General features: G+C 60.2%; 51 protein-coding genes and 1 pseudogene (1 of these 52 running past the window's edge). 20 read left to right on the top strand and 32 right to left on the bottom strand.

What is annotated here, in order from left to right:
* On the bottom strand, positions 1 to 581 hold the beginning of the coding sequence (locus NIT7645_RS01810; protein WP_242656148.1) for a TetR/AcrR family transcriptional regulator. 820 nt of this gene lie to the left of the window's left edge; only the first 581 of its 1,401 coding nucleotides appear in the window; its start codon is at positions 579 to 581; its stop codon lies off the left edge, out of view.
* Between the two features lie 89 nt (positions 582 to 670).
* Between NIT7645_RS01810 and NIT7645_RS01805 the strand changes: the two genes are divergently transcribed.
* From NIT7645_RS01805 to NIT7645_RS01785, 5 genes are all read left to right on the top strand, one after another.
* Positions 671 to 1,432 carry a glucose 1-dehydrogenase gene (locus NIT7645_RS01805; protein ID WP_050685911.1) on the top strand — a complete coding sequence of 254 codons (762 nt, stop codon included), beginning with the start codon at positions 671 to 673 and terminating at the stop codon, positions 1,430 to 1,432.
* 113 nt (positions 1,433 to 1,545) lie between these two features.
* On the top strand, positions 1,546 to 3,483 hold the full coding sequence (locus NIT7645_RS01800; RefSeq protein WP_050685910.1) for an AMP-binding protein: 1,938 nt from the start codon (positions 1,546 to 1,548) through the stop codon (positions 3,481 to 3,483).
* Positions 3,480 to 4,334 (top strand): SDR family oxidoreductase, encoded by an 855-nt coding sequence (locus NIT7645_RS01795; protein ID WP_050685908.1) that lies wholly within the window; start codon positions 3,480 to 3,482, stop codon positions 4,332 to 4,334. Before NIT7645_RS01800 ends, NIT7645_RS01795 begins: the two co-directional genes overlap by 4 nt.
* The gene (locus NIT7645_RS01790) at positions 4,318 to 5,043 is read left to right on the top strand and encodes a helix-turn-helix domain-containing protein (protein ID WP_050685906.1); all 726 of its coding nucleotides are present in this window, start codon (positions 4,318 to 4,320) and stop codon (positions 5,041 to 5,043) included. Before NIT7645_RS01795 ends, NIT7645_RS01790 begins: the two co-directional genes overlap by 17 nt.
* Before the next feature lie 21 nt (positions 5,044 to 5,064).
* Positions 5,065 to 5,520 carry a PaaI family thioesterase gene (locus tag NIT7645_RS01785; RefSeq protein WP_050685904.1) on the top strand — a complete coding sequence of 152 codons (456 nt, stop codon included), beginning with the start codon at positions 5,065 to 5,067 and terminating at the stop codon, positions 5,518 to 5,520.
* A gap of 20 nt (positions 5,521 to 5,540) precedes the next feature.
* On the opposite strand, the gene NIT7645_RS01780 is transcribed toward NIT7645_RS01785, so the two are convergent.
* The 3 genes from NIT7645_RS01780 to NIT7645_RS01770 form a co-directional block, all read right to left on the bottom strand.
* Positions 5,541 to 7,022, bottom strand: coding sequence for a class I adenylate-forming enzyme family protein (locus NIT7645_RS01780; protein WP_050685902.1), 1,482 nt, complete (start codon positions 7,020 to 7,022; stop codon positions 5,541 to 5,543).
* Positions 6,967 to 8,328 (bottom strand): IS5 family transposase, encoded by a 1,362-nt coding sequence (locus NIT7645_RS01775; protein ID WP_027238795.1) that lies wholly within the window; start codon positions 8,326 to 8,328, stop codon positions 6,967 to 6,969. The genes NIT7645_RS01780 and NIT7645_RS01775 overlap by 56 nt, the downstream gene beginning before the upstream one ends.
* Positions 8,329 to 8,590: 262 nt before the next feature.
* Positions 8,591 to 10,591, bottom strand: coding sequence for an FAD-dependent oxidoreductase (locus tag NIT7645_RS01770; protein ID WP_050685900.1), 2,001 nt, complete (start codon positions 10,589 to 10,591; stop codon positions 8,591 to 8,593).
* A 126-nt stretch (positions 10,592 to 10,717) separates the two neighbouring features.
* On the opposite strand from NIT7645_RS01770, the gene NIT7645_RS01765 reads away from it, so the two are divergent.
* The 12 genes from NIT7645_RS01765 to NIT7645_RS19085 all read left to right on the top strand — a co-directional run bounded on the left by NIT7645_RS01765 (position 10,718) and on the right by NIT7645_RS19085 (position 24,718).
* The gene (locus NIT7645_RS01765) at positions 10,718 to 11,899 is read left to right on the top strand and encodes an acyl-CoA dehydrogenase family protein (protein ID WP_050685898.1); all 1,182 of its coding nucleotides are present in this window, start codon (positions 10,718 to 10,720) and stop codon (positions 11,897 to 11,899) included.
* Positions 11,896 to 12,675 carry an enoyl-CoA hydratase/isomerase family protein gene (locus NIT7645_RS01760; protein WP_050685888.1) on the top strand — a complete coding sequence of 260 codons (780 nt, stop codon included), beginning with the start codon at positions 11,896 to 11,898 and terminating at the stop codon, positions 12,673 to 12,675. Before NIT7645_RS01765 ends, NIT7645_RS01760 begins: the two co-directional genes overlap by 4 nt.
* A 9-nt stretch (positions 12,676 to 12,684) precedes the next feature.
* Positions 12,685 to 13,845, top strand: a complete 1,161-nt coding sequence (locus NIT7645_RS01755; protein WP_050685886.1) for an acyl-CoA dehydrogenase family protein — start codon at positions 12,685 to 12,687, stop codon at positions 13,843 to 13,845.
* Positions 13,846 to 13,871: 26 nt separating this feature from the next.
* A complete protein-coding gene (locus NIT7645_RS01750; protein WP_050685945.1) occupies positions 13,872 to 15,263 on the top strand; it encodes a phenylacetate--CoA ligase family protein in 1,392 nt (463 codons plus the stop codon).
* Complete coding sequence (locus NIT7645_RS01745; RefSeq protein ID WP_050685883.1) at positions 15,260 to 16,867, top strand: acyl-CoA carboxylase subunit beta; 1,608 nt, start codon at positions 15,260 to 15,262, stop codon at positions 16,865 to 16,867. Before NIT7645_RS01750 ends, NIT7645_RS01745 begins: the two co-directional genes overlap by 4 nt.
* 10 nt (positions 16,868 to 16,877) lie before the next feature.
* Complete coding sequence (locus tag NIT7645_RS01740; RefSeq protein WP_050685881.1) at positions 16,878 to 18,884, top strand: ATP-binding protein; 2,007 nt, start codon at positions 16,878 to 16,880, stop codon at positions 18,882 to 18,884.
* 4 nt (positions 18,885 to 18,888) lie between these two features.
* Positions 18,889 to 19,848: a hydroxymethylglutaryl-CoA lyase gene (locus NIT7645_RS01735; RefSeq protein ID WP_050685879.1), complete on the top strand. Its 960-nt coding sequence runs from the start codon at positions 18,889 to 18,891 to the stop codon at positions 19,846 to 19,848.
* A gap of 12 nt (positions 19,849 to 19,860) precedes the next feature.
* Entirely contained in the window at positions 19,861 to 20,775 is a 915-nt protein-coding gene (locus tag NIT7645_RS01730; RefSeq protein ID WP_050685877.1) for an SDR family NAD(P)-dependent oxidoreductase, read from the top strand.
* On the top strand, positions 20,775 to 21,569 hold the full coding sequence (locus NIT7645_RS01725; protein ID WP_050685943.1) for a citryl-CoA lyase: 795 nt from the start codon (positions 20,775 to 20,777) through the stop codon (positions 21,567 to 21,569). Before NIT7645_RS01730 ends, NIT7645_RS01725 begins: the two co-directional genes overlap by 1 nt.
* 3 nt (positions 21,570 to 21,572) lie before the next feature.
* Positions 21,573 to 22,724, top strand: coding sequence for an acyl-CoA dehydrogenase family protein (locus tag NIT7645_RS01720; protein WP_050685875.1), 1,152 nt, complete (start codon positions 21,573 to 21,575; stop codon positions 22,722 to 22,724).
* 11 nt (positions 22,725 to 22,735) lie between these two features.
* Positions 22,736 to 23,575 (top strand): HTD2 family dehydratase, encoded by an 840-nt coding sequence (locus NIT7645_RS01715; protein ID WP_050685873.1) that lies wholly within the window; start codon positions 22,736 to 22,738, stop codon positions 23,573 to 23,575.
* A gap of 184 nt (positions 23,576 to 23,759) precedes the next feature.
* Positions 23,760 to 24,718, top strand: a protein-coding gene (locus tag NIT7645_RS19085; protein ID WP_103911555.1) for an IS630 family transposase whose coding sequence is annotated in 2 segments (ribosomal slippage) — positions 23,760 to 24,113 and positions 24,116 to 24,718 — 957 coding nt in all. Because the reading frame shifts where the segments join, the coding sequence is not laid out codon by codon here.
* 216 nt (positions 24,719 to 24,934) lie between these two features.
* Here the strand turns inward: NIT7645_RS19085 and NIT7645_RS01700 are convergent.
* The 10 genes from NIT7645_RS01700 to NIT7645_RS01655 all read right to left on the bottom strand — a co-directional run bounded on the left by NIT7645_RS01700 (position 24,935) and on the right by NIT7645_RS01655 (position 34,045).
* Complete coding sequence (locus NIT7645_RS01700; RefSeq protein ID WP_234994807.1) at positions 24,935 to 26,131, bottom strand: phenylacetate--CoA ligase family protein; 1,197 nt, start codon at positions 26,129 to 26,131, stop codon at positions 24,935 to 24,937.
* A gap of 27 nt (positions 26,132 to 26,158) precedes the next feature.
* Positions 26,159 to 26,968 carry an enoyl-CoA hydratase/isomerase family protein gene (locus NIT7645_RS01695; RefSeq protein WP_050685854.1) on the bottom strand — a complete coding sequence of 270 codons (810 nt, stop codon included), beginning with the start codon at positions 26,966 to 26,968 and terminating at the stop codon, positions 26,159 to 26,161.
* 28 nt (positions 26,969 to 26,996) lie between these two features.
* Positions 26,997 to 28,148, bottom strand: coding sequence for an acyl-CoA dehydrogenase family protein (locus NIT7645_RS01690; RefSeq protein WP_050685852.1), 1,152 nt, complete (start codon positions 28,146 to 28,148; stop codon positions 26,997 to 26,999).
* Positions 28,145 to 29,269 (bottom strand): acyl-CoA dehydrogenase family protein, encoded by a 1,125-nt coding sequence (locus tag NIT7645_RS01685; protein WP_050685850.1) that lies wholly within the window; start codon positions 29,267 to 29,269, stop codon positions 28,145 to 28,147. Before NIT7645_RS01685 ends, NIT7645_RS01690 begins: the two co-directional genes overlap by 4 nt.
* Complete coding sequence (locus tag NIT7645_RS01680) at positions 29,256 to 29,705, bottom strand: MaoC family dehydratase (protein WP_050685848.1); 450 nt, start codon at positions 29,703 to 29,705, stop codon at positions 29,256 to 29,258. Before NIT7645_RS01680 ends, NIT7645_RS01685 begins: the two co-directional genes overlap by 14 nt.
* On the bottom strand, positions 29,702 to 30,421 hold the full coding sequence (locus tag NIT7645_RS01675; RefSeq protein ID WP_050685846.1) for a transglutaminase-like domain-containing protein: 720 nt from the start codon (positions 30,419 to 30,421) through the stop codon (positions 29,702 to 29,704). Before NIT7645_RS01675 ends, NIT7645_RS01680 begins: the two co-directional genes overlap by 4 nt.
* Before the next feature lie 63 nt (positions 30,422 to 30,484).
* Entirely contained in the window at positions 30,485 to 31,621 is a 1,137-nt protein-coding gene (locus NIT7645_RS01670; RefSeq protein ID WP_050685940.1) for a CaiB/BaiF CoA transferase family protein, read from the bottom strand.
* 10 nt (positions 31,622 to 31,631) lie between these two features.
* Entirely contained in the window at positions 31,632 to 32,489 is an 858-nt protein-coding gene (locus NIT7645_RS01665; protein ID WP_173644469.1) for a MaoC/PaaZ C-terminal domain-containing protein, read from the bottom strand.
* Between the two features lie 23 nt (positions 32,490 to 32,512).
* Positions 32,513 to 33,664: a thiolase family protein gene (locus NIT7645_RS01660; protein WP_050685844.1), complete on the bottom strand. Its 1,152-nt coding sequence runs from the start codon at positions 33,662 to 33,664 to the stop codon at positions 32,513 to 32,515.
* A gap of 3 nt (positions 33,665 to 33,667) precedes the next feature.
* A complete protein-coding gene (locus NIT7645_RS01655) occupies positions 33,668 to 34,045 on the bottom strand; it encodes a Zn-ribbon domain-containing OB-fold protein (protein ID WP_050685841.1) in 378 nt (125 codons plus the stop codon).
* Positions 34,046 to 34,149: 104 nt separating this feature from the next.
* Here NIT7645_RS01655 and NIT7645_RS01650 point away from each other — a divergent pair, with 104 nt between their 5' ends.
* Together NIT7645_RS01650 and NIT7645_RS01645 are read left to right on the top strand one after the other, a co-directional pair.
* On the top strand, positions 34,150 to 35,295 hold the full coding sequence (locus tag NIT7645_RS01650) for a CaiB/BaiF CoA transferase family protein (protein ID WP_050685839.1): 1,146 nt from the start codon (positions 34,150 to 34,152) through the stop codon (positions 35,293 to 35,295).
* A 33-nt stretch (positions 35,296 to 35,328) separates the two neighbouring features.
* Positions 35,329 to 36,495 carry a CaiB/BaiF CoA transferase family protein gene (locus tag NIT7645_RS01645; protein ID WP_050685936.1) on the top strand — a complete coding sequence of 389 codons (1,167 nt, stop codon included), beginning with the start codon at positions 35,329 to 35,331 and terminating at the stop codon, positions 36,493 to 36,495.
* A gap of 21 nt (positions 36,496 to 36,516) precedes the next feature.
* Here the strand turns inward: NIT7645_RS01645 and NIT7645_RS01640 are convergent, their stop codons facing one another.
* The 16 genes and pseudogenes from NIT7645_RS01640 to NIT7645_RS19620 form a co-directional block, all read right to left on the bottom strand.
* Entirely contained in the window at positions 36,517 to 37,674 is a 1,158-nt protein-coding gene (locus tag NIT7645_RS01640; RefSeq protein WP_082204798.1) for an acyl-CoA dehydrogenase family protein, read from the bottom strand.
* 222 nt (positions 37,675 to 37,896) lie between these two features.
* Entirely contained in the window at positions 37,897 to 38,823 is a 927-nt protein-coding gene (locus NIT7645_RS01635; RefSeq protein WP_050685836.1) for an electron transfer flavoprotein subunit alpha/FixB family protein, read from the bottom strand.
* Complete coding sequence (locus NIT7645_RS01630) at positions 38,823 to 39,581, bottom strand: electron transfer flavoprotein subunit beta/FixA family protein (RefSeq protein ID WP_027238724.1); 759 nt, start codon at positions 39,579 to 39,581, stop codon at positions 38,823 to 38,825. The genes NIT7645_RS01635 and NIT7645_RS01630 overlap by 1 nt, the downstream gene beginning before the upstream one ends.
* Positions 39,582 to 39,623: 42 nt before the next feature.
* Positions 39,624 to 40,406, bottom strand: a complete 783-nt coding sequence (locus NIT7645_RS01625) for an enoyl-CoA hydratase/isomerase family protein (protein ID WP_050685834.1) — start codon at positions 40,404 to 40,406, stop codon at positions 39,624 to 39,626.
* Positions 40,407 to 40,417: 11 nt separating this feature from the next.
* Entirely contained in the window at positions 40,418 to 41,194 is a 777-nt protein-coding gene (locus NIT7645_RS01620; RefSeq protein WP_027238722.1) for an enoyl-CoA hydratase/isomerase family protein, read from the bottom strand.
* A gap of 79 nt (positions 41,195 to 41,273) precedes the next feature.
* Positions 41,274 to 42,524, bottom strand: a complete 1,251-nt coding sequence (locus NIT7645_RS01615) for an ABC transporter substrate-binding protein (RefSeq protein WP_027238721.1) — start codon at positions 42,522 to 42,524, stop codon at positions 41,274 to 41,276.
* A gap of 97 nt (positions 42,525 to 42,621) precedes the next feature.
* Positions 42,622 to 43,860: an ABC transporter substrate-binding protein gene (locus NIT7645_RS01610; RefSeq protein WP_027238720.1), complete on the bottom strand. Its 1,239-nt coding sequence runs from the start codon at positions 43,858 to 43,860 to the stop codon at positions 42,622 to 42,624.
* A gap of 33 nt (positions 43,861 to 43,893) precedes the next feature.
* Positions 43,894 to 44,703 (bottom strand): ABC transporter ATP-binding protein, encoded by an 810-nt coding sequence (locus tag NIT7645_RS01605; protein ID WP_050685932.1) that lies wholly within the window; start codon positions 44,701 to 44,703, stop codon positions 43,894 to 43,896.
* Positions 44,704 to 44,713: 10 nt separating this feature from the next.
* The gene (locus tag NIT7645_RS01600) at positions 44,714 to 45,787 is read right to left on the bottom strand and encodes a branched-chain amino acid ABC transporter permease (protein ID WP_028095207.1); all 1,074 of its coding nucleotides are present in this window, start codon (positions 45,785 to 45,787) and stop codon (positions 44,714 to 44,716) included.
* Between the two features lie 3 nt (positions 45,788 to 45,790).
* Complete coding sequence (locus NIT7645_RS01595; RefSeq protein WP_050685832.1) at positions 45,791 to 46,678, bottom strand: branched-chain amino acid ABC transporter permease; 888 nt, start codon at positions 46,676 to 46,678, stop codon at positions 45,791 to 45,793.
* Complete coding sequence (locus tag NIT7645_RS01590; RefSeq protein WP_050685830.1) at positions 46,679 to 48,598, bottom strand: AMP-dependent synthetase/ligase; 1,920 nt, start codon at positions 48,596 to 48,598, stop codon at positions 46,679 to 46,681. It lies immediately after the preceding gene.
* Positions 48,591 to 49,397, bottom strand: a complete 807-nt coding sequence (locus NIT7645_RS01585) for an ABC transporter ATP-binding protein (RefSeq protein ID WP_050685828.1) — start codon at positions 49,395 to 49,397, stop codon at positions 48,591 to 48,593. The genes NIT7645_RS01590 and NIT7645_RS01585 overlap by 8 nt, the downstream gene beginning before the upstream one ends.
* A 37-nt stretch (positions 49,398 to 49,434) precedes the next feature.
* Positions 49,435 to 50,289 carry an SDR family oxidoreductase gene (locus NIT7645_RS01580; RefSeq protein WP_050685930.1) on the bottom strand — a complete coding sequence of 285 codons (855 nt, stop codon included), beginning with the start codon at positions 50,287 to 50,289 and terminating at the stop codon, positions 49,435 to 49,437.
* Positions 50,290 to 50,394: 105 nt separating this feature from the next.
* On the bottom strand, positions 50,395 to 51,549 hold the full coding sequence (locus NIT7645_RS01575) for an acyl-CoA dehydrogenase family protein (RefSeq protein WP_082204796.1): 1,155 nt from the start codon (positions 51,547 to 51,549) through the stop codon (positions 50,395 to 50,397).
* Between the two features lie 8 nt (positions 51,550 to 51,557).
* Complete coding sequence (locus NIT7645_RS01570; RefSeq protein WP_050685825.1) at positions 51,558 to 52,769, bottom strand: CaiB/BaiF CoA transferase family protein; 1,212 nt, start codon at positions 52,767 to 52,769, stop codon at positions 51,558 to 51,560.
* A gap of 123 nt (positions 52,770 to 52,892) precedes the next feature.
* Positions 52,893 to 53,315: pseudogene (locus NIT7645_RS19620) on the bottom strand (IS66 family transposase); the annotation flags it as partial.
* On the opposite strand from NIT7645_RS19620, the gene NIT7645_RS01560 reads away from it, so the two are divergent.
* Positions 53,272 to 53,505, top strand: coding sequence for a hypothetical protein (locus NIT7645_RS01560; RefSeq protein WP_050685821.1), 234 nt, complete (start codon positions 53,272 to 53,274; stop codon positions 53,503 to 53,505). The pseudogene NIT7645_RS19620 and the gene NIT7645_RS01560 sit on opposite strands and share 44 nt — an antisense overlap.
* 12 nt (positions 53,506 to 53,517) lie before the next feature.
* On the opposite strand, the gene NIT7645_RS01555 is transcribed toward NIT7645_RS01560, so the two are convergent.
* Together NIT7645_RS01555 and NIT7645_RS01550 are read right to left on the bottom strand one after the other, a co-directional pair.
* Positions 53,518 to 56,598, bottom strand: a complete 3,081-nt coding sequence (locus NIT7645_RS01555) for an efflux RND transporter permease subunit (RefSeq protein WP_050685819.1) — start codon at positions 56,596 to 56,598, stop codon at positions 53,518 to 53,520.
* A gap of 28 nt (positions 56,599 to 56,626) precedes the next feature.
* Positions 56,627 to 57,604, bottom strand: a complete 978-nt coding sequence (locus NIT7645_RS01550) for an efflux RND transporter periplasmic adaptor subunit (RefSeq protein WP_050685817.1) — start codon at positions 57,602 to 57,604, stop codon at positions 56,627 to 56,629.
* Positions 57,605 to 57,671: the final 67 nt, after the last annotated feature.

The raw sequence follows: 57,671 nt of genomic DNA, 5'->3' as shown, positions 1-57,671 counted from the left end.
ACGGTCCAGTTCATGGCACTTAGGATGAACTGGCGGATCACAGCAGTGGATATGTCGCTTCGAAGGTGGCCGGCGCGTTTGGCGTCATTCAGGAATTTGCCCCAGGCATCCGCATATGATGCACGCAATTCGCGATGCGGGGCGCGTGTTTCGTCCGACAACATCGGATAGTTACGAATATTGGCTGACGTAAAGTCACTGTCGGTCAATAGGTATGTAAGGTGTGTTTCAATCAGCAGTCTGAAAGTCTTGCGAAAATCCTCCGAACTTGTCGGTGCCGACCGAACGATTTCACTGACCGCCTGATATAGTTGACGGACGCCAAGATCGAGAACTTCGCACAGCATCTGGTCCTTGGATTGAAAATGATAATAAATGCTGCCGGCCTCAATGCCAGCTTCCTGCGCGATGTCGCGCATAGTCGTTGCGTGATAGCCTTCATACCGAAAAAGTCGCGCAGCCGCAGCGAGTATGGCTTCGCGGGTCCTCTCCGACTTGCTTAGATCGTCATTCACTATCCTGGTATCTTCAATCTGTCGTGCCATCCATTGTCGATACTTGTCGTAGATGAGGCTGTCCATTGCAAAAAATCTAACAACTGTTAGAATACATCGGAGAGAGTGTCGAATCAAACTCTTTTCAAGGTGCAACGGAAGAGGAGGACCTCCACATGCGAGGGTTGAGTGGAAAACGGGTCGTTGTGACCGGCGGTGGGAGCGGCATTGGCCGAGCGGTTTGCGAACGGTTCGGCGCGGAGGGTGCCGAAGTCGCCGTTTTCGATCTGAACAAAGCCGGAGCGGATGAAACCGCCAAACTAATCACTGAATCCGGCGGAAAAGCGACGGCATTTCAGGCGGATATTACCGATCGTGCCCAGGTCGACAGCGCCGTTGCCGAGTTCGAATCCGGCGGACCGATTGATGTGCTGGTGAACAACGCGGGCTGGGACGTGATCAAACCGTTCCTCGACACCGATCCCGACCTTTGGAAGAAGGTCATCGACATCAATCTTTACGGTCCGCTGAATATGCATCACGCGGTGCTTCCGGGCATGGTCAAGAACGGTGGCGGCCGTGTGGTCAACATCGCGTCCGACGCCGGACGCGTCGGATCATCCGGCGAAGCCGTGTATTCGGCCTGCAAGGGTGGCATCATCTCGTTCACCAAAACCGTAGCGCGTGAACTGGCGCGTAAAGGTATTCAATTGAATGCGGTCGCCCCCGGCCCGACCGATACGCCGCTGTTCGCTCAGGTTGCCGAAGGCGAGGCCGGTCAAAAGATCGCCGAAGGTCTCAAGCGGGCGATTCCGATGAAGCGTCTTGCGCAGCCGACGGATTACCCTGGCATCATCTGCTTCCTGTCGTCGGACGACGCAGGGTTCATTACCGGCCAGGTGATTTCGGTTTCGGGCGGCCTGTCCATGCACGGTTAAAACGCTGGCAGCAGCGCCGGACTCAAGGCGCTGCTGCCAAACCGTGCCAAGAGTTACCTCCCCGACTGGCCGCGCCTTAAGTGCGGCCCTTTTTCATTCTAGAAAGGTTGCGAATGTTTCAGCCAGGCTCTGACATCCAGCGGACAAGCACTCTGACCTCATTTCTGAAGGGCTGCGGCATTGACAGTTACGAGGAACTCGTCCGCCGTTCGAATGAAGACCCAGACTGGTTCTGGGGCCAGATCATTGACCATGCCGGGATATGGTTCGAGCGGCCCTACAGCCGGTTGCGAGATATCTCCACAGGGCCTGAATCGATCAGATGGGCCGTGGAAGGTACGTTGAATTTGACGGAAACCTGTCTTGACGCCCGAATTGCCGATGGCCTGGGTAACAAGGTCGCTATCGACTGGGTCGGCGAAGACGGAAGCCGCCGCCGCTGGAGCTATTGCAACCTTGCCGCCGAAGCCTCCCGCGTCGCCTCGGCCCTTGCCGCACGCGGTGTAAAGCCGGGTCAGGCGGTGGGCATCTATATGCCGATGATCCCCGAAATCGAGGCCGCGCTTCTGGGTATTGCCCGGCTGGGCGCGGTTGCGGTGCCGCTGTTTTCCGGTTTTGCGCCCCATGCCATCGTATCGCGCCTGAACGACGCGGATGCCGTGGCGGTGTTGACGGCGGATGCCACACCCCGGCGAGGCAAGCCGGTCTGGATGGAAGCGACCCTTGCCCAGGCTTTGACCGACCTGCCATCGGTTCATACCGTGATCAGCCTGCGACGGTTCGGCGGTGCGGTGGCCGATCCGGCCCGCGATCTGGACTGGACCGAAACAGTGGGCCGCGCCAGTCCGGAGTTTGCCGCCGTTCCCGTCAGTGCCGATGACACCTTTCTGATCGCCTATACATCGGGCACGACCGGGCGGCCCAAGGGTGTCGTGCATACCCATCTGGGCGTACAGGCCAAGGCCACGGCCGATTTCCTGCTTTGCCTCGACATGAAACGGGACGACCGGCACCTCTGGATGACTGACATGGGGTGGGTCATGGGGCCGCTCACCCTTTTGTCGGTGCTCTTGTCCGGTTCAACTCTGGTGCTGGCCGAAGGCGCACCATCAATGCCCGGCGATCCCTTCAGGCTGCTGCGTCTTGCGTTCGATATGGAGGTCACGCATCTTGGTGTGGCTCCGACCCTGGTACGGCAGTTCATGACGCAGGATACTGAACCTTTGTTGGGCTACGACCTGTCGCCCCTGCGCATTGTCGCCTCGACCGGTGAACCCTGGACCGACGATGCCTGGCTTTGGCAACTGGATCATATCTGTCGCCGCCGCGCGGTGCCGCTTAACATCTCGGGTGGGACCGAGCTTTTTGGCGCGATCCTTACCTCGACCGTGCTGCATGAAATCAAGCCCGGCGGATTTTCGGCCCAGGCCCTGGGTGTCGGCGCCAAGGTGTTGCGCCAGGACGGCAGCGAAGCCGCACCGGGCGAGGTCGGCGAACTGGTCGTGACCCAGCCGCCTTTGGGTCTGACCCCGGCCATCCGGGGCGACCGCGATCGCTATTTTGAAACCTATTGGTCCACCTACCCCGGCATCTGGCGGCACGGCGACTGGGTGCGCTGCGATCCGGACGGGACATGGTATATCCTGGGCCGGTCCGACGACACGCTGAACATCGCAGGTAAACGCATCGGTCCGCCCGAGATCGAGGCGGCCCTGACCGAAACCGGAGAGGTGGTTGACGCCGCTGCCATTGCCGCACCCGACGATATCAAAGGCGTGGCCGTCGTCTGTTTCTGCGTGGCGGCGCAAGGTGTTACGCCTGACGCAGAGCTTGTGGACCGGCTCAAGAATCGGGTCGGAGAGATCGTCTCGAAACCCTTCCGCCCGCGCGAGATCCACTTTATCGAGGCCCTGCCCAAGACGCGTAGCATGAAGACCATGCGCCGGATCGTGCGCGCCGCCTTGCTGGGCGAAGATCTGGGCGATCTGTCGTCGATCAGCAACCCGGAAACCATTCAACCCATCGTAGACCTGCAAAAGGAAAAGCCATGATTACTGTTTTCGGAGCCACGGGCAACACCGGCGCGCCCCTCGTCGATACGCTTATGGCAAAAGGCGCGACCGTGCGCGCTGTCACCAGCGACCCCTTCAAGTTAGACGCGCTAAAAGCCAAAGGATGCGAGGCGGTAGCAGCGGATTTCACGGACCCTGCCGCGCTGGCGCGGGCCTGTGACGGGGCGGAAAAGATATACCTGGTCACGCCTGCCCATCTGGACATGCGTCAGTGGAAGGCGAACGTGATCGAGGCGGCCAAGGCCGCGGGCGTGCGCCATATCGTTGTGGCCACGGGGCTTGGCGCGTCGCCCAAGGCGGGGCTGACCTTTGGAAAGTGGCATTCCGAAACCCAGGAACTGCTGAAGCAAAGCAGCCTTGACTGGACTTTTGTCCAGCCGACCTATTTCATGCAGAACCTGCTGTGGCAGGCCGGCAACATTGCAAAGGACGCCGTGTACTATGACGACCTGGGCGGACCCGTGGCCTGGATCGACGCTCGCGACATCGCGGATGTCGCCGCCGAGGCGCTGACCGCTCCGGGGTACGAAGGCAAGGCTCTTGGTCTGACCGGGCCCGAAGCTCTTGCAGGGGATGACATCGCGGCCCTTCTGTCCGGGGTGACGGGACGAACAGTGTCGTGCGTGTCCCTTTCGGCCGAGGATGCCAGGGCGGGCATGGTGGCCGGCGGAATGCAGGACGAGGTCGCCGGGGCCATGGTCGAACTGGCCTCTATCGCGCCCAGGGGCTACCTAGCCGGCATCGAGACCACGGTCAGCGAGGTGCTGGAGCGCCCGGCGCGCCGATTTGCCGATTTCGTCACCGAGAACCGGGATGCTTTCGTCAAGTAACCTGATGGCGGTGCCGCTTTATCTCGAACTGGCGCCGCCTGAGGAAGCGGCCACTGAGATCGATCATCTGTTCGTGTTTCGCGATACCGGTGTGCTGAGCGGTGGTGGACGCGGGCGGTTCGCAACCGACCTCTTTACCCTTTCGGTAACGCGCGACCACAGCGGCGGGGCGCGTGTATCGCTGGCGCCACCGCGCTCGGGTTTCACTCCCCGCCCAAGGCCATTCCATGGTGTCGTGGCCGGGCTGAGGTTGTCGTCACGACCGAAGCACTTACCCGACTCCAAAGGGCTGGACATGCTGGCCGCAGAACTGGCCCGGGTTCAGATCGGGGACGGTGACCTGCCCGCGCTCATCGCAGTGCTTGACGGCCTCGCGAAAGGCATGGGCTTTGCCGCGCCACCCGGAGCGTACAGCGACCGGACCGAACGTCGAAAGGTGCGGGCGGAAACCGGCGTGTCGCGGCGGCGGCTTGCCGCCTCGCGGCGCTTTCGCCAGGCTCTTGGGCAGCTCGCGTCACAGAGCCTTCCGCTGAGCGATCTGGCGCTGGACGCCGGATATTGCGATCAATCCCATATGTCCGTCGCTTGCCGGGTCTTCGCCGGCAAACCGCCCGGCGCGTTGCGCGCTCAGTCCGTTCCGCGTCGTTTTGACCTTTCGCTACAAGATACGCGCCTCAAAGACCGCCTAAGATTGGTCATTGACGAATGAAATCGAAGAGGAAGACCCGCCATGACGCAATTCAAACCGAAAAACCCCGACTATGACGCACGCGTGCGCAACAGTTTCAATCGCCAGAAGGTGATGCACACGCTGGGGATCAGCATTGCCGAGCTATCGCCCGGCCGCATTGTTCTGGAGATGGCACATGAGGATGCTCTGACCCAGCAACATGGGTTTTTGCATGCCGGAATCGTGTCGACAGCGCTGGACAGCGCCTGCGGATACGCGGCCTTTTCGCTGATGCCAGCGGACGCGGCAGTGTTGACGGCCGAATTCAAGATCAACCTACTCAACCCGGCGGACGGCGAACGGTTTCGCTTCGTCGCTGACGTGGTGAAACCAGGCAGGACGCTGACCATATGCGAGGCGCGTGCCTATGCCGTGAAGGGCCAGGATGAAAAGCTCGTCGCAACGATGACCGGAACGCTCATGGCGCTGGTGGGGCGAACGGGCGTGGCGGGGTGACGATCGGGCCGGGGCGCAAATTAATCCGCGAGCCGGGCTTCGAGCATATGGCGCTGGATCTTGCCGCTGGTCGATCTGGGAAAATCCTCGAACGCGATGAAAAGAAACTCGCGCGGCCGTTTGTAGCCAGCGAGGTTTTCGCGGCACAAATTCATCAGCGCCTCGGCATCCGGCCCGTCATCGCCACAGGCGACAAAGGCCACCGGGCTTTCCCCCCATCTCGCGTCGAAGGCCCGGATCACGGCGGCATCGACCACATCGGGATGGGAAAGAAGCACACGCTCGATTTCCGCAGGATAGACGTTCTCGCCGCCAGTCTTGATCAAGTATTTCGCCCGGTCCACAAAGTCGATGGTGCCGTCCGCATTGCGCCGGAACAGATCGCCCATGTGGAAAAAGCCGTTGCGAAAGTCGCGGGCGTTGGCGTCGTCGGCGTTCCAGTAGCCTGAAAACAATGTCGGGCCCCGCACAGCCATTTCGCCCGGCGTTCCATCCGGCACTTCGCGGTCGTCGGGATCGACCAGCCGAACCTCGCAAAATGCGCTTATGCGCTTGGAAAGCCGGTCCGGGGTCACACCCGGCGCAATCAGATCGGCGGTCCCCGGCGGCAGGCCGGTTTCAGTTGCGCCGAAGGAATTCAGATAGGGCGTGTCCAGAAGGGCCGTCAGTTCCGCGATCTGATGCGGCGGCACCAGATCGGCCATTGCGCCGCAAACCTTGATTCCCTTCAGCGGCAAAGGGTTGGCGCGTCGTTCTGCGATAAAGGCGTCCAGCGCACCGGGCATCATCACGAACCAGCCGATCCGGTGGCGCGACAACGCCTCGTTGATGACCGCAGGCTGCAAACCGTCTACCATCACCACGGTTCCGCCCCGCAGGACCGTCGCCAGCGCATGATCGGTGGACGCCATGTGGAACATAGGTGCCCAAGCGATGAACCCGTCGCCGGGATCCAGCGCCAGCTGCGCCGCAAAAACCATGGATCGGGCGATATGCGCGCGGTGGCTGATGAGCGCCCCTTTGGGCAGGCCCGTAGTCCCCGAGGTATACAAGATCGTCAGACCAGCCTCTGGATCGTCGACCATGGTCCCGATGCGCGGGTCTTGCTCGGCCCCGGCAATGGCCGTTTCCAGGTCTGGCCCGATGGTCAGACAGGGTGTCGACGCGACGGCGTGATACATTTCTGAAAAGTCCGGTTCGACGATCGCGAGCACCGGCTCGACCAGATCGATGCAGTGCCACAGTTGATCGGGGGCAAGCCGCCAGTTCAGGCAAGCGACAATCGCGCCAATTCCTGCCGCTGCCAGTTCGACCTCCAGGTACTCCGAGCGTTTATGCGACAGAATCGCGATCCGGTCGCCGGGCGCCACGCCCCTGGCCAGAAACACGGCAGCCAGACGATCGACCCTCCCCAGCAATTCGGCATAGCTCAGTCGCCCCTGAACATCACGCAGCTGCGGCTCTGATGCCGCATTTCGGCCGCGGTAGAGCGATGATCGCACCGATCGCGGCGATGAGAGCGGCGAGGATTTCGGCCACGAGAGCCCTCAGATGGGCCAGGATCATGCGGATGTTGTGCCCGCAGCCGCAGAGCACAGCGTGGAGCGCGTCTCCGAGCGTGCCCTTGAGAGCGCAGCGGGCAAGGCGGCCGTCGGTCTTCATGTGCCCGATCACAGGTTCGATTGCGCTGCGCCGGCGCAGGTCGCGCCGGAGCGCCGGCGTCATCCCGCGGCGCTGGCCCGAGATGAACGCCTCGGTCGTCTGCACACCGTGGCCGCGGTAGCCGCGGTCGACGAAGGCCCTCCTGGGCCGGGTCTCGGTCAGGATCTCCACCTGCTCCAGCGCCTCGCGAAGGGTGTGCCCGTCATAGGGGTTGCCGGGCATCGACCGCATGCCGACGACGAAGCCCTCCCGGTGCGTGGTTGCCACCGACACCTTAGTGCCGAACTCGTAACGGACCCGCGCCTTGCCCTTGGAGATGCAGTCCACCTCGGGCTCGTGCAGTGCGTAGAGCTTGCCCTTGTCCTTCGGCTTCTGCCGCAAGAGCCGGCCCGACAAGGCAATCTCCGCCTCGATCCGCTCCCGCAAACCGGCGTCGGCCACACGGCCCAACTGGCGCTGGATGTCGCGCAGGACGCGCCCGGTATAGCCCTTCAGCCGCCGCAGGGCCTTGCGCATCCGCTTGAACTGGCGCGCATGCGCGTAGCGCCCGACCTGGCCCGACAGCCGCGGCGCAAGCCGCGCGTAGCTCTGGCGCAGGGACAGGCCTGCCTCCTGCGCGAGCGCCACCAGGCGCCGGCGCGCCTTCTCGCAGAGCCGCGCGTCCGTGGGATGCGCGATCGCCTTCTCCATCACCGTCGTGTCCACGATCACCGCCTCGACACTCCGCTCGGAGATCACTCCAGCTTCACGGCCCGCCTCGATCGTCTTGGTCAGAAGCCATTCGACGCCCTCTTCCCCGATCCGCTTGCGCCACCGCGTCAGCGACGAAGGATCGAGCGGGAAGCAATGCTGGAAGAACGTCTCGCCACAGAAGTGCTGGTAATAGGGGTTCTCCACCCACCGCGCCACCACCGCCTCGTCCGAGAGCCGGTAGGCATGCTGCAAATAGAGCAACCCCGCCACCAGTCGCGGCGACGTCGCCGGGCGGCCGGTGTGCGACGTGAAGAACCCCGCCCACTCATCCTCGAAGAACTCCCAGTCGATCAGGGCGGCCAGCTTCACCAGCTCGTGGCGCATGTCGATCATGTCCGTCAGGCGTGGGCGCAACAGGTCGTCCTGTTCAGGGGCGCGGGATTTGGGCTTCATACGTTGATCCGAAATTGCAGGCTTCTCGCCCGAAACCTACCAAATCCTGCAGTTCCAGAATACTGAAAACGCCGCTTCATAAAACAAAATCAATGCGTTGGGACTTGTTCAGGGTGAACTAGCTCAGTCTCTTGCTGCCGTCCTCGATGGCCAGATCCCCCGCGCAATCCTGTGCGCGGGTTCGAAAGATCGAATAAAGGTCGGCGCGTCCTGCACGCGAAACTTCGGTCAGCATGGTATCCCCCCTTGCGCGGGCTTCGGTTCAGAGACCCTGCGCCAGGCGCACGCCTTCATCAATGGCGCGCAGCGCATCCAGTTCGGCGGCCTCCTTTGCCCCGCCGATCATTGTAACCGGGACGCCGCGCGCGGCAAGCTCTTCTGCCAGGGCCCGTTCCGGCTCCTGACCGGTGCACAACACGATTGTATCGGCCGCGATGACCTTTGGCTTTCCATCCACAACGATGTGCAGCCCCGCGTCGTCGATATATTCATAGGTCACGCCGCCCATGGCCTCGACCCCGTGTTTGCGCAGCGCATTCCGCAGAATCCACCCTGTCGAGACGCCCAGACCTGCACCGGGTTTCGATGTCTTGCGCTGAAGCATGACGACTTTGCGGCGCGATGGTTCCGGGGCCAGAGGGTCGCCACTCAGGGCACCCGAGGAGACAAATTCGGGGTCCACAGCCCAGGTTTCGCAAAAGACGTCGGAGTTGGCAGTCTCGGCGGGTTCGGTCACCAAGAACTCGGCCACATCATGACCGATGCCCCCTGCCCCCATCACGACGACACGGTCGCCCGCCACACGGTCGCCGGACAGAATTTCGGCATAGGTCGCGACGCTGGGATGGTCGATACCCGGCAGGTCGGGAACCCGCGGCGTGACCCCGGTAGCGATGACCACATGGTCGAAGCCTTCAAGATCGCTCGCCTCTGCCCGTTGTCCCAGACGCTGCGTGACCCCGTGTTTCTGCATCTGACCGGCATAATACCGAAGGGTTTCGTCGAATTCGTCCTTGCCGGGTGCGGCGCGGGCCAGATTCAGCTGACCGCCCAGCTTGTCCTGCGCCTCGAACAGCGTGACAGCATGGCCCAGCCGCGCCGCCTCGGCGGCTGTGGCCATGCCCGCGGCACCACCGCCGACGACGGCCACTTTCTTTGGCGCGTCGGTTGGCGTATCCTGGAATTCGGTTTCACGCCCGGCCCTTGGATTGACCAGACATCCGACCGGCCGGTCCGAAAAGATGAAATCCAGACAGGCCTGGTTGCAGGCGATGCAGGTGTTGATCTCGTCCGCGCGGCCCTCTCGCGCCTTTTTCACGAAATGCGGATCGGCCAGAAACGGGCGCGCCATCGAGATCATGTCCGCATCGCCAGAGGCAAGTATGTCTTCGGCAAGCTGGGGTGTGTTGATCCGGTTCGAGGCGACCACCGGGATCGACACGGCCGCTTTCACGTTGGCTGCCGCCTTGCGCCAGGCACCGCGCGGCACCGGATAGGCGATCGTCGGCACACGGGCCTCGTGCCAGCCGATGCCGGTGTTCAGAATATCCGCACCTGCGGCCTCGATCTTGCGGGCCAGTGCGGCAATTTCATCGGCGGGCGCGCCGCCCTCGACCAGATCGGCCGCCGAAATCCGGTAGATGACCAGAAACTCGGGGCCGCAACGTTCGCGCACCGCGCGCACGATCTCGACCGGGAATCGGTGGCGGTTCGCGGCGCTGCCGCCCCAGTCGTCTTGGCGCTTGTTGGTATGGGTGACGGTGAATTCGTTGATCAGGTATCCCTCGGACCCCATGATCTCGACGCCATCAAAGCCTGCGGCCTGCGCATTGGCGGCCGCCACGGCAAAATCCTCGATGGTACGGAGAATGTCGGCGTCGGTCATTTCACGCGGGATGAAACGGTTGATCGGGGCGCGGATCGGTGACGGGGCCACACACCCTTCGATCTTGGCATAGCGCCCGGCGTGGAGGAGTTGCGCGCAGATCAGGCTGCCTTCGGCCTGCACCGCCTCGCAGATCGGGCGCAGGCTAAGCGCTTCTTCCGGATCATCGATTCGCGGACCTTCTGGATCGAATATGCCCTCGGCATTGGGCGAAAACCCGCCGGTGATCAGAATCGCCGCCTCCCCCCGCGCACGCTCGGCGTAAAACGCGATCTGTTTGGCTATGCCGTCAGGCTCGGTTTCCAACCGCGTGTGCATCGACCCCATGATGACACGATTTCGCAATGTATGCTGGCCTGCGCGGATGGGCGAGAGCATGGTTTCAAAGCTTCCATCTGGTCTATTTTTCACTTTGGTTCTCCTCCTCAAAACTGCACTTGATCTACATTCTAACATTTGTTAGATTTTTGGAAAGAAGATTTTCGCTCATGGGGAGGAGCACCGATGCAATTCCAGCCTACAGACGATCAGAAGGCGTTTCGCGAGACCGCAAAGCGCTTCGCAACTGAAAGGCTTGCGCCCACATATCAAGAACGCGCCAGCGGCCATACATTCGACCGTGCTCTGATCAAGGAGATGGGCGCACTGGGGCTGATCGGGGCCGATCTGCCCGAGGAATTCGGGGGACTCGGCGAAAGCTCTGTCACGTCAGGGCTGATCGTCGAAGAGATCGCCTATGCCGATTTCAACGCAAGTTACGTGCAGCTTCTGGGCTCTCTCATGGGCGGAATGGTTGCCAAACATGCCTCCAAGGACATCGCGTCGGAATGGGTGCCCAAGGTTGTTTCGGGTGATGCGGTCATTGGCCTGGGCCTGACAGAGCCGCGCGGCGGTTCGGATGCGGCGAACCTGATTCTGAGAGCTGAGAAATCCGGCAACGGCTGGCGGCTGAACGGTGAAAAGACATCCATGAGTTTTGCCAGTCAGGCGGATGCGGCGGTCGTCTTTGCCCGTACCGGCGATCCTAACGGCGGCTCACGCGGGGTCAGCGCCTTTTTCGTCGATCTGAACCAGGAAGGCATCAAGCGCACCCATTTTGACGACATCGGCACCAAGCCTGTCGGGCGCGGGTCGGTGTTCTTTGACGATGTTTTCGTTCCGGCCGAAAATATGATGGCGGAACAGGACCGTGCCTTTGGCACGATCATGGCGGGCTTCGACTATTCCCGCGCACTGATCGGGCTGGAGTGCCTGGGGGCCGCGCAAGCGTCGGTGGATGAAACCTGGGCCTACGTTCAGGAGCGCGAGGCATTCGGAGCCCCGATCGTGCAGTATCAGGGTGTCAGCTTTCCCCTGGCCGAGGCCGAGACCCAACTGACCATGATGCGCCAGCTTTGCTATTACACGCTGGACCTGCGCGACCGTGGCCTGCCGCACACCTCTCAGGCCGCCATGTGCAAGTGGTACCTGCCCAAAACCGCCTGCGAGATCCTTCACCAGTGCCTGATCCTGCACGGACATTACGGCTACACCACCGACCTGCCCCACCACCAGCGCTACAACGATGTGCTCGGCCTGCAGATCGGTGACGGCACCGCGCAGATCCAGAAGCTGGTGATCGCCCGCGAAAAGGTCGGTCGCATGGCGCTGCAGTATGACAAGAAGGCGAAGGGAGCCGCGAAATGAGCGACCCCATCCTCGTCACTTCCGAGGGCAACACCGGCATCATCGAACTGGCCCGCCCCGAGAAATTCAATTGCCTGTCACTTGAGGTGCATGAGCGTATTTCTGTCGCGCGTGCGGAATTCGAGGCGAACCCGGATATCCGGGCGATCCTCATCCGGGCGCAGGGCAAGCACTTTTGCACCGGCGCCGATCTGGTGGAAGTGAAGGGTAAATTGAACGATCCCGCCGCGCTGGACCATTTCATCGCCTTTGGCATGAACAACCTGCGTGCGCTCGAAACCTCCTCCCTCCCTGTCGTGGTGGCAGTGCAGGGGTTGTGTCTGGCCGGCGGGATCGAACTGATGCTGGCATGCGATGTATGTTTCGCGGCCGAAAGCGCCCAGTTTGGCGATCAGCACGCGCAATTCGGGCTGATTCCCGGTTGGGGTGGCTCGCAGCGGCTAACACGGTTGATGGGGCAGCGCCGGGCGCTCGACCTGATGTTCTCGGCCCGCTGGCTCAAGTCGGACGAGGCCAAAGAGGCCGGCCTGGTCAACTACGTCGTGCCGGATGCGGATCTGCACAAGATCTCGCTGGAATACTGCCAGAAGATCGCCACCCGTTCACGTCCCGGCATCGCCGAGATGAAGCGGTTGGCGCGTGAAGGCGCGGACCTTGGTATCGACCAACAGATGCGGCTTGAGCGCGATGCCGCCGTGCGTGCACTGCCCAGCGATGACGTGGCCGAGGGCCTCGACGCATTCGAGAACCGGCGCGCCCCCAGATTCAAGGCCTGAGGACAGAACATGGATTTCACTTTGAACGACGAACAACGCCAGATTTACGAGTATGGCGGCCAGCTGGCGCAGAAGTTCGACAACGATTACTGGCTGAGACACGCGCGCAAGCACGAGTTTCCGCACGAAATGTTCCACCAGATCGCCGATGACGGCTTCCTCGGCATCATGGTGCCCGAGGAATATGGCGGCGCGGGCCTTGGCATGACCGAAATGGCCCTGTTCATGGAAGGCACCGCCAATCACGGCATTCCGCTTTTGATGATGGTGGTCGGGCCGACCATGTCGCTGGCCCATATCGCCAGCCACGGGAGCGAATTCCACAAGAAAGAGCTACTGCCGGCCGCCTGCCGCGGTGATATCCAGTTCTGTTTCGCGATCACCGAACCGGGGGCCGGGTCGAACACGATGAAGGCCACTACGCTTGCCAAGCGTCGAGGCAACCGGTTCAGCCTGTCGGGCGAAAAGACCTTCATCACCGGGGCCGAAGTGGCCGACTACTGCCTCGTGGTGGCGCGGACCAAACCGCATACCGAGGTCAGCCGCAAGACCGACGGCTTTACCCTGTTCGCCGTCGATCTGAAGAAAAAAGGCGTCGACAAGCAGCGGGTGAAGATCTCGATCCCCCTGCCCGAGGAGCAGTGGACACTGTTCTTCGACGAGGTGGATCTCGGCCCCGAGGATGTGGTCGGCGAAGTTGACGAAGGATTCTCGATTCTGTTCGACAGCCTCAACCCCGAACGCATCATCCTGGCCGCACTGTGCTGCGGCATCGGCCGGTTCGCCCTGAACAAGGGCGTGGCCTATGCCTCCGAACGCAATGTGTTCGGCCAACCCATCGGTGCGCACCAGGGCGTGCAGCACCCGATGGCCAAGGCGCATGCGGCAGTCGAAATGGCCAGTCTGATGACCCGGCGCGCGGCATGGGAGTTTGACAACAAGCTGCCCGCCGGTGCGTCGTCGAACATGGCCAAATATGCCGCCGCCGAGGCCGGGATCGAAGCGGTCGACGCGGCGCTTCAGGCGCATGGCGGATCGGGCTTTACCGAAGATACGGGGCTTTACGAAATGTACCCGCTGGTCCGCCTTTTGCGCACAGCACCGGTGAATCGCGAACTGTGCCTGAGCTTTATCGGCGAAAAGGTCATGGGTCTGCCGCGGTCTTATTGATCGCTCTGCCCGACATGGAGAACGACATGCAATTTGGAATGCGCTTCCGGCGGGAGGATGCCGCCGACAAGGTAAATGATCGCTTCTGGCACCTGATCGAGGGCACACCGCTCGACGAGGTGCGCCGTATTCAGGAAGAGCGGCTGCGCGATCAGATGGCGTATCTCAAGGCGAACTCGACCTTCTATCAGGAAAAGTTCGCCGAGGCCGGTGTGGAATTCGACGATATCCGCACTATCGAAGACCTGCAAAAACTTCCCTATACCTACAAGACCGAGATCCGCGAAAGCCTCGCCGCCGAGCCGCCCTTTGGCAAGCACCGTACCGCGCCCATGTCGGACATCATCCAGATGCAGGCCTCGTCGGGCACGACCGGCAGCCCCTCATATGTGGCCCTGACAGAATCCGACGCCGAAATGTGGCACGAGATGACAGCGCGCTGTTTCTTTGCCAATGGTGTGCGTCCCGGCGATATGGTGCTGCACGCATTTTCGCTCGCCAAGGGCTTTGTCGGCGGCATCCCCGTGATGCAGGGATTGCAGTACATGGGCACGATCGATGTGCCGGTGGGCGCCGATGGCGGTGCGGAACGGCTGCTGCGCGCCTGCGCCGACACCCGCCCGCGTTGCGTGGTCGGCGCCCCGAACTTTGTGCTGCACCTGGCCGAAAAGGCTCCCGAGGTGCTTGGCTGCAAGGCCAGCGAACTGGGTATCGAGCGCGTGATCGTCGGCGGCGAACCCGGCGGCGGCATTCCCGCAATTCGGGCAAAGATCGAAAAGGCCTGGGGTGCGAAATGCACCGAGATGCTGGGCGGCACCGATCTGGGCGTGACATACTGGGCCGAGTGCGACGCCCAGTCGGGTATGCACATGGTCAACATGGATTATGTCCTGACCGAGCTGCTCGACCCGGAGAGCGGCAGGATCATTCCCTGGAAAAAAGGCGCAGAAGGCGAGATGGTCTATACCGCGCTCGGCCGCCAGGCGAGCCCGCTCGTGCGGTTCCGGTCAGGCGATTATATCGAAGTGATCGATACCGAATGCTCCTGCGGCCGCACCGGACCGAAGATCCGCTGCACCGGCCGCACCGACGACATGCTGATCGTGCGCGGGGCCAATGTCTTCCCGTCGGCGATCAACAGCATCATTACCGAAATGGTGCCGGACACCAACGGCGTCATGCGAATCGTGGCCGATTTCGAGGGCCACACCACGCAGGGCGCGCTGACGGTGATTGTCGAACGCGGCCCCGATCGCGATCCGGCCGATGACGTCACCCTCAAAAAGAAAATCGAGCAGCGGCTGCGCGACTCCTTGGTCTTCAAGGCCGACGTTCACCTGGTTGCGGCCGACACTTTTGAAAAACCCGGCGCCGCGAAGGTCGCCTTCGTTCTCAGGAAATATCCAGACCTGCCATGACTAGAATGAAATCCCTTCTCGACACTGCGTCGGACGACTTCCGCGCCAACGACGCGTCTTACCGCGAAAAGGTCGATGAACTGCATGCCCTCCGGCTCTCACAGCGCGTCGGCGGCCCCGAAATGGCGCGCGAACGTCATGTGGAAAAAGGCAAGATCCTGCCCCGCGAACGGATCGAACGGCTGATCGATCCGGGCACCCCCTTTCTGGAACTCGGCGAGCTGGCCGGACTGAACATGCACAAGGGTGTTCCGCCCGGCGCCGGCATCATCACCGGTATCGGAGTGATCGAAGGCCGCCAGTGCATGATCATCGCCAACGATGCTACAGTGAAAGGCGGCACCTATTTCGGGATCACCTGCCGCAAACATGTCCGGGCACAAAAGATCGCCTGGAAAAACCGCCTGCCTGTTATCACGCTCGTGGATTCCGGCGGGGCCTTCCTGCCCGACCAAGCCAACCTTTTCCCCGACGAAGGCCAGTTCGGGTCCATCTTTCACCAACAGATCGGCATGTCGGGTGACGGTGTGCCGCAAATCGCCGTGGTCATGGGGCCCTGCACCGCGGGTGGTGCCTATATCCCCGCGCTCTGCGACGAGGTGGTCATCGTGCGCGGCCAGGGCTTCATGTACCTGGGCGGACCAGAGCTGACCTTTGCCGCGACCGGCGAAAAAGTGGATGCCGAAACATTGGGCGGCGGCAAGATGCATTGTTCTGTCTCCGGCGTGACCGACCATCTGGCCGAGGACGATGCCCATGCTTTGGCCATCACCCGCGATATCGTCCGACACCTGGGCGAAAAGCCCCTGCCCCGCAAGACGCCGGAAACGCCGCGTGAACCTGCCTATCCGGTCGAGGAAATATATGGTCTCGTCAGCCGCGACCCCAAGGTGCCGACCGACAACCGCGAGATCGTCGCCCGGCTGGTGGATGACAGCGATTTTCACGAATTCAAGCCGCTTTATGGCGACACGATCATGACCGGCTGGGGGCGCATCCACGGCCATGAGGTCGGGATCATCGCCAATACAGGCGTGCTTTTCGTCGAAGCCGCGCTGAAGGCGACGCATTTCATCAATCTCTGCGTCCAGCGTGATATTCCGCTGCTGTTCCTGGCCGATGTGAACGGCTTCATGGTGGGCCGCGAGGTCGAGCAGATGGGCATTGCCAAGGCCGGCGCCAAGATGATCACGGCCATGTCTTCGGCCCGGGTGCCGAAATTCACAATCATCACCGGTGGCTCTTACGGGGCCGGATACCTGGCGATGCTGGGCCGCCCGTTCCAGCCGGACGCAATGTTTGCCTGGCCGACGGGACGGTCGGCGATCATGGGGCCGGAACAGGCCGCAAGCGTGCTGGCCCAGGTCCGCGCCCAGATCAACGAGCGCGAAGGCAAAAGCTGGACCCCCGAGGAGGAGGAAGCCTTCAAGGCGCCGATCCGCAAGGAATACGAGGATTTTCAGGGGGCCTATAATTTCGCGTCCAACCTTTGGATCGACAGCGTGATCGAACCCTGTGAGACCCGTGACGTCATGGCGCTGATGCTGGATGTGACATCGCGCAGACCCAAGGTCGATACCAACTTCGGCGTGTTCAGGATGTGAGGAGCGAACCGTGAAAATCAAAACGCTTCTGATCGCCAACCGCGGTGAAATTGCCTGCCGGATCGCGCGCACCGCGCGGGCCAGCGGGATCACCCCTGTCGGCGTGCATTCGCAGGCCGACGCCAATGCCCTGCATGTCCGCGAAATCGGCAGGTCGGTCTGTATCGGCGCCGGACCTGCATCCGAGAGCTATCTGAAAATCGACGCGGTGATTGCCGCTGCGCAATCAGTGGGCGCGGATGCGATCCATCCCGGTTATGGCTTTCTGGCCGAAAACCCCGATTTTGCTCGTTCGGTCGAAGCCGCTGGCATGATCTTCATGGGGCCGACGCCGGAAACGCTTGAACGTTTCGGCGACAAGGCCAGCGCCAAAGAGGCCGCCGTGGCGGCCAGCGTCCCGGTGATTTCGGGCGCCGAAGGTGCGCGGTCCGATCCCGAGCAGATTGTAGAGGAGGTGCGCCAAATGGGCCTGCCGGTGCTGCTCAAGGCTGTCGGCGGCGGTGGTGGGCGAGGGCAACGGCTCGTCACTGACGAAACCACGCTGGTCGAGGACATCGAAGGCGCGCTGCGCGAAGCAAAATCCACCTTCGGCTCCGAAGGGCTGCTGTTGGAGCGTTTCCTGCCCGAGGCGCGCCATGTTGAAGTGCAGATCGCAGGTGACGGCAAGGGCCATGTGGTGCATCTGTTCGAACGCGATTGCACGCTTCAGCGCCGCCACCAGAAGGTCATCGAGGAAGCCCCGGCCTGGGGTCTGCCCCGGACGCTTATGGACGACATCGCGCGCGACGCGGTGCGCCTTGGTGAAACGCTGGACTATCGCGGGCTGGGCACGGTCGAGTTTCTGGTCGCGGGGGACGAGTATTTCTTCCTTGAGGTAAACCCGCGCATTCAGGTGGAACATCCCGTCACCGAAGCGATCACCGGGCTGGACCTTGTCGCGCTTCACCTGCGGATTGCCGAAGGCGCGGGCCTTGGATTGGTGCAGGACGATCTGACGATCAACGGCCACGCGGTCGAGGCGCGGCTTTACGCCGAAGATCCGGCGATGCAATTCGCCCCGTCGACCGGCACCTTGACCACGCTCAGCCTGCCGTCGGGCCTGCGCATCGACAGCGGCGTCGAGGAAGGCGATGCGGTCACGCCTTATTACGACCCGATGATCGCCAAGCTGATCGTGCACGCGCCCGACCGGGAAACCGCATTGGCACGTCTGGCCACGGCGCTTGATCATGTCGCGGTCGAAGGCGTCGAGACCAATCGCGCCTTTCTGAGGGCACTGGCGCGAAACCCTGAATTCGAACGGATGCAGGTTCATACACGGTGGATCGACGGCCGGTTGGCCGAGCTGACACAGGCGTCCCCCCTCGTTCGCCCTGATCTGTGGAAAGCGGTTGCCGCCATTCTGTTCGTGGCCGCCTCGCGCGGCGATACGGATGCCAATCCCTGGACCAACCGTGATGCCTTTACCGGCTGGCGGCTCGGCCTGGGCGGCGATGCGATGGAAGCAGGGCAAAGCGTGACGCTCACCGATTCTGACGAGGTATCCGAAGAACTGCGCATCGGCCCTGTCAAACCGGGTGCCAGATACACCGTCTATTCGGAAAACGGCGAGGCGCTGACACTGTCGGCACGTGAACTGACCCCGGGCTGTTGGCGTGTCGGCGAAGGCGACACCGTCCATCTGATCGAGGCACGTCTGCACGCGGGCGTGATCGAACTGGACACGCCCGAAGGCCGCCTGGTCTTCCGCCCCGCCGCGCCCCTTGCCTTTGCCGGCGGCGATGCCGCGGGGGATCGCGCCGTGACCTCTCCGCTGACCGGCATGATTGTCGAAATCAAGGTCTCCGGTGGTCAGAGCGTAGCCGAAGGCGACGTGGTCGCGGTCATGGAATCCATGAAACTCGAAATCTCGATCCGGGCGGCCGCGGCCGGGATCGCCAGCAATATATCCGTCTCGAATGGGGACATGGTCGATCGCGGCCAGGTCATCGCCGAGATCCTGCCATCCGAGGAGTGATGAAATGAGCGACTTTCCCAAATTCGTCGAATTTCGTGAAGAAGGCCCGCGCGAGGGATTCCAGATCGAAAAAAAGATCTATCCGGTCGAAGAGCGGATCGAACTGATCGACATGCTCAGCGAAACCGGTCTGAAACGCATTCAGGTCGGCAGCTTTGTCAGCCCGAAATACGTTCCTCAGATGGCGGACACCGGCGAGTTGTTCCAGCGTATCAAGCGCAAACCGGGCGTGAACTACACATCGCTGTGGCTGAACGACAAAGGGTTTCGCAAGGCCCTGACCGCGCATGAGGTCGATATCGACCCGCGTCTGCTGTTCTATCCTTCCGAAGCATTCGCCCAATCGAACAACAATTGTTCCTCGGCCGAGATGCGGGAAAAACAACGTGACTGGGTCCGTCTTTACAAGGAAGAGGGATATACCGTCGACGCGGCCTATGTGATGACCGCCTTCGGCTGCAACCTCGAGGGCCCCATCCCCCAAGAACGCATCTTGGACGATTTCCGCTTTATCCTCCAACTGTGCGAGGAAGAGGACATCCCCGTGCCGATCCTTGTGATCGCCGACACCATGGGTTGGGGAAACCCCGAGGCGGTCAAACGGATGATCGGCGCCCTGCGCGAATTGGCGCCCGAGGCGCGCATCGGTATGCACATCCATGACACACGTGGGCTGGGGATCGCCAACGTTTATGCGGCCCTGTCGATGGGCGTGGACATGTTCGAAAGCTCCGTCGCCGGTCTTGGCGGCTGTCCTTTCGCGGGCCACGGCCACGCGCGCGCCGCAGGAAATGTCTGCACCGAGGATGCAGTGTTCCTGTGTCACGAGCTCGGCATCGAAACCGGCATTGATCTGGACAAGCTGATCGCAGCGGCGGTCAAAGCAGAAGAGATCATCGGTGTGCCGCTCATGGGCCGGGTCATGCACACCGGCGGGTTGGACAAATACCGCAAGTCACGCTGAGGGAGCAAGAAGATGACAAAAGCACTTGACGGAAAGGTCGTTCTGGTCACCGGGGCCGGCGGTGGGATCGGGCGTGATATCGCCTTGATGGCAGCCGCAGAAGGCGCCGCCGTGGTGGTCAATGATCTGGGTGCCTCGCTGAAAGGCACGGGCCAGACCGAAACCGCTGCGCAGAAAGTTGTTGCCGAGATCAGGGCGGCGGGCGGCGATGCGATCGCCGATGGCGGCAACGTCACCGATCCGGACGCCGCGCGCGCGATGATCGAGGCGGGTGTCAAGGAATTCGGCCGCATCGACGCGGTGGTGAACAACGCCGGCATCCTGCGCGACGGGTTCTTCCACAAAATGACCTACGAGGATTTCGACGCGGTGGTGAAGGTTCATCTTTATGGCGCCTTCAACACCAGCCGCGCGGCGGCCGATTATTTCCGCGAACAGGAGGGCGGCGCGCTGGTGCATATGACCTCGACCTCGGGGCTGATCGGCAATCTGGCGCAGGCGAATTACGCGGCGGCAAAGCTGGGCATCGCGGCCTTCTCGAAATCGGTCGCGCTTGACCTGAAACGCTGGAACGTGCGGTCGAACTGCATCGCGCCCTTCGCCTGGAGCCGGATGATTTCCTCGATCAAGACCGACACGCCCGAACAGGAGGCGCGGGTTGAAAAGCTCAAGCAGATGACGCCCGCCAAAGTGGCGCCGATGGCCTGTTTCCTGATGTCGGACAGGGCCGAAGGCGTCAGCGGACAGATCTTTGCCGTGCGCAACAACGAGATTTTCCTGTTCAACCAGCCCCGCCCGGTGCGCTCGGTTCATTCCGGCGATGGCTGGACCGCAGATGAAATCGCCGAGCGCGCCATTCCCGCGCTCAAATCGCAATTCACGCCGCTCGAGGTTTCGGCGGATGTCTTTTCATGGGATCCGGTCTGATGGGAAAACGCAAAGAAAAAATCAGCTCCAGCATTGCCTGGAGCACCCCTGACAAGATCAGCGTGCGTGGCCTCGACCTGCCCAACGAGATCCTGGGCCATATGAACCTTGGCGATCTGGCGTTCCTGCAACTAACGGGCCGCAAGGCCACGCCCGAGGAAAGCCGCGTCTTTAACGCCATCGTCATTACCCTGGTCGAACATGGTATCACGCCCTCGGCCCTGGCGGCGCGGATGACCTATATGGGGGCGCCGGAATCGCTTCAGGCGGCTGTGGCGGCTGGCTTGTGTGGGCTGGGCACCGTCTTTGTCGGTTCTATGGAAGGTGCCTCGAAAATGCTTTACGAGGCACTGCCACAGGACAAGTTGGGCACCGGTGTCGATCTGGATGCGCTGGCCGTCGAGACGGTAGAAAAATTTCGCGCCCGCAAGATGATCGTGCCGGGGCTGGGCCATCCGGTGCACAAACCGGTCGATCCGCGCACCCCGCGCCTGTTCCAGATCGCTGCCGAGAACGGCAAGTCCGGTGAATACATCGAGTTGATCCAGAAAATTCAGGCCGTTGCCGAAGAAAAATCGGGTAAGATGCTGCCGATCAACGCCACCGGCGCGATCGGGGCGATCTGCTGTGAATTCGGCTTTCCCTGGAAGATCGTGCGCGGCTTTGGCGTCATGGCGCGGTCCATCGGGCTGGTCGGTCATATCCTCGAAGAGAGCGAAAACCCGATTTCCTATGAGCTGTGGCAGCGTGCCGAGCAGGAAATTCTTGAAACGTCGGGTCCGGGGGCGGCATAAGCGATGCAGACCTCGGCCCCCGACAGCCATAACGACCTGCGCGACGCCATGCGCGCGCTTTGCGCGCAGTTCCCGCCCGACTATCACCGCCGCGAAACCTACCCCGAGGAATTCGTCGATGCGCTGACCCGCGAGGGCTGGCTCGCCGCGATGATCCCCGAGGAATACGGTGGCTCGGATCTGGGGTTGACGGAAGCCTCGATCATCATGGAAGAGGTGAACCGCTGCGGCGGAAACGCGGGCCATTGCCACGGGCAGATGTATAACATGGGCACGCTTCTCAGGCACGGTTCGGAGAAGCAAAAGCAGAAATACCTGCCCGGCATCGCCAGCGGCGCGTTGCGCCTGCAATCCATGGCCGTGACCGAACCGACAACCGGGACCGACACCACCAAACTGAAGACCACCGCGGTCAAGAAGGGTGACCGGTATGAGATCAATGGCCAGAAGGTCTGGATCAGCCGTATCCAGCATTCCGACCTGATGATCCTGCTGGCACGCACCACGCCGCTGAGCGAGGTCAAGAAAAAGTCGCAGGGCCTGTCGATCTTTATGGTCGATCTGAAAGAGGCCATCGGCAACGGGATGGAGGTCCGCCCCATCGCCAATATGCCCGGCCACGAAACCAATGAAGTGTTTTTCGACAACCTGGAAATCCCCGCCGAGAACCTGATCGGCACCGAGGGGCGCGGATTTTACCATATTCTTGACGGGCTGAACGCCGAACGGACCCTGATTGCGGCGGAATGTATCGGTGATGGATACTGGTTCGTCGACAAGGCCCGCGCCTATGCCGGTGACCGCGTGGTCTTTGACCGTCCCATCGGCCAGAACCAAGGCGTGCAATTCCCTATCGCCAGGTCCTATGTGAACATCGAGGCCGCCAATCTGATGCGCTTTGAAGCCTGCAGGCGCTTCGATGCCGGGCTGGATTGCGGAGCGCAGGCGAATATGGCTAAGCTGCTGGCTTCGGAGGCCAGCTGGGAAGCGGCCAATGCCTGCATCCAGACCCATGGCGGCTTCGGTTTCGCACGGGAATACGATGTCGAGCGCAAGTTCCGCGAGGCGCGCCTCTATCAGGTCGCCCCGATCTCGACCAACCTGATCCTGTCATATGTCGGAGAACATATCCTCGGCATGCCAAGATCGTTCTGAAGGCCAGGGTTATGGGTGAGATCGACCTTGACGCGCTGGCGCCCTGGCTGGGACGCACCGAGACTAAGGAAGATGTTCTGACGGAGGGGCTGATCGACAAATTCCGCGCCACGCTCGGTCCGCATCTTTGGGACGGATCAGGCGATGTCCCGCTGGGAATTCATTGGTGCCTTGTCCTTGATACCGTGCCAGCTGCCGCCCTGTCAGAAGACGGCCATGCCGCGAGGGGTGGATTTCTGCCCCCTGTTCCGCTGCCCGCCCGCATGTGGGCTGGCGGCGATGTTACGCATATCGCGCCGCTGAAAATCGGCGAAACCATCACCCGCCGCTCGGTGATCGGGGACATAGTGGCCAAGCAGGGCCGCAGTGGCCCATTGGTCTTTGTGACCGTCGAACATGAGTATTCGAGTGGCAACCGGCTTTGTATCCGGGAGCAGCAAACGATCGTTTATCGTGAGATTTCCGCCCCCCGCACGGGCGAGAGCGCACCTGACGCGGGTGACCCCACCACGCTCAGATCGACCCTGACACCGGATCCTGTTCTACTGTTTCGCTATTCGGCGCTGACGTTCAATGCCCATCGCATTCACTATGACCACATCTACGCCACCGAAACCGAAGCCTATTCCGGACTTGTTGTGCATGGCCCATTGCAGGCCACGCTGCTTCTGAATCTGGCGGCGGATGCGTTAAAAACATCGCCCCACCGGTTTTCGTTCCGCGGACTCGCGCCGCTCACCCTGCCCTGCGAATTGCAACTGCACAATGAAGGGACCGGCGCCTCCGGGACAGTCTGGTGTCAGGATCAAAACGGTCTTCGAAGCTTTTCCGCAGAGTACGCGGCGATCTGATCAGTTTCCTTTGGTAGCGGATTCAGTTGTTGACCAATTTTTCTAACATCTGTTAGGCTTTGCGGAGAGGCTTGGTAAATAGACCAGGCAAACCTCTGAATTAAAGCATTTCTGATTGAACCTGAATCGCGAGGGATTCCCTTAAGGCATCAGGTTTGTTTCATCCTGTTTGGGAGGATGGATCATGTCAGCACCTTTACCTTCGGCACTAAGGACGCGGTTTCAGAGATATATTGACGAAGGGTTAAGCGGGCGTGCGGCGGCGTTGCGTCTGAAATTGTCACCTGCGACAGGTGCGCGATGGGCGCGCCAAGTGAGGACCAAGGGTCACGCGGAACCCGCACCGCAGGGACCGCCGCGCGGCAAAGGCAAGCTGGCACCGCATCAGACTTTCCTTGAGGAGTTGATTGCACAAGACCCCGACATCACCCTCTTCGAGCTACGCGACGCGCTGGCCGAGGCAGAGGGCGTGCAAGTGCATCACTCTTCCATCTCCAACCTGCTGTCCCGGCTCGGGTTCACATACAAAAAAAGTCTCCGGTTGCCACCGAGCGCCGTCGCGCCAAGGTAAGGCAACAGCGCGGCGATTGGTTCAAGCATCGCTTGCCCACCATCTCCCGGATGCCAGACCGCGTTGTCTTTATTGACGAAACTGCAGTGAAGACGAACCTGACCCGCCTGCGTGGCCGATCCAGACGAGGCGAGCGTCTGACCATGGACGCGCCCTTTGGAAGCTGGGGGACGCAGACACTGATCGCGGGCCTGACGCAGGATGCACTGATCGCGCCTTGGGTTATACAGGGTGCGATGGGCGGCCCGGCCTTTGCCGCCTACATACGCCAAGTGCTGGTCCCAGAGATCGCACCAGGAACCGTTGTTATCCTCGACAACCTCGCGACGCATCGCAACAAGGACGCCGCGCAGGCCCTGCGCGACCACGGCTGCTGGTTTCTGTACCTGCCGCCTTACTCGCCCGATTTGAACCCCATCGAACAGGCATATTCAAAGCTGAAAGCCCACTTGCGACGGATCGGGGCTAGAAGCTTCACCGAGGTCTTCGACGCTATCGGATCAATCTGCGATCTCTACGATCCAGAAGAGTGCTGGAATTACTTCAGGGCTGCCGGATATGTCTCAGGTTAATATCGAAACGCTTTAACAATTACCTTGGGCCAATCAGATCGGGCTGCTCAGGATCGGAGCGGTGAAAGAGGTGATGACCACGGCGGCCTACATCGACCGTCTCGACCGAGAATACCACGCCGCCAAAGATGCGCTCTGTTCCTGACGAAAGAGGGCGGCCGGTCACCCGGCCGCCCATCTGTTTCTGCGGTTGTCGCCGAAGATCGAGACGCGATCTCAGACGTCTTTTTGGTTGACGATCAGTTCTGCATTCTCGGGTAGTTCCGAAACGATGCTCACCGCGTCGGCGCGAATTCGCGCATGCAGTTTAAAGCTTTCGGCGGCGGCTGCTTCCGCAGCAGAAGCGTCGGCACCGTCTTCAAGCACAAGCGAGAGGCGGATCATGTCGCGATCGTTCTCGCGCACTACCACGGCCTGCGCGGCCTTTGCGCCCGGCGTGCCGATGACGACTTCTTCAACCACGCGCGGATAAACGAAAATCTCGCGCACTTTGACCGCTGCCCCGACACGGCCCTGCAATGCTGAAATCCGGCTGACGGTGCCATCCGCGTTGCTTTCCAGGGCAAAGGCGCTGTCGCCGGTGCCGAACCGGATCATCGGCCAGGTGGCATCGCGCGCGGTCACAACAACCTCGCCCGGTTCCCCGTGAGCGACCTGTTCGCCACTGACCGGATCGCAGATCTGCACCACGCGGCCGGGATGAACCACATAGCCTTCGCCGCCATCCTCATATGCAATAAGGCCCAGATCGGCGGTGGCATAGGCAGCCCAGGTCGACACGCCATAGTCTTCCTCGATCCGGCGGCGTTTGGCCATCCAGTCGCCCATCTCTCCGCCGAGGAAGGCTGTTTTCACCTTCCAGGCGTCGCGCCCATAGGTTTCGACCACCTTGTCCGCCAGCGTCAGGAAAAACGCGGTCGAAGCGCAGATCGAAGTCACGCCGGTTTCGACGATGATCTGTGCCTGAAGCTCCGTATTGCCGACGCCGCCGGGGATAACCGTGGCGCCTGCGGCCTGTGCCGCTTCGTCGAACAAAAGCCCCGCGGGCACCAGATGATACATCCATGTGTTCAGGATAATATCCCCCGGCCCCACGCCTGCCGCCTTGAACAGCAGTTCAAGGCCGTGGCCGCCACCGTCCGAAAGGGCCGGTTCGAAAATCGGGCCGGGGGACACGTAGATCCGCCCGACATCCTTCAGATCCGAGGCCAGGAACCCGCCAAAGGGCGGATTTTTGCGCTGGATCTTCAGAAGCTCTTCTTTTTTCATCACTGGAAGACGCGAGAGGTCCGCCACCGATGTGACAGCTGCCGGATCGAATCCGGCAGCCGTAAATCGCGATTTCAGGCCAGGAGCCTTGTTGGCCGCAGCGGCATAGGCTTGCGCTATATCTTTGTAGATATCATCAGACATTTCCATGCCTCCTCGTCCAATCGGGCGTTAAAGCGGGCAGTCCTTACGGAAGTTCGGCGCGCGCTTCTCGCGGTGCGACAACACACCTTCCTTGACGTCCTCGCTCATGAAGCCAAGCATCTCCAGCGCGGTCGACGCATCAAAGATCGGCCCGGCCTGACGCAGCCAGTTGTTCAGTGAATACTTGGTCCAGCGGATCGCGCTTTGCGAGCCGTTGGCCAGTTCGACGGCTGTATCCAGCGCGATCTGCTGCAGCTCATCATCCTCGACGCACATTGATACCAGACCGATACGCTCGGCCTCTTCGCCCGATACGGGCTTGCAGGTCATCAGATAGTACTTCGCCTTGGCCATCGAGGTCAGCAGCGGCCAGATGATCGCCGCGACGTCACCGGCGGCAACACCCAGACGCGGGTGACCATCAACGATCTTGGCCCGTTTTCCGGCTATCGAGATATCGGCCAGAATGGCAACCACAAGGCCCGCGCCGGCCGCAGGGCCATTGATCGCGGAAATGATCGGCTTGTTGCAGTTGATGATGTTATAGACGAGATCCTTGGCTTCTTTCCACGTCTTCATGATCTCGTGCGAGTTGCCAATCATGTTTTCGATCAGGCTGAAATCACCCCCGGCGGAAAACGCCTTGCCCGCACCGGTCACGATGACCGAATTGATGTCTGGGTCACGGTCGATATCGATCCACATGTCCGTCATCTGGGTGTGAGTTTCGGCATCGACCGAGTTAAACGTCTCGGGCCGGTCGAACGTGATGCGCAGCACGCGATCCGCCGGGTAGTCAAATTTCAGTTTGTCGTATTTTGCGTAACGCTCCGACATGGTTCTATTTCCTCCGTGGGGTATTGAGTCAGCCAGGCAGTCCCAGGACGGCCTTGGACAGGATGTTTCTTTGGATTTCGTTCGATCCACCATAGATCGTGGTAGGTCTGGCCTTGTAGAAGCTCGACAAAACGTCGACGCTAACATTGCCAACCTGAAGCGGCCCGATGGAGCCGCCATCGGGACCGGCTGCTTCGATCATCAGTTCGGTGATGCGCTGGAAGCATTCAGTCACCCAAATCTTCAGCATGGAGACATCCGCACCCAGCGTCTCGCCACGTTTGAGCTGATCTGCAAAACGGGCATAAAGCGCGGCATGATCTTCCACATCCAGTGCCGCCTGGGCAAAGCGGTCACGGAACACCGGATCGTCAAACGCGCCACGGCCACGGGCAAAGCTTTCAAGCTGTCCCAGAGCGTTCTGGGCCAGACTTGGCGAACCGATGAAAATGCGTTCGAAGCTCAAGAGCGCCTTGGCCATCGTCCAACCCTTGTTCAGCTCGCCCACGAGGTTCTCGCGGGGCGTCCGTGCATTGTCAAAGAAGACCTCGCAAAACTCGGTCTCGCCCGACAGGGTCGTGATGGTGCGTACATCGACTCCAGGCTGATTCATCGGAGCGAGCAGGAAACTGATACCCTGTTGTTTCTTGGGCGCATCGGGATCGGTGCGCACCAGCATGAAAATATGCGTGGCGTCATGCGCCATCGTGGTCCAGATCTTCTGTCCGTTGATGACAAAGTCGTCGCCGTCAATCTCTGCGCGTGTGCGCAGGTTCGCCAGATCGGACCCGGCGCCGGGTTCCGAGTATCCCTGGCACCAGATGTCTTCGCAACTCAGGATACGCGGCAGCCAGTAGTCTTTTTGTTCCTGGGTGCCGAATTTGATGATCAGGGGACCGACCATCTGCACGCCCATGTCGCGACCGCGATTGACGCCCCAGCGCTGCTGCTCTTCATAAAAGATCAGCAGCTTAGCAGCGTTTAGGCCCATACCGCCGAATTCAGCGGGCCAAGCTGGCGCAACCCAGCCCTTGGCGTGCAGCTTGCGGTGCCAATGTTCGATCTCGGCGAACTTCGGGCGGTGCGGCAGATGACGCAGCTCCTCGGGATATTCCGCTTCGAAGAACTGGCGCACTTCTTTGCGGAATTCCACATCGCTAATTGCATTCCAGTCGGTCATTGTGCTGCCCCCTCTGCTTCGCGTGCCTCGAACCAAATCCGCCTGTGATAGGCATCGTCGCCCAACCAGGCCGACAGCACCAGCGCCCGGTTCAGGTAGAGCCCGATATCGAACTCATCCGTGTACCCGACCGCCCCGTGCAACTGGATCGCATCACGGGTAATTCTTTTGGCGGCCGTAACCGCCCGCGCCTTCGCACGGCTGGCAATCGGGGCCCGAACCTTCGGATCGGTTTCGCTGTCCATCTGCGCAAGCGCCTCCCGCACTCCGGCCTGCGCGACCTCGCATATCACGTTGAGGTCGACGGCACGGTGCTGGATGACCTGAAAAGACCCGATCGGCTTGTCGAACTGCTCCCGCGTCTTGATGTAGTCGAGCGTGATCTCGAAGGCACGCTCGCTCAGGCCGACAAGCTCGGCCGCAGCAAGCGCCGTTGCATCAGCGACAGCCTCGGCCAGTGCAGTGGGAACCGCACCGCCGCTGGCCAATTCCACGGCCGGGGTGCCCGAAAAAGAAAGCTCGCCCAGAGAGCTGCCGTCGGCCTGCGCTCGTTTGTCAATGACAAGCCCGTCCGCGTCTGCCTCGGCCAGAACCAGAACCGGGCCGTCATCTCCTTCAGCCACGACCAGGAACCCTAGAGATCCGATCGCACCGACGACCCAGGCCTTGCCACCGGTCAGCTTTCCGTCCGCGTATCGGCAGGTCGCATCGGCAAGCGCCCCGTCGGGGCCGCGTTCCTGCCAGGCAACCGCCAAGGAAATTTCGCCGCCGATGAGCTGTGCCATCTTCGGATGAGCCGGACAAAGGCGGCGCAGAAGGCCAAGACTCAGACCGATTGTCAACACGACCGGTTCCGGTGCAATCACACGGCCGACTTCCTCGGCGATGACACCCCCGGCGGCTAGGCCCATGCCAAGCCCGCCCTGATCTTCAGGCACCGCCACCCCGAAAACACCGGCCTCGGCGAGTTCCCGGACCATCTCAGCATCGAAACCGCCCCCGGCATCACGAAGTTTTCGGGCTCTGTCACTTCCGCCCGCCCGTTCAAACAACGTGCGCGCGCTCTCGCGCAACAGGCGAAGGTCTTCTTGTTCGCTGGAAAGGATATCAGTCTGTGTCATTTTGTTTTCGCTGAATCATCACGGGGGTTTCGGTCGAAAAAACGACCTCGCCCGCAGGGTTTTTGGCGCTGAGCGTATAGTGCAAAACACCTCTGTCGGGCTTGCTTTTTGACGGCGTGACCGCGTTGACCGTCAGTTCGACATCAAGGGTTTCGTTCGGGCGCACCGGCCGCAGCCAGCGCAGATTGTCAAAGCCCATGCCACCGATATTGGCGACATCGACCATCATTTCAGACATGACCGGCCTGAACACTTCCAGCATCGTCTGAAAGCCCGAGGCGATCAGGCTGCCATGTATGGCGGTTGCATAGTCTTCATCGGTGTGCAGCCGCTGCGGATCCCACTCCTTGGCAAACGCCTTTATTGAATCCGCGCTCATCGGAGCGCTGCGAAAGCGATAGACTTGGCCCGGCGAGAAGTCTTCCAGATACCTCAAGAGGCACCCTCCTTTGCGAAACCGTCATCGTATCCGCTCGCATCCTTGGATATCCGGATGCGGTTGAATTCTTCCAGCTTCGGATAGGTTTCCTTGAACGCCACCAGGAACTCACCCATCGGCGCGTCGAAATAGAGACCACGGTCGTTCACATATTCCATGTGCCGGTGATTCTGTTCGTCGAACTCGTGAAAGAGCGCGTCGTGATAGCCGTCGAAGACCAGGGGTTTGACCCCGAATCTTTCACACAGTTCCATGTTGAATGCAGGTGTCACTTTGTAGGCCTCATTCCCCAACCACAGCTGAACATAGCCGTGGTAGATAAAGAGATCGGTCCCCATCAACTCCTGCAACTTGGGTGTATTCAGGTGGTTGCGCACATCCGCAAACCCCAGAGCGGCGGGGATACCCACAGCACGCAAACAAGCCGCCAGAAGAATTGCCTTGGGAACGCAAAACGCCGCTTCCGCCCCAGCGATACGGCTGGCACGGTAAGAGTCCTCATCCAGCGCAAAACAATAGGGATCATAGCGAATATCGTCGCGCACCGCTTCGAACAGGCGGATTGCCTTGTCGCGATTGGTTGCGTCCACAGGAAGATCACGCAAAGCCGATGTCACGAAACCCTGCACTTCCAAGCTATCGCTTTCCACAAAGCGCGATGGCATGACATAACGCTCAGCTTCTGTCGGCAGGTCATCGTCAGACTTGTCCATTGGCCCCTCCCTTTTTCTAACATATGTTAGATTGCCGATTCAAAACCTGCCCGTCAACGGGATTTACTCTGTCTTTGGTTGGTCCACGCCATAACGCGTATTGTCTTCGCCCAGAGTGGCTGCAACTCCGACCGAATTTCCCGAAGAACGGAACTCCGGCGCAATTGGCAGCGGCAAAGCAGGCGCGTTCCGGCCGGAGATTTTTACGGCCCGCCCGAACACGTCACGCGCTTTGAAATGCGGGTCATGTGCCGCCTCGGCGGGCGTTTTCACGACCGAACAGCAGCAATCTGCCGCTGCCAGCAAAGCCTCCCAATGGGTCGAGGGATGTTCCCTAAGACGACGTGCAACCTCCGCGGCACAGGCATTTGGATCGGACCAGTCATCGCGAAGCGCCACCGGCAAACCAATGACATCGCAGAACGACTGCCAGAACTTTTCTTCCAACGCGCCGACGGCGATCTGACGCCCGTCCGCGGCCGTATAAAGCCGATACCGGGCCAGGCCACCCGTCAGGCGGCTGCCACCGTTCTTGATGTTCTGCCCGGCAATCACACCTTCGGCATGGGCCCAATAGGCAAAGGCGAACGCTCCCTCGGACATTGCGATATCCAGATGCGTCCCCTGCCCGCTCGCCTGCCGCGCAATCAGGGCCAGCAGGATATTCATCACCGCAGGATAGGTTCCGCCTCCGATATCGGCGACCAGCCCGAACGGTGCCGTTGGCTGGTCATCGGGTCCGCGACTGAGCGACAGGATACCCGCATCACCAACATAGTTGAGGTCGTGGCCGGCGGCGCTGGCCTTTGGTCCGGTCTGGCCATAGCCGGTGATCGAACAATAGATGAGACCGGGATTGATCTCGCGCAGAGCATCATAACCAAGCCCGAGCCGGTCCATCACGCCGGGACGGAACTGCTCTACCAGAACATCGGCCTTCTCGATTAAGGGGCGCAGACGTTCCACTGCGCCCCTTGACTTGAGGTCGATGGCCACCGATCGCTTGCCGTGGTTCAACACAGCAAATCCGATGCTCTCTCCGTCGATCTTTGGCTCCGTGTGGCGCGCGTCCTCGCCGACTCCGGGACGCTCGAACTTGATCACTTCGGCGCCGGCCTCAGACAGCATGAGCGTCGCCATCGGACCGGGAAGAAGGGTGCTGAAATCCAGCACCAGGATATCCTTGAGCGGTTGAGCCATCTTCACTGCCTCAGGCGAAGCGCGCCGCGCCGTTGTTCAGAACAACCACGTCGCGTGCCGGAATAGATGCTCGAAACCGGGCCTCGCCGTCCTCTTCCCAGATTTCGAACCGCACGGTTTCGCCGGGATAGACCGGCGCCGAGAACCGAACATCCAGACCGACAAGCCGGGCAGAATCATAGTCAAGCAACGTCTTTAGAATCGCCCGGGCCGCCAGCCCATAGGTCGCCAGACCATGCAGGATCGGGCGGTCGAACCCGACAGAACGGGCAACATCCGGGTCAGCATGAAGCGGATTGAAATCACCGCTGAGACGATAAATAAGGGCTTGGCGCGGCAGGGTATCGATATCACATACATGATCAGGCGCCCGATCAGGCAGCACTGCGGGTGCCGGACCCGCTTGGTTTTCACCGCCGAACCCCCCATCACCGCGACAGAAAGCCGACATCGCCACGCGCGCCAGTTTTTCACCGCTGTCCGCGTCGATAATATCACGGCTTTGGTAAATGACGGCTCCCTTGCCCTCGCCCTTGTCGGCGATGAAGTCGATCTTGCTGCGGCCGACAATCCGGCCAGTTGTCGGCAGCGGCTTGTAGATGTCGAGCCACTGTTCGCCGTGCAGCACTTTCTGCCAGTTTACGCCGGTCTTGGGATCGCGCAGCCAGAAGCCGGGATACCCCAAAATGACCGCCATCGAGGGAACTGCCTTGAGCCCGTCCTCATAGACATAGGCCAGCTCCTTTTTGTCGGTCGGATCCTCGCCGAACCCAAGGCCGAGTGCATACAGGATGGTATCCCGTTCGGTCAGCGTCTGTTCGATTTCCTCAAAGTCCCAGTTCGACAATGCCTCGAAATCCAATGGCATTTACTTTCCTCCCTTAGTTGCCGTCAGAGCGTGTTTTGCGATCCAAGTATCGCCGTGACCTGGCTGGACAGCACACCGCCGTTGCCATGCGCCAGCGCCAGGTCGATATCCTTCAACTGAATGCCCGGCGCGTCGCCACGGATCTGACGAGCAGCCTCGATCACTGTGAAGATGCCGTACATCCCGGGGTGCACGCAGGACAGGCCGCCGCCATTCGTGTTCACCGGCAACACGCCGCCAGGCGCGATGCGTCCGCCCTCGACAAAGGCCCCTCCCTCGCCCTTCGCGCAGAACCCAAGATCTTCGAGAAACAAAATCGTGTTGATGGTGAAGGCATCATAGAGCTCGACCGCCTGGATATCCGCAGGGGTCACTCCGGCCGCCGCAAAGGCGCGCGCGCCCGAGTCGCGGGCCGCGGTCACGGTGAAATCCTTCATCTGGGAAATCTGCCGGTGCGAGCTTGCCGCAGCACTGCCCAGCACATAGACAGGTGCCTTCGGGAAATCCCGGGCGCGGTCCGCGCGGACCATTACGATCGCGCCGCCACCGTCGGTGACAAGACAACAGTCGCGCACGGTCAATGGATCGCCCACCATGCGCGCACCCAACACGTCCTCGCGGGTCAGCGGGCCGCGCTCGAACGCTTCGGGGTTGCGCTGCGCCCAGGCCCGCGCGGCAACGGCCACGTCGGCCAGCTGTTCGCGGGTGGTACCATATTCATGCATGTGCCGCGCCGCCGCCATCGCATAGGCCGAGATCGGATAGCGCGGATTATACGGCGCCTCGTAGGCCGGCGGACGTGAAGCGGTCACCAGTCTGCCCGACGCGGTGCGCTGGTTGGAGCCATAAACAATCAGCGCGACATCACACAGACCGGCGTCCAGCGCCATGGTCGCGGACGTCAGGTAGTTTACGAAGGACGAACCGCCCGACATCGTGCCATCAATGAACCGGGGCTGGATGCCCAGATACTCCGCCGCCATAAGCGCCGGCATGCTGTCTTCCATCATGGTGCAGAACAGCCCGTCGACGTCGGACAGTTTCAGCCCGGCATCGCCAAGCGCCGCAAGCGCGGATTGCGCCATGACATCATAGGCCGTCAGGCCATGGGCCTCTCCGAAACCGGCATGACCGGCTCCCACGATGGCGGATTTTCCCCGAAGTTCAGTGGTCATGGCCTATCCCTCCGACGGTTTGAAAAGCACGGCCGGAACACCCTCGGCCTCGCCCACGAATGCGGTTACAGGCATGTCGATGACGACCTCACCCGGGGCAATGCCCTCGACCCGGCTCATCATCCGGACACCCTCGTCCAGCTCGACGACGCATACGTTGTAGTCGCCGCCCCGTTCGGGCTTTCGGCGCACGACTGTTGTGGTGTGGACCCGTCCCTTGCCGCCAGCCTGCTTCCACGAAATCGCGGTGCCATGACAATGTGGACACAAGACTCGCGGGAAAAAGTGATAGGCCCTGCAGTCGTCGCACTTGGGCAGCAGAATCTCGCCCTCTGCCAGCGCGCGTTGGAAAAGCTGGTCTGGTCCTTTGGCATCCTGCATAGGTGTTCTCCTTCAAGCGACCCAGTCATTGTTTAAGCGTATTGATAATCTTTCTAACAATTGTTAGATTTAGTCAACCTTTCAGGATCAATTGAGAGAAACTCATGCCAGGTTCAGACTTAGCCCCCCTTTCCGGCAAACTCGTCGTTGCGCTGGAACAGGCAGTCGCCGCGCCTTTTTGCTCCTCGCGGCTGGCCGACGCCGGCGCGCGCGTGATCAAGATCGAACGCAAGGGCGCAGGCGATTTCGCCCGCGCCTACGATACCGCCGCCAACGGTGAAAGCGCCTATTTCACATGGCTGAACCGAGGCAAAGAATCGGTCGCCTTGGACATTAAAGCCGACGAAGACCGTGAAATCCTGCTCAGGATGCTGGAAAACGCAGATGTGTTTATTCAGAACCTGCTGCCTGGCGCGCTGGCCAAGCTCGGGCTCGATTCCGCGACTCTGCGAGAGAGCTTCCCGCGTCTCGTGACCTGCGACATCACCGGATATGGCGAAGACGGCCCGATGCGCGACGCCAAGGCCTATGACCTTCTGGTGCAATGCGAGAGCGGTCTGGCATCAGTGACCGGTACACCCGACGGACCAGGACGGGTGGGCGTGTCGGTCTGCGATATCGCCACCGGTATGACAGCCCATGCTGGAATCTGCGAAGCACTTGTCGGGCGTGATCGCACCGGCAAGGGCAGCGGCGTTTCCGTGGCAATGTTTGATGTGATGGCCGACTGGATGTCGGTTCCGCTGCTGTATCACGATCACCTTGGCAAGCCGACACCTCGTGTCGGACTGAACCACACGGTCATCTGCCCGTACGGGGCCTATGAATGCAAGGACGGTCAGCTTGTCGTCATTACCGTTCAGCACAGCGGCGAATGGCAACGGTTCTGTGAACACATACTGGGCGATGCGGCTTTGGCAACCGACCCCCGGTTCCATGACAACACGTCGCGAATTGAAAACAAACCCGCGCTCGAAGTTCTCATCAAGGCCGTGTTCGCCTCGCATGACCGCGCCGAGATGCTGAAGCGGCTTGACGCTGCGGGCATTGCCTCGGGCGCGGTGAACGACGTGGCGACCCTGTCCGGTCACCCCCAGCTTGACCGGTCCGTAATTCGCACGCCTTCCGGTGAAATCAACGTCCCGACCCCCCCGATCCGGCGCAGCCTCGGCGAAACGGCACTGGGCCCCTGCCCGGCCTTCGATGCGCAAGGCAAAGCCCTTCGCGCCGAGTTCGGCCGTCGTTCATAAAAACGGTGGGCAACTAAAAGGGTGGACAACCAAATGACCGCTGAGAACAAACCGGGGCTTCTTCAAGGCGTGAAGATCGTCGATCTGACTTCTGTGGTTTTCGGACCTTTGGCGACGCAGATGCTGGGCGATCTGGGGGCCGATGTGATCAAGGTGGAAGGCCCCGAGGGCGATCTTCTTCGCCAGGTCCAGCCATCGCGCAACAAGCTGATGGGTGCCGCTTTTCTGGGGGCCAACCGTAACAAGCGCAGTGTCGTACTGGACCTAAAAACGCAAACCGGTCGCGATCAGTTGCGCAAACTGCTCATCGATGCCGATGTGATGATTTCGAGCATTCGGCCTGCGGCGCTGGCCAGATTGTCTTTGGATCCCGAAACTCTACGCCAGGAAAACCCGAACCTGATCATGGTATCCGCCACCGGTTTCGGGCAGGACGGGCCCTATGCCGCCAAGCCTGCATTCGACGATTCCGTCCAGTCGGTGTCGGGATTGGCCAGCTTGGCAACCTTGCGCGACCCTGGGGTACCGCCCGCTTATGCCCCGACAATTCTCGCCGACAAGCTTGGCGGGGTCACCGCCGCCTATGCCGTGATGGGTGCCCTGTTCCACCGCGAACGTACTGGAGAGGCCCAGCATGTCGAGGTTCCGATGTTTGAAACGCTGGCCGCCTTCCTGTTGGCCGAACATATGGATGGGGCCACCTTTGAAGAGACTCCGCAGGATTTCGGCTATGCCCGCATGCTGGTTCCGCACCGGCGTCCAGTTCAGACCGCTGATGGCTACATCACCATTCTGCCCTACACCAACGTACAATGGGCACGGTTTTTCAAGGCGGTTGGGCGCAATGACATGATCGACCATGTCTGGGTCACGGACATGGACACCCGTAGCCGCAACATCGGCGCGGTATACGATATGGTGGCGCAGATTGCGCTGACCCGGACCACGAATGACTGGCTTGCCCTGATGGAGCAGGCAGACATACCAGCCATGCCGGTGCGCAACCTGTCAGATTTGCCGAACGATCCCCATCTTGCCGCGACCGGGTTCTTTCAACGGATTGATCACCCGACCGAAGGTGCGATCTGGACGACACGCCCGCCGATACGCTTCTCAGCGACCCCGGCGCGACATGATCATCGCCCGGCCCCGCGACTTGGGGAACACAGCGACGAAATTCTGGGGCCGGGTAGGGAATAGCCCCACCCGGCACCGGACGGATCAAACGTCCATCGAACGTGCGATCAATTCCTTCATGATCTCGTTGGTGCCGCCATAGATCATCTGGACCCGGCTGTCGGCATAAAGACGCGCGATGGGGTATTCCATCATGAAACCGTAACCACCGTGCAGTTGCAGGCATTCATGCATGACCTCGTTCTGCGTCTGGCTGCCCCACCATTTCGCCATCGAAGCCGTGGCCGTATCAAGTTCGCCCGCTTCAAGACGCGCGAGCCCATCATTGACGAAGGAACGTAGCAATTCGGCCTTGGTTTTGCATTCCGCCAGTTTGAAGCGCGTATTCTGGAAGTCCATGATCCGGCTTCCAAATGCCTTGCGGTCCTGAACATATTTGACCGTTTCACCGATCGCAAAATCAATAAAACCGAGCGCGGTAATGCCGATCATCAGCCGCTCCCAAGGCAGCTGCTTCATCAGCTGGTAGAACCCCTGCCCCTCTTCCGGACCAAGCAGGTTCGCCGTAGGCACGCGTACATCTTCGAAGAACAGCTCAGCCGTATCCGAACCTTTCATACCCAGTTTCTTCAGGTTCCGTCCCCGGCGAAAGCCCTCGGCACCCTCGGTTTCCAGAACGATCAACGAAAGGCCCTTGGCGCCGGCGTTGCGGTCGGTCTTTGCCACGATCACAACCAGATCCGCCGCGTGCCCGTTGGTGATGAAGATCTTCGATCCGTTGATCTTGTAGTGGTTGCCATCCTTTTCCGCATAGGTTTGTACGTTCTGGAGGTCAGAGCCCGTTCCAGGCTCGGTCATGGCAATCGCCGCAACGCTGTCGCCGCTGACCAGTTTCGGCAACCACTTTTTCTTCTGTTCCTCACTGCCATATGCGTTGAGATAATGGATTACGATGGACTGGATCCCATAGCCCCAACCCGTATCACCGGTGCGCCCCTGCTCGTAGACGGTAATCGCGTCGAACCCGATGCCGCCACCGAACCCACCATATTCTTCGGCAATCGAGCCACCCATGACACCCTGCTGACCGACTGTTTTCCAGAAGTCGCGGTCAACAATTCCCTGTTCCGTCCATTTTTCAATCTTCGGAGCCATCTCTGCATCGAAAAGCCTGCGTGTACTATCGGCGAACATCTTGTGTTCATCCACTGCCCAGCTAGGGGAGTTCTTAATCAGAGACATGAATTTTTCCTATCGATTCAAGCTTGTGTTGAGCCAAAATCTAACAAGTGTTTTGCTTCTTGACAATGAACCGGAGCCGTTCTGACGAGGCGTCACAAGGCTTAGGACCGCGCGCATCCTGGTCCGTCCGATCCGCTCGCCGCCCATTCGGCTCGTACCAAAAAAGGCCCGCCGGGGGTTCGGCGGGCCTTTGATGCGTTTTGGCGGGTTGGGCCGTGGCCCTTACAGCTTCTCGGTCAGTTCGGGGACGGCCTGGAACAGGTCGGCGACCAGTCCGAAGTCGGCGACCTGGAAGATCGGGGCTTCTTCGTCCTTGTTGATCGCGACGATGATCTTGCTGTCCTTCATCCCGGCCAAGTGCTGGATCGCGCCCGATATGCCGGCGGCGATGTACAGATCCGGTGCCACGACCTTGCCGGTCTGACCCACCTGCCAGTCGTTCGGTGCAAAGCCCGAGTCGACGGCGGCGCGGGATGCGCCAACGGCGGCGCCCAGCTTGTCGGCCAGTTTCTCGATCAGGGCAAAGTTCTCTTCGGAGCCAACGCCGCGCCCGCCGGACACGACCACACCGGCCGAGGTCAGTTCGGGACGATCCGATGCGGCGACCTTGTCTTCGACCCATTCCGACAAGCCGGGGTCGTCCCCGGCGCCGATGCTTTCGACCGAGGCAGACCCGCCTTCGCCAGCGGCATCAAAGGTCGAGGTGCGGAAGGTGATGACCTTTTTCACATCCGACGATTTGACGGTCTGAATCGCGTTCCCGGCATAGATCGGGCGCTCGAACGTGTTGCCATCGACAACGCCGGACACGTCCGACAGGACCATCACGTCCAGCAGCGCGGCAACGCGCGGCATGACGTTCTTGGCGTCCGTGGTGGCCGGGGCGACGATATGTTCATAGTCACCGGCCAGCGATGCGATCAGCGCGGCGGTCGGTTCGGCCAGGCGGTGACCCAGCGATGCGTCTTCGGCGACCAGAACCTTAGCCACACCGTCGATCATGGCGGCGGCGTCGCCTGCGGCAGCAGCAGAGGCGCCCGCGCACAGAACGGTCACATCGCCCAGGGCCTTGGCCGCGGTCACGGCCTTGGCGGTTGCGTCGATTGCCAGTTCACCATTGGTGACTTCTGCGAGAAGAAGAACAGCCATTACACAGCCCCCGCTTCTTTGAGTTTTGCGACCAGCTCGTCCACCGAGCCGACCATGATACCGGCCGCGCGTGCCGCGGGCTCGGAGGTTTTGACGATTTCCAGACGCGGCGTGACATCAACGCCGTAATCATCGGCGGTTTTCTCATCCAGCGGCTTTTTCTTGGCCTTCATGATGTTGGGCAGCGACGCATAGCGCGGCTCGTTCAGGCGCAGGTCCACAGTGACGATCGCGGGCATCTTGACCTTGATGGTCTGCAGGCCGCCGTCAACTTCGCGGGTCACGACGGCACTGTCGCCATCGATGCCCATTTCCGAGGCAAAGGTCGCCTGGCTCCAACCGAGGATCGCCGACAGCATCTGGCCGGTGGCGTTCATGTCGTTGTCAATGGCCTGTTTGCCCGCCAGAACCAGACCGGGCTGCTCTTCCTCGACCACCTTGGCCAGGATTTTCGCGACGGCCAGCGGCTCGATGTCGGTGTGCACATCATCGGCGGCAACCACCAGAATGGCACGATCCGCACCCATGGCCAGCGCAGTGCGCAGGGTTTCCTGCGCCTGTTTGACGCCAATGGAAACCACGACGATTTCTTCGGCCTTGCCGGCCTCTTTCAGGCGAATCGCCTCTTCGACGGCGATTTCGTCGAAAGGGTTCATCGACATCTTAACGTTGGCCAGATCGACACCGCTTCCGTCCGCTTTGACACGAACCTTCACGTTGTAGTCGATCACGCGCTTCACAGGCACGAGTACCTTCATTGGCGTGGTCTCCTTGAGTTTTGCGATAAGGTTTCAACCGAGCTAACGGTCTTTGAATTCTGGAGTTCTTTTTTCCGAAAACGCTTTCATGGCCTCGGGAAAGTCATGCGCGCACAGCAAAACGCTTTGGGCATCGCGCTCGATATCCAGCGCCTCGAGATAGCTGCACTCGGCTGCGGCGCGCATCACACGCTTGGCGGTCTGAACGCCAAACATCGGGTGCGTTGCAATCTCGCGGGCAATTTCCAGCGCCCGTACCTCGACCTGGTTGGCCGGCACGCATTCTTCGACAACGCGCAGGTCCCTGGCGGTGCGCCCGTCGATTTCACGGCCCGTGAGCACAAGCATCCGGGCAACGCCCGCACCGGCGCGCTGCTGAAGCAGCCAGCTTGATCCCGTGTCGGGACAACCGCCGACGCGTGCAAATACTTCGCACAGCCGGGCATCTTCGGCGGCAACGACAATATCCGCCGACAAGGCCAGGCTGAGGCCCGCGCCAAAAGCCACGCCGCATACCGCGGAAATCAGAGGTTTGCGAAACAGATAGGCCGCGCGTCCGCCATCGTGAACCAGGTCCACCATTTCCGACGTCGCCCGCGCGCCTTTGGCGATCTCGGACTGAAACCCGACAAGATCGCCGCCGCTGCTGAAATGATCGCCGCCGGTCATGACAACGACACGGATCGTAGCGTCCCGTTCGGCTTCGCGCAGAAGCGCCACCAGTTCTTCGACGAACCCGATGCTGTAAGGGTTGCGTTTTGTCGGCTGAAGAAACCGCAGGATTCCGACAGGGCCATCCCTGTCCAGGCGAATAAGCTCAGTCATTCAAGTCTCCATCAGGTCCCGGTCCAGACGGGTGCTCGCTTTTCAGCAAAGGCCTTTGGGCCTTCAATCGCGTCGTTGCTGGCGTAAACCACCTCGTGCAGGCGCTTGCCCTCTTTCAGGCCACCGGCACAGCCCAGATCCATGGTTGCGCGAACACTGCCTTTCGCGGCAACAACCGACAGCGGGGCCGCGCTGGCAATGCGTTTGGCAAGGTCGAAGGCCCGTGCGCGGACAGCATCGGGAGTGTCTTCGATATAGTTGGTGAACCCGTATTCGTGCAGGCGCTCGATCGGCATCAAGTCGCCGGTCAGAACTATTTCCATAAGGATGGGCTGCGGCAGCATGGACAATGCTGGCGATGCCCAAGGCGATCCACGACCGATCTTTACTTCGGTGATACCGACCTTGGTCCCCTTGAGACCGACCCGCAGATCGCAATTCAAGGTCAGCATCATGCCGCCCGCCATCAGCGACCCTGTCATCGCCGCGATGATCGGTTTCTTGCAGGCGCGCATGGTCTCGTGAAACGGGTCGCGCATCTTGGTCAGAATATCGACACCCTCGTCGCGTGCGATTTGTGTGGCTTCCTTCAGATCCAGTCCGGCGCTGAAAACGCCGCAATCGGCAGAAGTCAGAATGGCCACACGAACGCTGTCATCCGCCTCGATCTTTTCCCAAGCATCGGTCAGCCCGTTCGTCGCCGCCACGGAAAGCGCGTTTTTACGTTCGGGCCGGTTGATACAGACGGTCGCAATTCCGTCTTCGATCTTCACGTCAATGGGGCTCATGATACCTGCTTCGCTTTCTCGGGACAATCTAACTGCGGAAAGCTTCCCCGCGACATGTCTGCCGCGGGGAAGCTCTGTCTTATTCGACGGTGAACGTCGCGGAGCTGTGCTTGATGACATCCCAAACAACGTCGAGATAGTCGGCGCTCCAGTCGGTCAGCGGAACCCAGGTTTCGCCATTCCACTGTTCGACCCGAGTCTTGCCGCCACCACCGTGGTCTTTGTCGGTCACTGTAACCGGGGCCATGATGCCGTTTCCATCGAAGTCCTCGATCGATTCATAGGCATTCTTCATGCTTTCCGGTGTGATCGGCCAACCGTTTTCAGTAATTGCGATCCGCGCGGCTTCGAAACCGGCCGAGTAGATCGCCATGCCCGTGTTGTAGTACACGTCGCGCACCAGGCTCTCGGGACCGCTGCCCTTGCCATTGGCATAGTAGGTGTCCAGCATCGTCTTGACGATCGGAACTTCCTGGCCACCGGCCACGTTGGTCCCGCGCAGGATGCCTTTCGCCTCTTGTGCGCCAATATTGGCGATATCAACTTCGTTCAGCCAGTTCACCGACAGATAGCGGTCGATCGGGAAACGGTTGCGGCGCATTTCCTTCGAGGCGACCACATGCCCGCCCGCCAGCAGCCAGCTGATCACGTAGTCAGGCTTGTCGCGGCGGATTTTGCTCCATGCGCCGGCCTGATCCGACCCGGGAAGCGGCACGGGATACAGCTCCAGTTCGAACCCTTCCTTTTCGGAAAGCGTTTTCAGGATCTCGATCGGTTCCTGGCCAAAGGGATAATCCAGATAGATGAACCCGATCTTCGCCTTGCTCAAGTCACCGCCCATCTGACCCTTGATGAAGGCAACGTCATTTGCCGCCTGCTGCCAGTACGTCGGACCGACCGGGAAAACCCATTCGAACACTTCGCCGTCCACCGCGTCACCGCGGCCAACAAAGGACTGCATCAACACGTTGCCGTCCTTCATCGCACGCGGCAGAACCGCGTTCGTGACCGGCGTGGACAGAAAATTGAAAAGGAAAACGCCTTCGCGCTTGAGCTGCTCGTAGCATTCCACACCGCGCTGCGGTTCGTTGCCGTGATCGCGAATGATGACTTCAACCGGATGCCCTTCGATACCGCCATTTTCGTTGGTGTACATCGCCAGGTCCTGCGCGGCCTGGGCCACCTGCGGCGAAATGAACGTGTAGGATTTACTGAGGTCGAAGCAGAGTCCGAAGCGGATCGGCTCCTTGTCCTGCGCTGAGGCAACAGTCGCGCTTGCTGCCAGCGCAGTAGCAAGTACCACTGCCTTAATGTGCTGTTTGACTTTCATGTTTTCTCTCTCCCGTTGGTTTGGTTTGGGGCGGTGATACCGCTTTGTAAACGCCGCTGCCGCCCCGCGTAGCGTCGCCCTTCCTGCTACCAGTCTTTCACTGCTCGTATTTCGCGGAACTCTCTTTAACCACACCCCACACAACGTCCGTGTACGCAGAGATCCAGTCGGTTTGCGGCACCCAAGTCTCTCCGTCCCACATTTCGATACGGGTCTTGCCCCCGCCGCCATGATCTTCGGCCGTCACCGTAACGGGGGCCATCAGCCCGTTCGCGTCATAGCCCTCAAGCGACTCCAGTCCGGCCTTGTAGGATGTCGGAGTGATCGGCAGCCCCTCGGCTTCCGCCGCCTTGCGCGCGGCTTCGAACATGATCGAATACATGGCCAGCCCGGTGTTGTAGAAAACGTCCTGCGTCTTCTCGATCGGGCCGGATCCCTCGCCCTTGTCATAAAGCTCGGCCATGATTTCCTGATACAGGGCAATATCCTGACCGCCCACGACATTGGTCCCGCGCTTGATACCTTTGGCGGCCTCTTTACCGATGTTGGCGATATCGACTTCGTTCAGCCAGTTGACCGAGATGTATTTGTCCATCGGAATGCGATTGCGCTTCATCTCTTTCGAGGCAACCACATGGGCACCGCCCAGCATCCAGACGATCACATGATCGGGCTTGTCGCGGCGCACCTTCGACCACACGCCGGCCTGGTCGCTGCCAGGCAGTGGCACGGGGTACAGTTCAAGCTCGAAACCCTCTTTCTCGGACAGGGTTTCCAGGATCTCGATCGGCTCCTGCCCGAAGGGATAATCGAAGTAAACAAACCCGACCTTCACATCTGACAGATCGCCGTCATGCAATTGCTTGATGTAGGCGACATCGTTGGCGGCCTGTCCCCAATAGGTCGGCCCGATCGGATAGACCCAATCGAAGACGGTGCCATCAACGGCATCGCCGCGCCCGACAAGAGACTGCATCAGGATACGCCCGTCTTCCATGGCCCGCGGCAGGATAGCCAGAGACACCGGAGTGGACAGGGTATCGAAAACAAAGACGCCCTCGCGGCTGAGTTTCGAGTAGCACTCGATTCCGCGCTGCGGTTCGTTCCCGTGGTCACGCACGATGACTTCGACCGGTTCGCCACCGATGCCGCCCTTCATGTTGATGAGCTTGGCAAGGTCCATCGCGGCCTGCGAAACCTGCGGCGTGGCAAAGGTATAGGCTTTGCTGAGGTCGTAGCAGATGCCGATCTTGAATGGCTCGGCCAGCGCCTGGGTGCTGAACACTGCTCCTCCGAACATGGATAGTACAGCCAACGCTTTGGTAAATTTCTTCATTTGTTCCTCCCTGAACAACTTCTGATTAGTACCTCAACTCAACCAACGTTTGCGTCGGCTGTAGTGCTTGACGTTGTGAAAGTCGGTCTCTCCGCCGCCTAGATAGAACTCCTGAATGTCGGAGTTAGATTTGAGCGCCTCGGCGGTGCCGTGCATAACAACGCGGCCGTTCTCGATAAGGTACCCTTGCGAAACGATTTCCAGAGCCGCCAGGGCGTTCTGTTCCACCAGCAGGACGGACAGGCCCTCATCCTTATTGATCTTTTGCAAGATGCCGAAGATCTCCTCGACCAGGAACGGAGCAAGCCCGAGACTTGGTTCATCAAGCATCAACAGCTTCGGCTGGGTCACGAGGGCCCGCCCAATGGCAAGCATCTGTTGCTCACCACCCGACAAATAGCCTGCTTGCGAACTTTTGCGTTCGGCAAGCCGCGGAAAATATCCGTAGATCTTGTCCTTTTCCGCATTCAGCGTTGATCGGGACATTCCGCGCGGCGCGGCGGCGGTCAGGTTCTCGTCGGGGGTCAGATGTTCGAAGACCCGCCGCCCTTCGATGACATGACAGATGCCCATCTCGACGCGTTCTTGCGCGAGCGCTTCGGTAATGTCCACTCCCTGGAACGTTATCTCACCTCGGCTGATGCGTCCGCGCTCAGCCTTCAAAAGACCGCTGATCGCTTTCAACGTGGTGCTTTTTCCCGCTCCGTTCGATCCCAAGAGTGCGATCATCTCGCCCTTTGGGACTTGGACCGAAACACCTTTGATCGCCAGTATTACATTGTCGTACAGTACTTCGACGCTGTTCATGGATAGAATGTTCTGGGCTTCAACTTTTTCTTGCATCGGCATTCCCCTATTTCTTGAACTGATCGAAGGGCCAGACCATCAGATAGTCTCTGATGTTGCCGTAGAGTTTTCCCAAACCGAGTGGTTCGATCAGAAGGATAATGACGATCAGTGCGCCATAGACTGCGTTCGGGATGTGAGCGAGTGTTTCAACATCGATCTGCATGCCAAGCCCGTCACTCAGCGTGACGACGAGACCGTTCACGATACCCGGAACAAGAAGGATCAGGGCAACACCGAAATAGGAACCGATAATGCTGCCAAGGCCGCCAACAATCACCATCGCAAGAACCTGGATCGAAACGGCAACCGAAAATTGCTCGGGTGCGGCGAGAAAGAAAAAGGTGGCAACAAGCAACGCACCGCTGACGCCTGCGATGAACGACGAAGTCGCGAACGCGAGGATTTTGTAGTAGAAACTGTTCACACCCAGGATCGCGGCCGCAAAGTCTTTTTCCCGGACAGCGACCAAGGCGCGACCGAGTCCAGTACGCTTGAGATTAAGCATGAAGATCGTCACCAACACACACCAGCCGAAGGCGACATAGTAGAAGCCAGTATCAGTGGTAATCTCTTGCCCGAGCAGAGCCAATGTCGGTGACTGGAGCGACGCGTGTGAACCCCCCGAGATCGCCGGAGAGTGGGTCAGAACCCAGTCCATCACGAATTGCATCGCAAGAGTGGTAAGGGCGAGATACAGTCCCTTGACCCGCAAAGCGGCAAAAGCAAACAGGCTGCCGATCACGGATGACGTCAATCCGCCGATGATCAGGGCGAATTCCCACGGCACCCCGAAACGCGCGGCATGGATCGACGAATACGCTCCGACGGCCATGACCGCAGCATAACCCAAGTGAAGTTGGCCTGCCCAACCTGTCACCAGATTCAATCCAAGCGCGGCGGCCGTCCAGATCAGCCAGGGAAGCATGTAGCTGTTCAGATAAAGCGACGGGATGATGAATGGCGCGGCAAGACCGATCAGAAAGATGAATGCTGTCAGATTTCTGTCGGCAGGCACCTTGAAGATACGGCTGTCCGAAACGTAGTTGGCGTGATGGACGCCGGAAAGTCTGTAAAACATCCCTTACACCCTTTCGATGTCGTGACGACCGAACAGCCCGTGCGGACGGATCATGACGGTAAGAATGAGCACGGCGGCGACGATAAGCTCACGGCTTCCGCCTCCGACAAGCGGATCGAGGAAATCAGAAACAACGTTTTCGACGACGCCCAGGATGATGCCTGCGATCACGGCGCCAAGGATACTGTCGAGACCACCGAGAACGGCAACTGTCAGACCTTTGAGAAGCAACAGCGACAGCGCCTGATCGACACCCTGAATCTCGCCCCAGATAACGCCCGCAGCGACGGCAACAACGGATGCCAGCGCCCAGGACAGGCCAACTCCGCGTTCAACCGAGATACCTACCGACCACGAAGCCATGTAATCATCCGCGATCGCCCGCAACTTGATCCCGGTCCGGGTTCGGAAAAACAGCATGAATGCGACAAACAAGGCGAGCGCAACACCGGCACCAACCAGATGGATGCGGCTGATGAAGATGTCGTCAAAAAACAGTGGATCATAGCTGACGCCCAATTCCATCGAACGTGACGTCCCGCCCCAAATCGCAAGCGTTGTACCCCGCAGGAAAATGTCGAGGCCGAGTGTCAGCATCAAGATCATGACAACCGGCCGACCTGCGAGACGGCGCAGAGCAACACGCTCAATGCCGAACCCAAGGCCGAACATGACAACCGCAGCCAGAGGGATGGCCAGCCACAAGGGTAAACCCACGTCGCGTGCCAGCGCCAGGACCACATAGGCCCCTACCATGGTCAACCCGCCCTGAGCCAGATTGGGCACCGAAGATGCCTTGTAAATCAGCACAAGGCCGATGGCGAATAGCGAGTACAGCAGACCCGTCAAGGCTCCGTTGATCGCAAGCTCTGATAGAAAGACCCAGTCCATTTATACCTCCCTGATGGGAAGGCTTCTTTCGACCTTCCCTACTTCCCCGGTCTCGTAAGTCACCTGCGCGCTTACATGGACCTCTTTTGAACCGTCGTAGAGCGCCGCGATCACGTCGGCATAGCGTTCCTGAACGACCTTCCTCCGCAGTTTTCGGGTTCGCGTGATTTCACCATCGTCCGGGTCGAATTCTTTCGGCAGACTTACAAAGCGTTGCAGGCGCAATGGTTCGGTGACGGCCTTGTTGACCCGTTGGAAGGCCTCGCGAAGCAACGTCGCGACCTCTTCACGCTGAGAAAGATCGGCATAAGACACATAGGGCACGCCGTTCACCTCTGCCCAGTGGCCAACGGCTTCGAAATCCACGCAGACCATAGCCGTCAATTCGTCAAGCCCGGCGCCGATTACGGCAGCATCCTTAATATAAGGGCTGAATTTCAACCGGTTCTCGATGTAGTTTGGCACAAACCGCTCGCCTCCGGCCGTATGCATGACCTCGGAGACGCGCCCCAGAACAACCAGGTGTCCATCTTCCTCCAAATACCCGGCATCACCTGTATGCAGCCACCCGCCCTCAAGGGCTTCGGCGGTCGCTTCGGGTTTGTTGAAGTACCCTTCGAATACGCTGTCCGAGCGTACCAAGATCTCCCCGTCCTCGGCGATGGTCACCTCGACGCCGGGCGCGGGTTTGCCAACCGTATGAAGGCGCACTTCACCCGGAGACTGAATTGCATTGATCGCGCTGTTTTCGGTTTGGCCGTAGAGTTGGCGCAATTTGATTCCCAAGGCTCGGTAGAAAACAAAGGTGTCTTCGCCGATTGCTTCACCGCCGGTGAACGCGTTCTTGAGTCGGCTCATTCCGAACTGGTCCTTGACCGGACCGAAAATGATTGCCTCGCCCAAAAGTCGGCCCAAAGGCTCAAGAACACCGCCGCTTTTGCCATTCAGCTTGCGCGTTTCCGCCGCGATGGCCCGATCCATGAAAAAATGGTACAGCCGTTTCTTTAAAGGGGTCGAATTTTCGATACCCACCTGGATTGTCGTCAGCATCTGGTCCCAGCTTCTCGGAGCCGCCAGATAGAAGGTCGGAGCGATCTCGCGCATGTCGCGCACGACCGTTTCCTGGCGCTCAGGCACATTCACGGTGAAACGCCAAAGGAGTGCCGCGGCAACGGTTATGGCGTAGTCTCCCACCCAGGCCATCGGCAAGTACGCGAGGATCTCCTCATTTTCGTCGAAGGCACCCGCCGCATGTCCATTCCGAGCAGCAGCAAGAACGTTCTTCTGACTCAGTACGATGCCCTTCGGCGCGCCCGTCGTTCCGGAGGAGTGCAGAAAAATGGCCGGATCTTCCGGCTTCGCACGACTAAGCAGTTCCTCACGCAGGCCCGGGGTTTCGTTCAGATCGTGCTGACCAACTTCGATCAGGTGATCCCAGGACAACAACCCTTCAACCTCGTAGAAGCCAAGACCGCGCGCTTCATCATAAATGATGTGGTCGATGCCCTCGGCGCCCGCGTCCTTCAGTTCCAGGATCTTGTCAACCTGTTCCTGATCTTCCGCAATGGCCGCGACGATCTCGACTTCGCCAAGAAAGTGCCTTAGTTCCTCAAGAGTTGCGCCCGGATAAGCGGGCATGGCGTAGGCACCAAGCAACGAAACAGCCAGCATGCCGCCATAGAGCCGCGCACGGTTATCGCCCAGAACAAGCACTGCTTTGCCAGGCTTCACGCCGATTTTTTCAAGCCCAGCCGCACAGGCCACCACCTCTTGGGCGTATTCCGCCCAGGTGGTTTCTTTCCATATCCCACGCTCTTTTTCGCGACGGGCGATATCCTTTCCGTGGAGCGACGCGTTCTTCGCCAGAAGTGCACCAATCGTTTCGCCGCCTGAAGACCGGTTCTTCGTCAAATCAGTCATGCGACCCTCCGATATATGCCTCGATGACCCGCGGGTCCTTCACAACCTCCTTGGGGATGCCACTGGCGATCATTTCACCGTAATTCAGTGCCAGCATCCGATCACAAATGCCGGTGATGACATCCATATGGTGTTCGATCAGCAGAACGCTGACGCCGCGTTCGGCACGGGCATCCAGAATGAAACGGGACATATACCCTTTCTCTTCCTGGTTCATGCCGGCCATCGGTTCATCGAGAATCAGCATCTGTGGCTCGGCCACCAATGCCCGCGCCAGCTCGACCCGCTTTTTCAACCCGATCGGAAGACCATCGACCAACTCATGCCGAATGCTCTCGAGCTGTAGAAACTCGATCACCTCCTCGACGATTTTACGGTTCTCGATTTCTTCACGCTGTGCTGCCCACCAATATAGCGCCGTACGCAAAACGCCTGGGCTCATGTGGATGTGCCGCCCGAGCAGGATGTTGTCCAGAACGCTCATCCCGTTGAACAGGGCAAGATTTTGGAACGTTCTGGCAACGCCGAGCTTGGCAACCTTGTGAGGCGCCGTACCCGTAATGTCGTTTCCTGCCAGCCGGACCCTGCCCTCGTTTGGCGGGTAAAATCCGGTAATTGCGTTTGTTAGCGTTGTCTTGCCGCTGCCATTCGGACCGACAAGTCCAAAGATTTCCCCTTGTCGAATAACGAGGTCAACACCGGTGACAGCGACGATGCCGCCGAACCGTCGTTCGACCCCGCTGCACTCCAGTATCGCCCCATCATCGGCTCCGATTGCTGTTTTAATCCTTGTCGTCATCTAGATATCATTGTCCCCCTAAGGTTCACGGCCAACATCAGGTAATCCGGAAGTAGTCCGGCCGCCCCGTTGGCCATGGATCCCCCCACAATTGCTGCCCACCGTCGATGTTCAGAACTTCTCCGGTTACGAATTTCCCTGAATTCGCCGCCATATAGACAACCCCTTCAGCGACATCCCATTCGTCCCCGGCGTGCCGCATCGGGTTGGAGTCCTGAAAGGTCGCAGAACCCTCCGGAGGGTAGTTCCCGAAACCGTTGCTTTCGCAGCAACCCGGCGCCACGCAGTTCACTCGGATACCGTGCGGGGCCCACTCCACCGCAACCGACTTGGACAGGTAAACTACCCCTGCCCGGGCCGCACAGGTATGCGCGATGCCGGGCATGCCGCGCCAGATATCGGCCACGATGTTGACGATGGAGCCCGATTGCTTGTTGGCAACCCAGTGGCGCGCCGTGGATTGCATCATCCACCACGTGCCGTTCAGGTTGGTGTCTATGACCGCATTCCAGCCCTTTGGACTAAACTCCAACGCTGCTTGCGGAAACTGACCCCCAGCATTGTTCACCAATACGTCAATCGCCCCGAACTCCTGGTTCGTCTTGGCGACAAAATCCTCGACCTGCTCAGGCTCCCGGATGGTCATAGGCACAGCGAAAACTTCGCCCCCGAAACTTTCAAGGAACTCCTTGGCCAAAGCCAGTTTCTCTTCGTTGCGTCCATTGATCGCCAGATTGGCCCCGAGCCTTGCGAACAGAGTCGCAATTGCCAGCCCCAATCCGCCTCCGGCCCCGGTCACCACAACGACTTTGCCGGTGAATAAACCGCTTGCGTAAACGGTTGCACGTTTTAATAGGTCCTCCCTCGAAGACCCAAACTGCGTCTTATTCATGACGCCTCCTCCCATTCCCCATTAGGGGCAGCTGCCAGTAATCTAACGGGTGTTAGAAAATTGATCAAGACAACTTTTCGCACCAGCCCCGCCCGTCATCTCCGATCAGTAAGACTTTGGAAGCCCAAGGGCTTTTTCTGCTATGAACGACAAAAGCATCTGCGGTGTCACCGGTACGATGCGGAACAGCAGAGCCTCCCGTACCAGTCGCTCCACGTGATATTCCTTGGCGTATCCGAATCCGCCAAATGTAATTTGCGCGGCTTCGGTCGCCTCGACCGCGGCGTCGGCGGCCAAAAGCTTGGCAGCGTTCGCCTCGACGCCGCAGGGTTCTCCCGCATCGTAGAGGGCTGCAGCGTGCATCACCATGAGATTGGCAGATTCCACTCGCGCCCAGGCTTTGGCGAGTGGATGCTGAACACCCTGATTTTGGCCGATCGGGCGGTCAAAAATCACACGTTCGTTTGCATAATGCGCCGCTCGCGCCAGTGCGTTGCGCGCAATACCGATGCATTCACCGGCCACCAGGATGCGTTCGGGATTCAACCCGTGCAAAATTTGCCTAAAGCCTTTGCCCTCCTCCCCGATCAGGTCCTCAGCCGGAATCGGCAATCCATCGATGAAGACTTCGTTCGAATCGACAGCCTTTCGACCCATCTTTTCGATCTCTCGCACGTCAACGAAATTTCGGTCGAGATCTGTATAGAATAGGCTCAGCCCTTCGGTCGGGCTGCTCACATCCTCTAGCCGCGTTGTTCTGGCCAGAAGCAACATCTTGTCCGCCACCTGCGCGGTAGAAATCCAGACTTTTTGTCCGTGCACGACATATCTGTCCCCCTGCCGCACCGCCATGGTCTTCAGCTTTGTGGTATCCAACCCGGTCGTCGGTTCGGTTACGGCGAAACAGGCCTTTTCATCGCCTGCTATTAGAGGGCCAAGCATACGCGCGCGCTGCTCATCGGTCCCAAACTTCACCACCGGGTTGAGCCCGAAAATGTTCATGTGGATGGCCGAGGCTCCGCTTGCGCCGGCCCCCGACTCGGCAATTGCCTGCATCATGATGGTCGCTTCGGTGATCCCCAGACCCGCGCCGCCGACAGCTTCTGGCATGGCGATACCCAGCCAGCCGCCATCGGCCATTGCCCTGTGCAGATCATGGGGAAAACCACCGTTACGATCCCGGTCCAGCCAGTAGTCGCCGTCGAACCTTGCACAAATCCGCAGAATCTGGTCGCGAATTTCCTTCTGATCGTCCGTCATTCGAAATGTCACGGTGTCCCCTTCTCTTCCAGACTAACGAGCCCTGCCTCACAAAGGGCAATGATCCGATCATCGTCAAAGCCAAGATCACGCAGAATACTTCGGCTGTCCGCGCCAAGCGGTCGTCCCAGCCAGCGAACTTCGCCAGGTGTGGCGCTTAGATGCGGGATCGGGCCGATGACCTTGGTCTGTTTGCCGTCGACCGACACGATGTCCCCACGATGGCGTATCTGCTCGTTCGTCATGATCTCTTCGACGCTCAACACACGCGAGGCAACCGCATCATGGCGGGCGAATACCGCTTCCACTTCCTTAGCCGTGTGCTGCGTGACGAAATCATTGATCGCGTCAAAGACCACCGTCATGTGCCGCGACATCTCGCCCAATGTCGCGAACCGCGGGTCATCGGCGAGGGCATCGCCTCCGACCGCCCGCAACAGGCGCTGCGCGGTTTCCGCGCTCCCTGCCGAAACGGTCAGCCACACCCCATCGGACGTTCGGAACATCCCCCCCGGAGCAAAGTCCATCGGCTGGCGCAGCCCATTGCGTCGCGGCGAGAGGTTAGCGCCAGTCAATGCGGGAACAGGATAGTCCATCAACCGAAGCAACGCCTCGAACACCGCAAGATCGACGACCTGACCGCGTGCAATGCCCTTTTCGCGAGCAAATAGCGCGATCATGATTCCCAAAGCGCCCATCAGCCCTGTCGTGCTGTCGGCCGCCGGAAAGCCGGGGTGCATCGGCGGCCCGTCGGGAAAACCGGTCAGATGCGCTAATCCACTCATGGCCTCTGCAGCACGCCCAAACGCTGGCACGTCGCGCATCGGACCGTCCTGTCCGTAACCTGAAACCCGCAAGACAACCAAGTCCGGGTTCCAATCGTGCAGCACGTCTGGCCCAACACCAGCACGTTCTAGCACACCCGGACGGAAATTTTCGATCAGCACGTCGGCATCTTCAACCAACCTGCGCAGGATGTCCCGGCCCTCGTCGGACTTCCAGTCCAGGCCTAGTGTTTTCTTGTTGCGGCCCAAAGTCTTCCACCAGACGCCCACCCCATCCTCTGCCTTGGGTCCAAGGTCGCGCATCATATCCGTCCGGTTGGGGGCTTCGATCTTGATGACATCTGCACCAAAATCCGAGAGTAAAGCTGCCGCAAGTGGTCCGGCAATTACGTGACCAAGTTCTACAATCCTCAGTTGCTCAAGGGGTCCAGACATCTGCACTTTCGACTTTGCTGTTTTTCTAATTGTTGTTCGATTCCTAGCAAAGGCGAAGTCGGACCTCAAGATTCAAAGGTAATCACCTTCCCGAAAACGTAACCGCCCGGTTGTTACCGCGGATCAGTTCATCGGCGTCCAGTTCCATGGAAGCAGTTCGTTGAGCGGGTTGGTCATGTGATTGTGGATGCGGTCGAGGATTTCGGCCAGCCAGGCTTGCGGATCGTGGCCGTTCATCTTGGCTGTCTCGACAAGGGACATCGCCCGGGACAGCGTTTCGCCACCGCTGTCGGAGCCTGCAAAAAGTCAGTTTTTTCGCCCGATGCAGATCGGGCGCATGACGCGCTCGGCCGTGTTGTCGTCGATGCCGACGCGGGCATCTCCAAGGAAGAGCTCGAATGACGGCCAGCAGCTGAGACCATAGCGGAAGGCCTTCACGAGATCGCCCTTGCCGGGAATGCGTAGCAGTTGGGCCTCGGTCCATGCCTTGAAGGCCTAGACCATGGAGCGGGAGTGCGTCTGGCGTGCTGCCAGCCGCAGTTCCGCTGTCTTTTTTGCCCACCCGAACTATGGCTTGCCGTGCGTTCTTTCAGGCCTGCGGGACGAAGCGCTCGTCTTTGGCGGCTCCGAAGTGGCTCCGACATTCGGCGGTTTTCTCGAAGGCGCGCTTGAGGCGGCGGAATATGCCTACACCGTCCTTAAGACGGGTCGAGGGCGCGCAGAGAAGCGCTTATAACTGCATCTGCGTTCAGGCTGTCGCTGGGGAACCTGAAGGAGCGTTTTCTTTTTTGGGCGGCTTCATCCGGAAGAACAGTACATAAAATACAGGAACCGCGACCAGGGTCAGGATCGAGGCGAACGCGAGGCCACCCATGATCGTCACGGCCATCGATGCGAAGAAGGCGTCTGGTAAGAGCGGAATCATACCGAAAATCGTTGTGCCCGCAGCCAGCACGACGGGCCTCAAACGGCTGACCGAGCCATCGATCACCGCCTGATAGTCCTCGACACCTTCGGCGCGTTGCTGATCGATTTCTTCCACCAGCACAATGGCATTCTTCATCAGCATCCCGGAAAGGGACAAGAAGCCGAGAAGCGCCGTGAACGTAAACGGTAGCCCAGTGAACAGCAGACCGAGAACCATCCCCGTGACCGACATCGGAACCACGAGCCATAGGATCAGTGGCTGGCGCACTTTGTTGAACATCAGGATCGAAATTGTCAGCATTACCAGAAAACCCAAGGGAAGCTGTTTGCCGAGGCTTGCCTGCGCCTCTCCCGCGCTTTCGAATTCGCCTCCCCATTCCATCGTGTAGCCTTCGGGAAGCCGAATGGCTTCGATATCAGTGCGAACACTGCGAAATGCCTCATCTGCTGTCAGGTCGCCGCCTGCACCGCCGAGGACCGTTATCGTGCGCTCACGGTCGCGGCGGTGGATAAGCGCCTCGACGAGGCGGGGCTCGAAACTGGAGACGAGGTTGGCCATGGGCACATAGCCATTTGCACCTGGCGACCAGACGGAGAGATCGCGCAAACGGTCCAGCCCGTCGCGCTCGACCTCGGGAAGCCGCAGATACATCGGGATTTCGGCATCGCCTTCGCGCAGGGTGCCGACCCGCAGGCCCGAGGTGCCGTATTGCACGGTGTCGGTGATCGAACCGCGGGTCGCACCGGCCAGCCGCATCCGGGACTCGTCGACGATGGGTTCGATAAGGATCTCACGCTGCCGCCAGTCTGTGCGCGGGTTTGTGATTGTGCCGGCCTCGTCGAAGATTGCAAGCGCATTATCCGATAGCTGCCGGAGGACCACCGGATCTGGTCCGGCAAAACGAACGGCGACATCGGCCCCGGCAGGCGGACCAAAGACGATTTCCTCGACGCGGACAAGAGCATTGGGGAATTGCGCCGGCAGTTCGCGATTGAGACGCGCCGCAACATCGGGGATGAGTGTGGCATCGGTCGCACGCACGATCAGCTGACCGTAGCTCGCATCGGCCTGCTCAGGGTTGTAGGTCAGCATGAAGCGGCTGGCCCCTCGCCCCACAAGCGTCGTCACGTCCGTCACGATCCCCTCGCCTAAGATGATCTCCTCAAGCCGGGCCATTTCTTTATTCGAGACTCGAATGTCCGTGCCTTGCGGCATCTGGAGCTCGACGTAGAATATCGGGGTGTTCGACGCCGGAAAGAACGCCTGTTTGACCTGGCCGAAGGCCATGACCGACCAGACCGTGATTCCGACGATCGTCAGGACGACGAGCACACGGGCGCGCAGCGCCATCCAGAGGAAACCGCGATAGGCCGAATAGATGAAGCCACCATAGGGGTCCTTGGATGTGTCTTTCGGTGCCTTCAGAAGGAGCTTGCCCAAATAGGGCGTGACGGTTACCGCGAGGATCCAGCTCATCAGCAACGAAATCGCGATAACCGCGAAAAGCGAGAACAGAAATTCTCCGGTAGCATCTGGCGATAGCCCAATACCCGAAAACGCCATGATCCCGATCACGGTGGCCCCAAGCAGGGGCAACGCTGTCGCGGTCTCGGTATCGGCGGCGGCGTCTTCGGCGGACTTGCCCCGCGCCATGCCAATCAGCATGCCTTCGGCGATCACGATGGCGTTGTCGACCAGCATACCCATAGCGATGATCAGTGCCCCGAGACTGATCCGTTCCATCTCGATGCCGAAGACGGACATGAAGAACAGCGTGGAAAACACCGTGAGGCCCAGCGTGGCACCCACGACCAGACCCGCGCGCCAACCCATCGTCAGCATCAGCGCCCCGATGACGATGGCCACGGATTGACCGAGGCCGACGAGAAAGCTCGAGACCGCTTCGTCGACGACCTTATGCTGTTCATAAATAGGTACGATCTCGACGCCGTCCGGCAGTTCGGCCTTCAGCTGGTCCAGCCGCGCCTCGACCGATCGGCCGACCTCGACCACGTTGCGGTCGACGAGCGCCGAGACCCCGAGGGTGAAAGCCCGCGTGCCATTGTGGCGCACGATCTGGCTCGGTCGCTCCGTCTCCTCTCGAACCACGCGGGCGATGTCGTAGAGCGCAATCTGCCCAACTTCTCCGGGAGCGCCGAGCCGCAGCGCCTCAATGCCCTCGACGCTGACATAACCTGGCGGAACGGACACTCCCAGTCGAGACAGCCCTTCGCTGATCTCGCCGTTGGAGAAAACCTGGTTTTCGTCGGCGATGATACCGAGGATCTGGTCCGGTGGCAGCCCCAGTTCGGTCAGGCGCGCCGAAGGGACCGAGATGATGATCTCCTCTTCCGCCAGCCCCTGAACCTCGACCTTGGCCACCCCGTCGACGGCGACAAGGCCGCGCCGCAGTTTAGTCGCGAGGTCTCGCTGTTCCGTGGCGCTCAACCCATCGACCGTTACAGCATAGAACATGCCGTAGACGTCGCTGAAATCGTCATTGATGATCGGAGGCTGCGTACCGGAGGGGAGATCTCCTTCAATGTCGCGGATGCGGCGGCGCATTTCGTCCCAGACCTGCGGGATCTCGTCGGGCCCATAGGTCATCTCGATCTCGACCGTGATCTGGGCCATGCCCGGCATGGATTTCGATTCCACCCGGTCGAGCTGCTTCATCTGTTGGAGTGCGCTCTCCACGACATCGGCGACTTCCTCTTCCACTTCCATCGCGGTCGCGCCCGGATAGGGCACGAAAACGAGCGCCGTCTTGAGCGTGAAACTCGGGTCTTCGAGGCGTCCGACCGTGTTCAGTCCCCACAAGCCGCCGATAAGGCAAAAGACAATTGCCAGCCAAACGGCGACCGGACGTCGGATGCTTGCGCGTGAAATACTCATTGTCATGGTTTCGACTTGTCCGGTCCAGGGGTGTTCAGAGGCCGCGAACCGCGACCGGTTCGTTTTCCTTCAGGCGCCACCAGCCGCCTGACACCACCAGTTCATCCCCGGCGAGTCCCTCAAGCACGACGATTTCGTCGTCGTTGGGTAGCCCCAGCCGGATTGTCTTTCGGTACACCCGGCCGGAGTCTTTGTCGTAGAGCCAGACGGACGGCTCGTTCCGGCTCGTCGTGTCGATCGCCGAGACGGGAACCACTACCGACCGCGATTGCGCACCCTCCGCGGCGGCGGTTACGCGCACATTCGCCGTCATTCCGGACAGTAATCGTGGGTCGATAGCGCCCTCTATCACGAACTCGACGTCATAGGTTTGGGCCGTGGTGTCCGCATCGGTCACGAATGTCCGCGGATAAAGAGTTGCCTCATATCCCGGCACGGCGGGGAAAGTGGCGGTTACCCTGAATGCATCGGGCTGGGCCCGTGCCATCGCGGCGAGTTCCTCGGGCAGGGAAATCCGGACCCGCATTTCACTGATGTCCTGCAACCTGGCAATCGGAGCCGCAGGGGTGACGTTCGAAAACTCCTCCAGAAAGATGCGCGCGACAATGGCGTCGAAGGGCGCGGTGATCGTGGCTTGAGCCAGGCGTCGCTCCGCTTCACGGAGGGCGACTTCTGCTTGGACCTGCTGCGCGCGGTTCGTTTCGAGACGGGCGTCCGTCGCCACCCCCCTCTCGGTCAGACTCAACGCACGATCGTATTCGGATTTTGCGAGGTCGAAAGAGGCCTGTGCCCGGTCCAAGGCCAATTCGAAATCGACCGGGTCGAGCGCAGCGATCAAATCGCCTTTCTCAACCCGAGTCCCAGCATCTACCGCGAGGTCGGAAAGCTGACCCGAAACCTGAAAGGCAATATCCACGGTCCGGGCGGGCTCCACGCGACCTGCCAGGCTGCGCGCCCTATCGCTGTCGCGAAGCTCAGCGCGCGAAACTTCGACCGTGACCGGCTGGACCAAATCTTGCTCGGCTGTTGATTGTCACTGAGAACTGACCCGGTAGCCCTATAAATTGTCACTGAGAATT

It is taken from the genome of Phaeobacter italicus (genome assembly GCF_001258055.1).
In the GTDB taxonomy this organism is placed as follows: domain Bacteria; phylum Pseudomonadota; class Alphaproteobacteria; order Rhodobacterales; family Rhodobacteraceae; genus Phaeobacter; species Phaeobacter italicus.
Note: the sequence above shows the minus strand (reverse complement) of the source record. Positions and strands in the feature narration are given on the sequence as shown.

Bases quoted from the DNA above. Each gene is read 5' to 3' on its own strand.
- NIT7645_RS01805 (WP_050685911.1), top strand. From the start codon at position 671: ATGCGAGGGTTGAGTGGAAAACGGGTCGTTGTGACCGGCGGTGGGAGC.
- NIT7645_RS01800 (WP_050685910.1), top strand. From the start codon at position 1,546: ATGTTTCAGCCAGGCTCTGACATCCAGCGGACAAGCACTCTGACCTCA.
- NIT7645_RS01795 (WP_050685908.1), top strand. From the start codon at position 3,480: ATGATTACTGTTTTCGGAGCCACGGGCAACACCGGCGCGCCCCTCGTC.
- NIT7645_RS01790 (WP_050685906.1), top strand. From the start codon at position 4,318: ATGCTTTCGTCAAGTAACCTGATGGCGGTGCCGCTTTATCTCGAACTG.
- NIT7645_RS01785 (WP_050685904.1), top strand. From the start codon at position 5,065: ATGACGCAATTCAAACCGAAAAACCCCGACTATGACGCACGCGTGCGC.
- NIT7645_RS01775 (WP_027238795.1), bottom strand. From the start codon at position 8,328: ATGAAGCCCAAATCCCGCGCCCCTGAACAGGACGACCTGTTGCGCCCA.
- NIT7645_RS01770 (WP_050685900.1), bottom strand. From the start codon at position 10,591: ATGCTCTCGCCCATCCGCGCAGGCCAGCATACATTGCGAAATCGTGTC.
- NIT7645_RS01765 (WP_050685898.1), top strand. From the start codon at position 10,718: ATGCAATTCCAGCCTACAGACGATCAGAAGGCGTTTCGCGAGACCGCA.
- NIT7645_RS01760 (WP_050685888.1), top strand. From the start codon at position 11,896: ATGAGCGACCCCATCCTCGTCACTTCCGAGGGCAACACCGGCATCATC.
- NIT7645_RS01755 (WP_050685886.1), top strand. From the start codon at position 12,685: ATGGATTTCACTTTGAACGACGAACAACGCCAGATTTACGAGTATGGC.
- NIT7645_RS01750 (WP_050685945.1), top strand. From the start codon at position 13,872: ATGCAATTTGGAATGCGCTTCCGGCGGGAGGATGCCGCCGACAAGGTA.
- NIT7645_RS01745 (WP_050685883.1), top strand. From the start codon at position 15,260: ATGACTAGAATGAAATCCCTTCTCGACACTGCGTCGGACGACTTCCGC.
- NIT7645_RS01735 (WP_050685879.1), top strand. From the start codon at position 18,889: ATGAGCGACTTTCCCAAATTCGTCGAATTTCGTGAAGAAGGCCCGCGC.
- NIT7645_RS01730 (WP_050685877.1), top strand. From the start codon at position 19,861: ATGACAAAAGCACTTGACGGAAAGGTCGTTCTGGTCACCGGGGCCGGC.
- NIT7645_RS01725 (WP_050685943.1), top strand. From the start codon at position 20,775: ATGGGAAAACGCAAAGAAAAAATCAGCTCCAGCATTGCCTGGAGCACC.
- NIT7645_RS01720 (WP_050685875.1), top strand. From the start codon at position 21,573: ATGCAGACCTCGGCCCCCGACAGCCATAACGACCTGCGCGACGCCATG.
- NIT7645_RS01715 (WP_050685873.1), top strand. From the start codon at position 22,736: ATGGGTGAGATCGACCTTGACGCGCTGGCGCCCTGGCTGGGACGCACC.
- NIT7645_RS01700 (WP_234994807.1), bottom strand. From the start codon at position 26,131: ATGTCTGATGATATCTACAAAGATATAGCGCAAGCCTATGCCGCTGCG.
- NIT7645_RS01695 (WP_050685854.1), bottom strand. From the start codon at position 26,968: ATGTCGGAGCGTTACGCAAAATACGACAAACTGAAATTTGACTACCCG.
- NIT7645_RS01690 (WP_050685852.1), bottom strand. From the start codon at position 28,148: ATGACCGACTGGAATGCAATTAGCGATGTGGAATTCCGCAAAGAAGTG.
- NIT7645_RS01685 (WP_050685850.1), bottom strand. From the start codon at position 29,269: ATGACACAGACTGATATCCTTTCCAGCGAACAAGAAGACCTTCGCCTG.
- NIT7645_RS01675 (WP_050685846.1), bottom strand. From the start codon at position 30,421: ATGGACAAGTCTGACGATGACCTGCCGACAGAAGCTGAGCGTTATGTC.
- NIT7645_RS01670 (WP_050685940.1), bottom strand. From the start codon at position 31,621: ATGGCTCAACCGCTCAAGGATATCCTGGTGCTGGATTTCAGCACCCTT.
- NIT7645_RS01665 (WP_173644469.1), bottom strand. From the start codon at position 32,489: ATGCCATTGGATTTCGAGGCATTGTCGAACTGGGACTTTGAGGAAATC.
- NIT7645_RS01660 (WP_050685844.1), bottom strand. From the start codon at position 33,664: ATGACCACTGAACTTCGGGGAAAATCCGCCATCGTGGGAGCCGGTCAT.
- NIT7645_RS01655 (WP_050685841.1), bottom strand. From the start codon at position 34,045: ATGCAGGATGCCAAAGGACCAGACCAGCTTTTCCAACGCGCGCTGGCA.
- NIT7645_RS01650 (WP_050685839.1), top strand. From the start codon at position 34,150: ATGCCAGGTTCAGACTTAGCCCCCCTTTCCGGCAAACTCGTCGTTGCG.
- NIT7645_RS01645 (WP_050685936.1), top strand. From the start codon at position 35,329: ATGACCGCTGAGAACAAACCGGGGCTTCTTCAAGGCGTGAAGATCGTC.
- NIT7645_RS01640 (WP_082204798.1), bottom strand. From the start codon at position 37,674: ATGTCTCTGATTAAGAACTCCCCTAGCTGGGCAGTGGATGAACACAAG.
- NIT7645_RS01635 (WP_050685836.1), bottom strand. From the start codon at position 38,823: ATGGCTGTTCTTCTTCTCGCAGAAGTCACCAATGGTGAACTGGCAATC.
- NIT7645_RS01630 (WP_027238724.1), bottom strand. From the start codon at position 39,581: ATGAAGGTACTCGTGCCTGTGAAGCGCGTGATCGACTACAACGTGAAG.
- NIT7645_RS01625 (WP_050685834.1), bottom strand. From the start codon at position 40,406: ATGACTGAGCTTATTCGCCTGGACAGGGATGGCCCTGTCGGAATCCTG.
- NIT7645_RS01620 (WP_027238722.1), bottom strand. From the start codon at position 41,194: ATGAGCCCCATTGACGTGAAGATCGAAGACGGAATTGCGACCGTCTGT.
- NIT7645_RS01615 (WP_027238721.1), bottom strand. From the start codon at position 42,524: ATGAAAGTCAAACAGCACATTAAGGCAGTGGTACTTGCTACTGCGCTG.
- NIT7645_RS01610 (WP_027238720.1), bottom strand. From the start codon at position 43,860: ATGAAGAAATTTACCAAAGCGTTGGCTGTACTATCCATGTTCGGAGGA.
- NIT7645_RS01605 (WP_050685932.1), bottom strand. From the start codon at position 44,703: ATGCAAGAAAAAGTTGAAGCCCAGAACATTCTATCCATGAACAGCGTC.
- NIT7645_RS01600 (WP_028095207.1), bottom strand. From the start codon at position 45,787: ATGTTTTACAGACTTTCCGGCGTCCATCACGCCAACTACGTTTCGGAC.
- NIT7645_RS01595 (WP_050685832.1), bottom strand. From the start codon at position 46,678: ATGGACTGGGTCTTTCTATCAGAGCTTGCGATCAACGGAGCCTTGACG.
- NIT7645_RS01590 (WP_050685830.1), bottom strand. From the start codon at position 48,598: ATGACTGATTTGACGAAGAACCGGTCTTCAGGCGGCGAAACGATTGGT.
- NIT7645_RS01585 (WP_050685828.1), bottom strand. From the start codon at position 49,397: ATGACGACAAGGATTAAAACAGCAATCGGAGCCGATGATGGGGCGATA.
- NIT7645_RS01580 (WP_050685930.1), bottom strand. From the start codon at position 50,289: ATGAATAAGACGCAGTTTGGGTCTTCGAGGGAGGACCTATTAAAACGT.
- NIT7645_RS01575 (WP_082204796.1), bottom strand. From the start codon at position 51,549: ATGACGGACGATCAGAAGGAAATTCGCGACCAGATTCTGCGGATTTGT.
- NIT7645_RS01570 (WP_050685825.1), bottom strand. From the start codon at position 52,769: ATGTCTGGACCCCTTGAGCAACTGAGGATTGTAGAACTTGGTCACGTA.
- NIT7645_RS01560 (WP_050685821.1), top strand. From the start codon at position 53,272: ATGGAGCGGGAGTGCGTCTGGCGTGCTGCCAGCCGCAGTTCCGCTGTC.
- NIT7645_RS01555 (WP_050685819.1), bottom strand. From the start codon at position 56,598: ATGACAATGAGTATTTCACGCGCAAGCATCCGACGTCCGGTCGCCGTT.